The following is a 57,671-nucleotide window of genomic DNA, read 5'->3' as shown; positions in this document are numbered from 1 at the left end:
AGCGGGATCGAGCACTCGGGGCGGATTGTCATAGGTGTTTTCATAGAGAACCTTGCCATCAGCCGTCGAAATCCGCCGGATCACATGCGGCGTCGCCTTAAAGCCGCCATTCATGAACGGGGCATAGGCCGATGTCAGTTCGACGAGGCTGACCTCGGACGTTCCAAGCGCGATTGAGGCGTTGGACTGCATTTCGGATTCGATACCGAGCCGGCGCGCCAGCTTGATGACATTCTGCGGCCCGACCTCCATCACCAGCTGTGCGGCGATAGTGTTGAGCGAATTGGCAAGCGCATTGGCAAGCGTCACCTCGCCGCGATATTTCTGATCGTAATTCTCCGGTGTCCAATTGCCGATCCTGACCGGCGCATCATTGCGGATCGACATCGGTGTTCGGCCGATTTCCATTGCGGCAGCGTAGACGAAGGGCTTGAAGGCCGAGCCCGGCTGGCGCCTGGCCTTGACGGCACGGTCGAACTGGCTTTCGGCATAGTCACGGCCACCGACCAGCGCGCGGATGGCCCCGGTGCCATCAATCGATACCAGCGCCGCCTGCGAGACATCCAGCTTCTGTCCGGATGCGTCGAGGCTTTCCGCCAGCGTTTCCTCAGCCTTCTTTTCCAGATTGAGATCGAGCGTCGTATCGACGATCAGATCCTGGCTGATCTCACCGACCATGCCCGGCAGCTGGTCCATGACCATGTCGGCGACGTAATATTGCGCACCAGACCAGAAGCTTTTCGCCTTGGTTGGTGTCTGCGACATCGCGGTCTTGATCTCGCTGTCGGTAATGAAGCCTTCCTCGCGCATGGCGCCGAGCACGACCTGGGCCCGCTCTTCCGCAGCTTTCGGATCGCGCGCCGGAGACAGCCGCGACGGTGCTTTCAAGAGCCCCGCAAGCAGCGCCGCCTCGCCGAGGTTCACATCCCGGGCGGATTTGTTGAAGTAGCGCCGCGAGGCCGCTTCGACGCCATAGGCATTGGAACCGAAGAACACCCGGTTCAGATACATCGCGAGAATCTGGTCCTTGGTGTATTTCTGCTCCAGCCAGACGGAGAGCAGCACTTCCTGCACCTTCCGCTCGAGCGTGCGCTCCGGCGAGAGGAACAGGTTCTTGGCCAGCTGCTGGGTGATTGTCGAACCGCCCTGCACCATGCGCCCGGTGGTGACATTGGTTAGCATTGCCCGCGCCAGGCCGAGCGGATCGACGCCGAAATGCGAATAGAAGCGCCGGTCCTCGATGGCGATGACCGCCTGCGGGATATAGGGCGACATATTTTCGAGCGACAGCGCCTCGCCACCGGTGGCGCCGCGATTGGCGATGATATCACCGCTGACAGACAGGATCTTGACGTTGGGCGGCCGGTCCGGAATGGCCCAAGTGGTGGCGCTTGGCATGCGCGATCCGTAATAGAGCACCAGTCCGCCGACGCCGATGGCGCCCCAGATACCGAGAACGACGCACCAATAGACCAGCGACCGGATCAGGCCGGTCAGCCCTCCCCCACCGCGCGAACCGCCGCGTTTGCGGGTTTTTCGCACGCTGGTCTTCTTCGCTCCAGGCTTGGAACCGCCGGATTTCTTGCCCCCGCCACTGACACGTTCACCGGCATTCATGCGCAGATCGCCGTCATCACGACCGCGTCCACCCTCGAAGGAAGGTTCTATCCTCTGCTCTGATGTCCGGTTTCCTGCCATGTCGGGGTGGGTCTGCTCCAGCTGGGCGTTTGGGGAGCGTGGGTGGCACATAGTCCGCAACGCACGATTTCGCACCGTGCGATGAAGTGTAAATGCGGCGATTTAAGGGGGCGTTAAATTCAAGCCGTTGAGTACCGCCGGTTTCCAGTCCTGCAACGTCGCACTTGCGAAATGTGCAAATAATCGCCATGTAATGATCTAGCACCAACTGCGGTGCCTGAAGCAATTCCATCGCTTCAGCGCGGCCAACTCAAATCCGCTCGCCAGATTTTTGGAACATGCGGCAAGCATGTCCTTAATTCTCTGACCCAGCCTGTTACCTTTTTGCTAAACCGTTTTGCGACGGAATGGCCGCTTTTGTGACGTTAATCGTTGCAGAGGCCTTAAACAACGATCCAAGGAGACCATCCATGTCGACCCCATCAGACAAGCCCTACGAACCGATCTCTTTTGCAAAGAAACACCGGATATCCGTTGAAGACGCCCGCAACATCCTCGACCAAGCCGCTGGCGATAAAAAGGCTGCCGACAAACATGCGCGGCGTGTCAGCGTTTAAATTTTGATGCCCTGTGGGCGGCACCGCTGAATTGACGTGCCGCACAACAGACTTTCCATTGTTGGGAACCATTCCACCGGCCAACTCGTTTGTTGGGCGGCAACAGGAGAACCAAGATGGCAGAAACAACCAATAACGATATTGAATCATTGCGGGCCGAAGTGGCGCGCCTTTCCAAAATCGTCAGCGCCCAGAGCGCCCAGGCCTATAGCGATGTTCGTGACCGGGCATCCAGTGTGCTTGATGCTGCAGGACCCGTGGCACGAAAAGCGGCGAGTGTCGCCCGCACCGAAGGCAGCGCCATTGCCCAAACCGCACGCGACCACCCGGCAGCAGCCGGAAGCGCGCTGACGCTTGCGCTGCTGGTCGGCGGGGCGATCGGATTTTTGCTCGGTGCCGTATCCCGGCAGGACCCTGAGCCTCCGCGCCGCCGATATTGGTAAGCGCGCTCTGGCAATTAGCAGACAGGTTCGAAGGCCCCATTATCGGGGCCTTTTTCTTGAGGCGCCGGAACTTTTTCCCCCAAATCCGGTTATCCGGACTTCAAACAGGGGATTGCCATGGGCCAGATTTATCATCTCAATTCGGAAAATGACGAGCTTCTATCTGAAGCTGAAAAGGCGTTCGATCTCTCTGCGCGCCGGCAGGCAATGCTGAGAAACCTTCGGGACGAGCCAGAAGAACCACGCCGCAAGCCTGTCCTGAAAGCCCTTGCCGGGCTGCTCATTCCTGTTTCGCACGGCCTGCAAAACTAAACCCTCATCGCGGCGGAAGAACCAATGGAAAACGACAGAGAAACCAGAATCCGGCAGCGCGCCTACCAACTTTGGCAAGACGACGGCTCACCCGAAGGCAAACATGAAGACCACTGGGCAGCGGCTGCACGCGAAATCGACGGCGGCGAGAGTCAAGGCGGAGATGCCGTCAATCCGGGCGTCGTACGTGAAGCGATCCGCGAACACACCGATGCGTTTGTTGTGGCGACCGACATGGAGGACGCAGATCAGCGCGAAAGCTCACCCGGGACGCGCGAACAGCCTTAGCCGACCCCGTCGCGAGGCCCTCCTTGAATCTCTACGATCAGTTCGCGTTGGCACGCGCAACGCGGTGGGTGGCATCATCCAGCGCATGACTCGTCTGTACGCCATCCCGCTTCATGCCCCGCACGGTGTTGGCGCATCCGGAGAGCGAAAGTAGCGCCAGACAGACAGCAGCGATCACGAACTTCGACATTCTCGGTCCTCCACTCAAAACAGCGATGAAGAGGACATGACGCTGCCATTGGATAAATCAACTGGGAGCCCGAAAAATACCGAGCACGATCATGTTGCCCGCGGATAATATCTATTGCAGAATCGAAAAAGAGTGCGTCTCCATCTTGATTTTCGCCTTATAAAACGCAATAAAAACAATGCGTCAGGCGAAAAATGAATATTAAAACTTGACTGAGAGGCCTCGATAACCTATTTGAGCTTTGGTCGATATTTGTTAGATGACTTTGGTTTTTGCGACTTGTGCGCAATCGGACGAACTTTCCTTCAGATTCGAACAAAAGCTTTTCCGTAACGCTTTGCGGGACGGTTCAACATAATTTGCTAGAGAAAGGGATCGTTATGGCCACTGGCACAGTAAAATGGTTTAACTCCACAAAGGGCTTCGGCTTCATCCAGCCGGACGACGGCAGCCAGGACGTTTTCGTACACGTTTCTGCTGTTGAGCGCGCTGGCATGCGTGGCCTCAATGACGGCCAGAAGATCAGCTTCGAGCTCGTCAAGGACCGCAAGTCCGGCAAGATGTCTGCAGACAACCTGCAGGCTGCTTAATTAAATCTGGCGCGATAATCCGCGCCGGAGAAATGCGCTTCCGCGGTTGACCACGGATGTACTGGCAGGAGTGTCGAAGCGTGTTGTGAAAGGTCGGGTTTTCCCGGCCTTTTTGTTTTTTGGGCCATGTCTTCCCAGCGCCCGGCTTGAAGCCGCGTGGTTTTTGTTTGGCGAATGTCGGGTTGCACCTTCAAATCGCCTCATCCGCATTGAAACTCCCCGTGAACAACAGGAGTTGTGTGCATGAAAGCTCTTCTCATTTCCCTTTCGACGGCTGCCATTCTGGCCGGGTCCACTCTTCACGCCAGCGCCCAGGATCAAGCGTATATCGATGACCGATCGGATGGTCCGGCTCTTGTCCGCTCGCTCTACAACGCCATCAATCGCCATGAATTCGCCCGCGCCTACAGCTATTTCAGCGCGCCTGTCGATAGCTACGAAGCGTTTGTGAAGGGTTACGAGAAGACGGTGGACGTTCAGATCCTGATCGGCTCGGTGACGCAGGAAGGGGCGGCCGGCAGTATCTATGCTCCGGTTCCTGTCGCGATCAAATCGACGGAGAAAGGCGGCAAAGAGAAGATCTTTGCAGGCTGCTACATCACCCGTATCGTCAACGCCGCCATTCAGGAGCCGCCGTTCGCGCCGCTGCATATCGAAAGCGCCGAGCTTGAAAAGGTCGCGGGGCCTCTGGAAAAAGCACTGCCAAAAGTCTGCCATACGCCCTCATAGAGGGGCACAGGCTCAGCCGCCGTTCTTTTCGCTTGTCTCGGCCCGGCGGCCAGCCAAGAATTGTCCCCGTTCGAAAATCACCACGACGGTGAGCGCGATCAGGAACGGGATGATCAGGTAGAATAGGCGGAAGATGGCAAGCCCTGCGAGAACGCCGGCCGGGTCCATTTCCGGCAGGGCAGCGATAAACACCAGTTCCAGAACGCCAAGCCCGCCCGGAGCATGGGAGAGAAGCGCTGCTGAGAACGAGGCCAAAAACACTCCGAGGATCACCATGTAACCGGGATTTCCGGCCTCGGGCAGGGCGAAATAGATGATGCCAGCAGCTGCGATCAATTCGACGGGAGCGATCAGCAATTGACGCAGCGCCAATGAGGGCTTCGGATATTCCAACCGGAACCAGCGGGTATGCAGCGGCCGGAACCCGACGAGGCTGCCAACGACATAAAGCGCAATCAGCGCCAGAATGATCAGACCGGTAGAGATAGACGCACCGATCGGCAGGAAAGTGGCAAAACGGGCGGTGATTTCGGGCTCGACCAAAAGCACGATGGCTGCAAGCATCAGCGTGCCGAGCGCGAATGTGAACGAGCAGAAGGCAACGAGAATGCCGGTCTCTCCGGCCGTCAGTCCCTTTGATCCATAGGCCCGGTAGCGCACGACAGCACCGGAAAAGACCGAGGCTCCCACCGTATGCGACAGCGCATAGGCCGTGAAGGAACACACGGTAATGAACCAGAGCGAGATTTTATGGCCGAGATGCTCGAGCGCCAGGTGATCATAGGCCGCCAGCGCCGCATAGGCGGCCAGCGTCGCGGCTCCGGCCAACAACCAGCTTTTCAGCGATACGGCTTCCAGGCTCGCCATGAAATCGGCGGCCGAGAGGCCGTGAAGCTCATGATAGAGGCCATAAAGCGAAAACACGATCGCGGCGAGCCCGATTACCGGCCAGGCAAGTTTGCGTACTGTTTTCATGAGGCGATTATTCTTGAAATCTGTAGCTGGCAAAATGTCATCTGCACGAAAAGAACACCCCCGACCGGCCCGGTCAAGGGTGCTAACCGTTAACGATGGCGCTTAAGCCGCAAGCGCGTCAAGAATCCGGATCCACGAACGGATGCCTTTGTGGAAGGACTGGAGCTCGTACTTCTCGTTCGGCGAGTGGATGCGATCATCCGACAGACCAAAGCCCACCAGCAGCGATTCCATGCCGAGCATCTTCTGGAAATCGCCGACGATCGGGATCGAGCCGCCCATGCCGATCAGAACCGCAGGGTTTGGCCATTCATCCGAAAGAGCCGATTTTGCCGTATTGAGCAGCGCGGAGTCGTAAGGCAGCTGGATCGCGGGCGAGCCACCATGCTTGTGGAATTCCACCGAGCAATCGGCCGGGATTTTCGACGTGACATAGGCGCGGAACGCATCGCGGATCTTTTCAGGGCTCTGCGCGCCAACGAGGCGGAAGGAAACCTTGGCGGACGCCCGCGCCGCAATCACTGTCTTGAAGCCCTCGCCGGTATAGCCACCCCAGATGCCGTTGACCTCGGCTGTCGGCCGGGCCCAGGTGAGCTCCATGACCGAACGGCCCTTTTCACCCGACGGGATCGAAAGACCGATTTCGCCGAGGAACTTTTCCGTCGTCATGCCCAGCGTGTCCCAGGCGGCCTTGATCTGCGTCGGCGTTTCCTCAACGCCTTCATAGAAACCATCCAATGTGACGCGGCCGGTGTCGTCGTGCAGCCCGGCGAGGATCTGCGACAGGATATGGATCGGATTGGCGGCAGCACCACCGAAATAGCCGGAATGCAGATCACGGTCGGCGGCGGTGATGACGATTTCCTCGCCGACGAGACCGCGCAGGCCAGCAGAGATCGCCGGCGTGTCCCGGTCCCACATATTGGTATCGCACACCAGCGCGTAGTCAGCCTTCAACTCGGCGGCGTTGGCCTCCAGGAACGGCTTCAGCGACGGCGAGCCGGATTCTTCCTCGCCCTCGAACAGGATAGTCACTTCGCAGGGCAACGCGCCGTTGACGTCCTTGAAAGCGCGGCAGGCCTCGACGAAGGTCAGGAGCTGGCCCTTGTCGTCAGCCGTTCCACGCCCTGTAATGACCTTGCGGCCACCGTCCAGCACCTTGATCGACGGTTCGAACGGGGCTGTGTCCCAAAGATTGAGCGGATCGACCGGCTGGACATCATAATGGCCGTAGAACAGTAAGTGCGGCGCACCGGCCTTGCCGGCCGCGTGATGGGCAACCACCATCGGATGACCGGGCGTATCGCGCACCGATGCTTCGAAACCCAGGCTCGTCAACTCGGCGACCAGCCATTCCGCCGCCTTGCGGCATTCAGCCTTGAAGGCTGGATCGGTGGAGATCGACTGGATACGGACCAGATCGAAAAGCCGTTCAAGGCTTTTTGGGAGATTGTCGTCTGCGCGCGTGAGAATGCTGGCCGTGTCTGTCATGTCCGAATCCTTCGTTGTCGGGCCGGAACCTAGACAAAGATTGGCGTCCCTTTAAGCAAAATATTTTGATGGATGGATGATCATCTTGCCGGAACGGCGAAAAGAGTCAGTTCTGCGCACCATTGGCGATCGCCATGCGCATATATTCGAGCATGAGTTCCCGCTCGAAATGGCGAAAACCCGACAGCAGGGATTGATCGGCGGCAAGTGCTGCCTCTTTCGCCTCCCCCTCCATGTCCTTGGCCTTGGCGGTCAGGAAAATCTGCTGTGCGCGCCTGTCGGTCGGATGCTTTTTCCGCAGGACCAATCCGTCCCGCTCCATCCGAGCCAGAGTATTGGCCATCGTTGCCTGCTCGATATCGAGGCGGTCAAGCAACTGCTTCTGGGTCAACCCCTCTTCGCTCCATAATTCCAGGAGAACGGGAAACTGGCCGGGTGCAAAGCCGAGTTTCTGGCCTCGCTCCTGCAAGGCGCGGGAGAAACTTTTCGCCAGAAGGCTGGACAGGTATGTTGCTGAATCCATACGGTCGAAGGCCATGTCTATGGGTACCTCTCCCCAAGCTGGAACACAAGTTACATTGCGGGCGATGGACCGGCAGGTATGACGTTTTCACGCTGATTTGACGTCTGCCGGACGTACAAACAAAAACCGCCATGGCGGAGGCGGGGCCACGGCGGTTTTTGTTATGAATTGGACAAAGGCCCGGAGAGGGGGGATAGGCCTTTGTCCTTACATCTGGCTTCGGCGGGGGACAGGCCTTTGACCAGACGACGGCGTGTTCAGGTGCCGTTGGTTATCATTTGTGGTCCCAAATGTGGCTTTTCAAGGGACTCGCCCGACCCGGCGCATTACAAATTGGTAACGTTCCTGTGAGGGCCCTCAACATTGAACTTCGGGAAATCGTTCCCCGCTTGAAACGATGGTTTCGCGGACGGAAATGACACCTCCCCGCCGTTTGTTTTTCTCGCCGGATGGCAACTGTTAGAAGCCGATCAGCCGGGCTCTAACCTGTCAGCGCCATGACCAGCCCCACCACGACCGGCCCCATCAGCGGCAGTAGAACGTTGGAGATCGCATATGTGACCGTATAGCCGATCACGGGCGTTGAGTTTCCAGCCTGGGAGACGAGCGCACTGATGGTTGGGGTGCTGCAATGCTGCCCGGCGATCACGCCGAGAAGGATCGGCGCTTCGATCTTCATCAACTTCGTGCCAACAAACAGCGAAACGAGAGCCGGAAGAAATGAAACCAGCACTCCGAGAACAGGCAGGATCAGGCCGTATTCCATAATGAGAGTGATGGCGTCAGGACCGGCACTGAGGCCTATCGCTGCGATGAATGTGGCGAGGCCAAAGTCCTTGGCAAACTCGGCCGCGGCGGGTGGCAGACCGCCACGCGTCGGATTGCGCATATTCAGCCACCCGAAGACAAGCCCGGAAATCAGCGCGCCGCCGCCGGCACCGAGCCCCAGCTCAAGCGCACCAATCTTAAGATGGAAATGCCCGATCACCAGCCCGAGTGCGAGACCTAGACCGAGGAATATGAAATCGGTACGCTCGCCGGGAGGTACGGGTTTACCGAGTTCGCGCGCGGCACGCTCGATGGCATGCTCCGGGCCGTAAAGGGTAACGATATCCCCGTGCTGCAAAACCGTACCGGACAGTGCCGGGATGTTCTGCCCCATGCGCCGAACATGGGAGATGAATATGCCACGCTGCAATTCGGCCGAGGCCATTTGCCTCAGTTGCCGGATCTGACGACCGAAAACGTCCTTTCGCACCAAGACGACGTCGCGGGTTGCGAGCGCAAAGTTTGTTCCTTGCGGAACGGGCACTTCGTCACCCAACCGATCGCGCACGGCAATCACCGCGTTGCGGCGGCCCCGGACGAACACGATGTCGTCGGGCTGCAGCAGAAGGTCTGGGGTGGTTTCAAGAATATCTCCATTGCGCTGCAGGCGTTCGATGGCAATGGCCCATCCCCGGCTTTTCTCAAAATCACCGACTGTCTGACCCGCAGCACCTCCAGCGCGATATGCGCGGCCGACGAAGGCTGGGAGGCCCTCCGCCTGCTCCTCATCGTCATCGGTCGACCCCAGTTTGCGCGCGAGTTCATGCGCTTCCTTCCGCAGATCGATCTTCAGCAACAACGGGGCAATCTGCGTTGTGAAAACCACGATTGCGATCAGCCCGAACAGATAGGTGAGGCTGTAGGCCGTTGCGATATTGGCCTGCAGTTGCTCGATCTCCGGCGTGGAAAGAGCAAGGCGGCCAATCGCCTCTGATGCCGTGCCAACAACAGCGGATTCTGTCGCGGCTCCTGCAAAAAGCCCCGACGCCGTACCGACGTCGAAATGAAAGAGAAGCACCGCGATGGCCAGGAGCGCGAGGACACAGACAACTTCGATGATTGAGAAAATACCGTAGCGCCATCCGCCGCGGATGTTGGTGAAAAACTGCGGTCCCGCCGAGAAGCCAAGTGCATAAATGAAAAGGGCGAAGGCTGCGTTCTTCAGATCAGGATCGACCCGCACCCCGAATTGGCCGATTGCCAAGGCAACAAACAGTGTTCCGCAGGTGCCTCCAAGCTGGATCGGGCCAACCCGCAGTTTGCCAATCAGAAAACCAAACGAGAGCGACAGGAACAGGGCGATGATGGGATCGGTGAGGAACGACATGAACAGATCCGGTGCTTGTGAGCGGGATTGAACAGGGGACATGCGATCAAAACTGAAAAGCTAAGCTATTAACTGGTCGGGGCCGGCACGGCTTAAATTCTAGCGCAGAGACGTCTCGGGCCTACGCCTCCAGGCCCTCCGGTTAAGGCGAGCCACCTTTTTCCATGAAGACAAGGGATAGCGCGGGTTGCAATGGCCGTCCATATCTCATTCCGGAGTGGTGGGGAATTTTACGCGACTGCTTAAGAAACTGCCGTCAGGCTGACGAAACCGCCTCTTCAACAATAGGCAGCCGCCATCAATCATTTTCGACGGAAGGCAGCTGTTCGTTCGAACCCTCCAATCGATCGACGCTGGAATATTCATCCGCAAGGAAATCCAGAAGCGCACGTACCGAGGGAAGCAGTCCCCGCCTTGATGGAAAGGCGGCGTGAATGATGCCCGTCCTTGGAGCCCAATCGGGAAGGATATCCACCAGTCTGCCTGCCTGCACGTCTTCCCTGATCATGAATGTCGGAAACTGGCAGACGCCGACGCCGCGAAGCGCTGCAAAGCGCAGGGCAATCATATCCTCGGTGACAAAGCGCGGACTGTGCCGGACGGTGGCTGATGCGCCGTTTGGACCATCGAGACACCAATCGTGCTCGGGTTTCGCCGGTTCCCAGGCAAGACTCGGCAGCATGGCAAGATCGGCAGGAACGGCGGCGCGGGACAACCCTTGCAAAAGAGCCGGGCTAGCAACCAGACGCTGGGTGCTATCCGCCAATTTGCGGATCACCAGATCGCTGTCGTCGAGCGGTGGAAAACGCACACGGATAGCGAGATCGAAACCTTCGCGGATCACATCGACCCGCCGGTTGGTACTTTCGAGCAGGACCTCCACTTTGGGATATTTGGCCATGAAACGGGCAATCATCTCGCCGAGCTGAAAATAGATCACCGACGAAGGGCAACTGATGCGCACAATGCCCTGCGGCTCGGATCGCGTGCGGTCGATCACCTCTTGCGCCGCATCAGCCTCTACCGTCATGGCGAGGCAATGACGGTAGTATTCGCGGCCGATCTCGGTCACCGCGAACTGCCGCGTCGAGCGCTGAATCAGCCGAACGCCGAGGCGCTCTTCCAGCTGGATGATGCGCCGGCTGAGTTTTGATCTGGGCACGCCGAGCTTTCGAGCGGCGGCGGCAAAGCCACCCTGTTCGATCACATCGACAAAAAACCGGAGGTCGTTGAGGTCCTGCATGGATTTTCATTGTCCTATTTTCAGGACAGAGTAACCCGAATTGCCAGTCTACTGCCATCATTGGCGCAGCAGTATTTTCTCCTCAACACAATGTTTCGCCAAACACTGCCTCAAAGGCAAGGCGACAAGGAGAAAGATCATGAGAAAGGTTCTCGGGGTTTACAGCAATCCCGCACCGCATTGGGTCGGAGACGGATTTCCGGTGCGCTCGCTGTTTTCACATGCCACGCATGGTGACCATGTCAGCCCGTTCCTGCTGCTGGATTATGCCGGTCCTGCAGAATTCGCACCTGCGACCACGCCGCGTGGTGTCGGGATCCATCCGCACCGCGGATTTGAGACCGTGACCATCGTCTATCGCGGCGAAGTCGAGCATCGGGATTCGACCGGTAGCGGCGGCATCATCGGGCCGGGTGACGTGCAGTGGATGACGGCCGCCGCCGGTATCCTGCACGAAGAGTTCCACTCGCAGGCCTTCACCAGCAAGGGCGGGACACTGGAGATGGTGCAGCTCTGGGTCAACCTGCCGGCCAAGGACAAGAATGCCGCACCGCGATATCAGAGCCTGCTCAACCGCGACATTCCTTCGGTGGAATTGCCTGGCAATGCCGGCTCTCTCCGAGTGATTGCCGGCAGCTATGACGGTCACCGCGGGCCGGCGCAGACCTTCACGCCGATCGATCTCTGGGACGTGCGGCTACACAAAGGCCGAGGTGCTTCATTGTCTCTGCCAGAGGGATATACTGCCGCTGTTGTCGTGCTGAAGGGCACGGTCGCCATCAATGACGCGACCGCCGGAGAAGCTCAATTTGTCCTCTTGGACAGAACGGGCGGCGACATAATGCTGGAAGCATCAAGCGACGCATCCGTCCTGATCCTGGGCGGCACGCCGATCGACGAGCCCGTCGTCATGCAGGGGCCGTTCGTGATGAACACCGCCGATGAGATCAGACAGGCGATGACCGATTTCCGCAGCGGCCGCTTCGGCGCGATCAGTGCAGCATAATGCCGATCTCTACGACCTAAGCCCGATACCATTTTCGCCCCTTGGGGAAAACTGCTCGCACCCCGGGCGATGAAGGCAAAGCCTTCACATCATCAAGCGAGCTTTGAACGGAAGGAAACACGCCATGACCAGCGAAACGATCCGCGATCCCGCAGGTGATCACCTGCTTACACCGCAGAATTCCGCCTTCATCATCATCGATTATCAACCGGTGCAGGTGAACTCGATCGCCTCCATGGACCGGCAACTGCTCGTCAACAACATTGCCGGTGCAGCCAAGGCCGCAGTGGCCTACGGTCTGCCGATCGTGCACTCGACCGTCAACGTCAAGACCGGCCTCAACAAGCCGCCGATCTCGCAAGTCAGCAAGGTCCTGCGCGATTATCCGACCTATGACCGCACCACCATCAACTCGTGGGAGGATGTGGAATTCAGACAGGCCGTCGAAAAGACCGGCCGCAAAAAGCTGATCATGACCGCACTTTGGACCGAAGCCTGCCTGACATTCCCGGCGCTCGATGCGCTTAAAGAAGGTTACGAAGTCTATGTTCCGATCGATGCCGTCGGCGGCACATCGGTCGCAGCGCATGAAGCCGCTCTTCGCCGCATCGAGCAGGCGGGCGGCCAGATGATCAGCGTGCCCCAGTTGTTCTGCGAGCTGCAGCGCGACTGGCAACGCTCTGCCACCGTGCCCGCCTTCATGAACCTGTTCATCGAAACCGGAGGAACCGCCGGCATCCAGTTTTCATACGACAAGGCCGACTAAACGCTGCGCGTGAACCCACCTCACATCCCCGAAAGGACATTTCCATGACAACGCCAAATACCATCGCAAACTTCAACGGCCAGAAACCGGTGATCGATGCAGATGACGCAGTGATGCTGTTGATCGACCACCAGAGCGGCCTCTTCCAGACCATCGGCGACATGCCGATGCCGGTTCTACGCAACCACGCTGCTGCGCTGGCCAAGATGGCCACACTCTGCAAGATGCCGGTGATCACCACCGCTTCCGTACCGCAAGGTCCGAACGGCCCGTTGATCCCCGAAATCCACGCCAATGCCCCGCACGCGACCTATATCGCCCGCAAAGGCGAGATCAACGCCTGGGACAATGCCGATTTTGTCGCGGCCGTGAAGGCGACGGGCCGCAAGACACTGATCATTGCGGGCACCATCACCAGCGTCTGCATGGCCTTTCCGGCAATCGCCGCCGTGCATGACGGCTACAAGGTGTTTGCGGTGATCGACGCATCTGGCACCTATTCGAAAATGGCCGAGGAGATCACGCTCGCACGTATCGTCCAGGCCGGTGTCGTACCGATGGACATGGCTGCGGTGGCCTCCGAACTGCAGAAGACCTGGCACCGCGCCGATGCGCAGGATTGGGCTGAGATCTACACCAAGATCTTCCCGGCCTATCAGCTGCTGATCGAAAGCTATGCCAGGGCTCAACAGGTCGTGACTGATCACGAGCAGCTCGACTCCCAGCGCGGCTAACCGAAAGACGCGCGGCAAGGTGCAATACCCTGTCGCGCGCCTTTGAACGATTGTCATCTGCCACGCAATTTCTACGTAAAACTTCAAGCAGCGGCGTAAAATTCCGCACCGCTCCGGAATGATATGGACGGCCATCGCGGCCCGCGCTATCCCTTGTCGCCATGAAAAAAGGTGATCATCTCTTCCTCGTCGACGGCTCCGGGTTCATTTTCCGGGCGTTCCACGCCATCCCGCCGCTCAACCGTAAATCGGATGGCCTGCCGGTCAATGCCGTCTCCGGTTTCTGCAACATGCTGTGGAAGCTTTTGACCGATGCGCGCGACACCTCCGTCGGGGTGACACCGACCCATTTCGCGGTGATTTTCGACTATTCGTCGAAGACCTTCCGCAACGAACTCTACGACCAGTACAAGGCAAACCGCACCGCGCCGCCGGAAGATCTGATCCCGCAGTTCGGACTGATCCGCCATGCGACACGCGCCTTCAACCTGCCCTGTATCGAGAAGGAAGGTTTTGAGGCCGACGACCTGATCGCCACCTACGCCCGGATGGCGGAGGCAACGGGTGCTGATGTCACGATCATCTCGTCCGACAAGGACCTGATGCAGCTCGTCACCGCCAATGTGTCGATGTACGACAGCATGAAGGACAAACAGATCTCGATCGCGGAAGTGATCGAGAAATGGGGCGTGCCGCCGGAAAAGATGATCGACCTGCAGGCTTTGACCGGCGACAGCACCGACAATGTTCCCGGCATTCCCGGCATCGGCCCGAAGACGGCAGCCCAGTTGCTGGAAGAATTCGGCGATCTCGACACGCTGCTTGCCCGCGCCGGCGAAATCAAGCAGCAGAAGCGCCGCGAAAACATCATCGCCAATACCGAGCTTGCCAAGCTTTCGCGGCAATTGGTGACGCTGAAGACCGACACGCCGATCGATGTACCGCTGGACGATTTCGAGCTGCATGCGCAGGACGGACCCAAACTCGTCGCCTTCCTGAAGACCATGGAATTCACCACGCTGACCCGCCGCGTCGCGGCTGCGACCGATACGGATGCGGATGCAGTCGATCCAGCGGCCGTTCCGGTCGAATGGGGTGCGCAGGCGCGTGGACCCGATCTCGACAAGGGCGACCTCGCCTCGCCGTCTTCTCCATCGGCCTTATCGTCTGCGAAATCATCGGCGGCCGGAAGTGCGGCCGAGGCCGCGACATCGCTTGGCGCCATCCCGGACGGCAGCCCGCTGGCTGCGACACCGCAGGCTCTGGCGCAGGCCCGCGCAGAACTTTTTGCAGCGGCCAAGATCGACCGCAGCACCTATGTGGCTATTCGAGATTTGGCGACGCTCGACGCCTGGATTGCGGCTGCCCGCGAGACCGGCATTGTCGCCTTCGACACCGAGACCACGTCGCTCGATGCGATGCAGGCGGAGCTCGTCGGTTTCTCGCTGGCCATTGCCGACAACAGCAAGAACCCGTCCGGCATCGATATCCGCGCTGCCTATGTGCCGCTGCTCCACAAGACCGGCGGCAATGACCTGTTCAGCGATGGCGTCAAGCTTGCGCCGGACCAGATCCCGGCCGCAGCCGCATTAGAGCGTTTGAAAGACCTGCTCGAGGATCCATCGGTTCTGAAGATCGCCCAGAATCTCAAATATGATTACCTGGTGATGAAGCGCCACGGCGTCAGTATTGTCGGCTTCGACGACACGATGCTGATGTCCTATGTGGTTGATGCCGGCGCCGGTACGCACGGAATGGATTCGCTGTCGGAAAAATGGCTCAACCATCAGCCGATCCCTTACAAGGACGTTGCCGGCAGCGGCAAATCTGCCGTCACCTTCGATTATGTCGATATCGACAAGGCGACCGCCTACGCGGCAGAAGATGCCGACGTGACGCTGAGGCTCTGGCAGGTGCTGAAGCCGCGTCTGGCCGCCAAGAACCTCAATACCGTCTATGAGCGGCTGGAGCGGCCGCTGGTGCCGGTGCTGGCCCGCATGGAAGAACGTGGCATCACCATCGACCGGCAGATCCTGTCGCGGCTGTCGGGCGAGCTGGCGCAGGGTGCCGCCGGTCTCGAACACGAAATCTATGGGCTGGTCGGCGAAAGCTTCAATATTGGTTCGCCGAAACAGCTGGGCGATATCCTGTTCGGCCGCCTTGGCCTGCCCGGCGGCGCCAAGACCAAGACCGGGCAGTGGTCGACCTCGGCGCAGGTGCTTGAAGAACTTGCCCTGGAAGGCCACGAACTGCCGCGCAAGATCGTCGACTGGCGGCAGCTGACCAAGCTCAAGTCCACCTATACCGACGCCCTGCCCGGCTTCGTGCACCCGGAGACAAAGCGCGTCCACACCTCCTATGCGCTGGCCGCCACAACCACGGGACGCCTCTCCTCTTCCGAGCCGAATCTGCAGAACATTCCGGTGCGCACCACTGAGGGCCGCAAGATCCGTACGGCGTTCATCTCGACGCCGGGGCACAAGCTGGTTTCGGCCGACTACAGCCAGATCGAACTGCGCGTACTTGCCCATGTCGCCGAGATTCCGCAGCTGAAACAGGCCTTCTCCGATGGCATCGACATTCATGCGATGACGGCATCAGAAATGTTCGGCGTGCCGGTCGAAGGCATGCCGAGCGAAATCCGACGCCGGGCCAAGGCAATCAACTTCGGCATCATCTACGGCATCTCCGCCTTCGGCCTTGCCAACCAGCTGTCGATCGAACGCTCGGAAGCCGGCGACTACATCAAGAAATACTTCGAGCGCTTCCCCGGCATCCGCGACTACATGGAAAGCACCAAGGCTTTTGCCCGCGAAAACGGCTATGTCGAAACCATCTTCGGCCGCCGGGCGCACTATCCGGACATCCGCTCGTCCAATCCCTCGCACCGTGCCTTCAACGAACGCGCGGCGATCAACGCGCCGATCCAGGGTTCGGCCGCCGATATCATCCGCCGCGCAATGGTGAAGATGGAGCCCGCGTTGGAACAGGCTGGCCTGTCGCAGCGCGCCCGCATGCTGCTGCAGGTGCATGACGAATTGATCTTCGAGGTCGAGGATGCCGATGTCGAGCGGACCATCCCGCTGGTCGTCTCAGTCATGGAAAACGCGGCCATGCCGGCGCTCGACATGAGGGTGCCGCTGAAGGTCGATGCACGGGCTGCCCATAACTGGGATGAGGCACACTGACGCGCGCAGAACGTCAGGACAAGAGCTTCCGCTTCAGCAGCGCTTCAAGCCAGTCGGCGAAAACCTGAAGGCGGCGGGAGAGATGCTGGCGGTGCGGGTAGAGCAACGTCATCGGCATGGGTGCAGCCCGATAATCCGGCATCACCTCGACGAGTTCACCGGCGTCGAGGTGGTGTTGGACGTCATAGGCCGGAATGTGGATCAGGCCGAGCCCGGCAAGGCAGCAGGCAATGTAGGCCTCGGCACCGTTGACACTGACGCGGCCCTGCATCGGCCTGCTACGCAGGGCACCATTCTCCACCCATTCCCAATCCTCGAGGCGCCCGCTTGAAGGCGACGCATAGTTCACGACGTAATGCCTGCTGAGATCAGCCGGCTTTTCGGGAATACCATTGCGTTCCAGGTAGGCGGTGCTCGCCACATTGATCAGCGCCAACTCTCCAATGGGGCGGGCAATCAATCCGGAATCGATCAACGGCCCGACGCGCAACACGCAGTCGATACTGCCCTCGATGAGGTTGACGGCCCTGTCGGTAACACCGAGATCGATGTTGATTTGCGGAAAGCGCTCAAGGAAATCGGGCAACGCTGGAGCGAGGATCAGGCGCCCGATGCGGCCAGGCACATCGACCCTGAGAACTCCCGAAAGCTGTGCCTCCGTCCGCCGGAAAAGGCTTTCCGTTTCTGCCACATCATCGATGAGGCGCACGCAGCGTTCGTAGAACGCAGCACCGTCCTGGGTCGGCGCCACCTTGCGCGTCGTGCGGTGAAGGAGGCGTGCGCCCACCCGGTTTTCCAGTTCCTGCACAGCCGCCGAGACTGAGGAGCGTGGCAGACCCAACGTGTCACCTGCCCGAGTAAAGCTTGAACACTCCACAACGCGTGCGAAGATGCGGAACAAGTCGATACGGTCCAAGGCAGATCTCCCATTGTCCATCATTTCTGACAAATGATGTCAGAATAACCACCTTTATCTACAGTTCCAAGACGATATCCTTCAAGCCAGACAGCAACTGTAGACGCAGCCGCACATCAGGACAGGAGACCGACGCATGACAGATCACAGCATCAAGGGCAAAACCGTCATCATTGCAGGCGGTGCAAAAAATCTTGGTGGGCTCATAGCGCGCGATCTCGCGCAACACGGCGCCAAAGCCATCGCAATTCACTATAATAGCGAGGGGACGAAGGCCGAAGCGGAGAAAACCTTGGCTGCCGTAAGAGCGGCCGGTGCCGAGGCCTTCGCCTTCCAGAGGGACCTGACAACAGCGACGGCGATGGAGAAACTATTCGCTGATGCCACCGCTGCCATAGGGCGTCCGGACATCGCCATCAATACGGTCGGCAAAGTACTGAAAAAGCCGATCGCCGAGATTTCGGAGACAGAATATGACGAGATGAGCGCCATCAACGCCAAGTCCGCCTTTTTCTTTCTCAAGGAAGCAGGCAAGCACCTCAACGACAACGGCAAGATCTGCACGCTTGTGACGTCGCTGCTGGGAGCCTTCACCCCCTTCTATGCGGCCTACGCCGGCACCAAAGCGCCGGTCGAACATTTCACCCGCGCAGCTTCGAAGGAGTTTGGTGCGCGCGGGATTTCCGTCACCGCCATCGGACCAGGCCCGATGGACACGCCATTCTTCTACCCGGCCGAGGGCGAAGACGCGGTTGCCTATCATAGATCAGCGGCGGCATTGTCTAATTTCTCCAAGACCGGCCTCACTGACATCCAGGACATTGTTCCCTACATTCGCTTCATGGTCTCGGAAGGTTGGTGGATGACCGGCCAGACCATTCTGGTCAACGGCGGCTACACGACAAAATGATATCGTGTTCACTCCAGCCGGCGGCAAGGCACCGGCTGGAGTGGCGCGTCTGGAAATTGACCTATGTGGTTATTGTGACGACGTTCGAAATCTGACGAAAGCTGTCGAACAGGCGTTTCAGCCCTTCCTTGCCTTCCGTTGCCAGATCGAAGCGGCGGCCGAACAGCAGCCATTCGTAGCAAAGGCCTTCCATCATCCAGCGCAATGCCTTGGTCGCGGATTGCGGTGTCCAATTTCCGTTGAGAAAACCTTCGCTCCGGGCACGGTCAAAGGCACTGTCGAGCATGACTGTATGCCGGTCATCGACCTCCTGCTGCTTTTCCAGAACCGGCAGCAGGTCGTCGCTATAGGCGCAGCGCAGGAGAATGGTGAAGATACGCTGGCGATGCTCGTCGGCCGCCAGGTCGTCGAGCCAGTCTCCGGCCGACTTCTCCAGATAACAGAGTACATTGGCGCCCGGCTGCTCGATATCCCGGGCGATCATATCTTCCAGCGGCAAGTTGACGGTATTGTAGAGCTCGAGGAAAAGATCGGTCTTGTTGGAAAAATGCCAGTAGATGGCGCCGCGCGTTACGCCGGCGGCCTTGGCGACATCGTCGAGCGACGCGGTCGACACGCCTTTCTCGAAGAAAACCCGCTCTGCTGCGCTCAGAATGCTGCTGCGGGTCTCTTCCGCTTCGGCTTTTGTTCTGCGCATGACGCCTCCTCACCCTGGAAAAGGCCCGCCTTGACGGCGGGCCGCTTCCATTATTCTGCCGGCGTAACGGCTGTTTCGGCACCGATCGGCTTCAACGTCGTTCTCCGGAACAACTTCATGACGAACACGAAGAAGACGGGAACAAAGAAGATCGCCAGCACCGTCGCCGAGATCATGCCACCCATGACGCCGGTACCGATGGCACGCTGGCTGCCCGAGCTCGCACCCGTGGCAATCGCCAGCGGCAGCACGCCCAGCGTGAAGGCCAGCGAGGTCATCAGGATCGGGCGGAAGCGCAGATGCGCCGCCTCAATAGTGGCATCCAGCAACGGTTTTCCTGCCTCCATCTGTTCCTTGGCGAACTCGATGATCAGGATGGCGTTCTTCGCCGATAGCCCAATGATCGCGATCAGGCCGACCTTGAAGTACACGTCGTTTGGCATGTCGCGCAGGGTCACGGCCAGAACTGCGCCGATGACGCCGAGCGGCACCACCATCATCACGGAGACCGGAATGCTCCAGCTTTCATAGAGAGCGGCAAGGCACAGGAAGATCAGCAGGCATGACAGCGCCACAAGAAGCGGTGCCTGGGTGCCCGATGCGATTTCTTCCCGTGACTGACCCGTCCACTCATAGCCGAAGCCTGGCGGAAGCTGCGCAAAGAGACTTTCCATCTCGGCAATCGCCTCACCAGAGGAATAGCCGGCATTGGCCTGGCCGCTGATCGGCACAGACGGATAGCCATTATAGCCGACCGTCTGGGTTGGGCCGCTTGTCCACTCGATGCTGGCGAAGGCGGACAACGGCACCATGCCGCCATTTGAGTTGCGAACATTGAGCTTCAGAAGGTCGGCCGTCTGCATACGCCTGTTCTCGTCAGCCTGCACCGTCACACGCTGCAGACGTCCGGCATTCGGGAAGTCGTTGACATAGGACGAACCGAGATTGGTCGAGATCGTCGAGTTGATATCAGCGAAGGCAACACCGAATGTATTGGCCTTTTCACGGTCGATAAGGAGGTTGACCTGTGCCGCATCCGGCAGGCCGTCAACACGAACGCCCGAGATGACCTTGCTTTGCGACGCAAGCGTCAGGAGCTGGTCACGCGCTGCTGCAAGTGCTGCAGCCCCCTGTCCGCCACGATCCTGCAGACGGAACTCGAAGCCGTTGGAGGTACCGAGACCCTGGATCGGTGGTGGCGACAGCGCAAAGCTGATCGCATCCTTGATCTGGGACATGGCGCCCGATGCCCGGCCGGCGATGACCGAGGCGACATCGTTCGGTCCACGCTCCGACCAGTCCTTCAGTGTCACGAAGGCAAGACCGGCATTCTGACCGGTACCGGAGAACGAGAAACCGCTGATGGCGATGATACGTTCAACAGCCGGTTCCTTGCTGAAGATCGCTTCCGTCTGTTCGATCACCTCGGTTGTGCGGTTTCCCGTTGCTTCTGACGGCAGCTGCATGCTGACGATCACGAAGCCCTGGTCTTCATCCGGAAGGAAGGAGGACGGCAACTGCATGAACAGATAGACGAGCCCACCGAGCAGCACGACATAGATCAGCATGAAGCGCCCTGTGCGCGTCACCATGCTGGCAACCCAGCCGCTATAACCGTGCGAGGCTTTGTCGAAGCCACGGTTGAACAGGCCGAAGAAGCCGCGCTTGGTGTGATGATGACCCTTTGGAACCTGCTTGAGGAAGCTGGCGCACAGTGCCGGCGTCAGCGTCAGAGCGAGCAATGCCGAGAACAGGATGGAAACCACCATGGTCAGCGAGAACTGCTGGTAGATGACGCCAACGGCGCCGGGGAAGAAAGCCATCGGAATGAACACGGCGGACAGAACCAGCGTGATGCCGATAACGGCACCGGTAATCTGCTTCATTGCCTTGCGGGTTGCTTCCTTCGGCGTCAGCCCTTCCTCGGACATGATGCGTTCGACGTTCTCGACGACGATGATCGCATCGTCGACGAGAATACCGATGGCGAGCACCATCCCGAACATTGTCAGCACGTTGATCGAGAAACCCATGGCAAGCATGGCCGCACAGGTGCCCAACAGCGCGACAGGCACGACAAGCGTCGGAATGATGGTGTAGCGGATGTTCTGCAGGAACAGGAACATCACCAGGAACACCAGCGCCACAGCTTCGAGCAGCGTATGGAGAACCTTTTCGATCGAGATCGCCACGAACGGCGATGTATCGTAAGGAATGGAGTACTCCACGCCTGGCGGGAAGAAGGTGGCTAGTTCGTCCATGCGTGCCTTGATGGCCGTGGAGGTGGCAAGTGCATTACCCGTCGGCGTCAGCTGTACGCCGATAGCGGCGGACGGCTTGCCGTTCAGGCGTGTCGAGAAGCTATAATCCTGACCGCCGATCTCAATGCGTGCGACATCGCGCAGGCGGACGGCGGAGCCGTTAACATTGGCCCGCAGGATAATCGCCCCGAACTCTTCAGCAGACGTGAGCTGGCCCTTGATGAGGACAGGGGCACTGATCTGCTGGGTGATCGGATTTGGCTGGGCGCCGATGCTGCCGGATGCGACCTGGGCATTCTGTGCGGCGATTGCCGTATTGATGTCGCCGGCCGTCAGGTTGAGGCCACGCATCTTGTCCGGATCGAGCCAGATACGCATGGCGCGCTCGGTGGCAAACATCTGTGCCCGGCCGACGCCTTCGACACGCTGGATTTCGTTGAGAACGTTGCGGCTGAGGTAGTCGCCCAGCGAGACCGCATCCATGGACCCGTCTGTGGACGTGAGCGCGAGGATCATCAGGAAGCCGGAGCCGGCCTCTTCGACCTCGATGCCCTGTTGGCGCACGGAATCGGGCAGTCGAGCCTCGACGCGGCGAACGCGGTTCTGAACGTCGATCGACGCATCGCCGGAATCAGTGCCCGGAGCGAAGGTCACGTTGATCGATACACTACCGGCGGCGCTGGACGTGGACGAGAAGTACTGCATGCCCTCGATGCCGTTCAGCTCATTCTCGATGAGCCGCGTCACACTCTGATAGGTCTCTTCCGACGACGCGCCGGGATAGCTGGTGTTGATGGAGATCTGTGGCGGCGCAACGTTCGGATACTGCGAAATCGGCAGCAGCGGCAACGCGATGATACCGGAGATCATGATGAAAAGCGCGACGACCCAGGCAAAGATCGGCCGGTCGATAAAGAAACTAGGCATGGATCAGATCCTCACTTCGCCTGTTCGGCGGGCTTGGCGTCTTCCGCTGGCTTGGCGGCAGCGCCGTCCGTACCCGTCTTTTCAGCAGCAGGCTTCGCGTCCGCCGGTTTTGCATCGGCAGACTGCGCTTCGGCTGCGGGCTTGGCATCGGCAGGCTTCCAGTCCGTCGGTTCAACGGGTGCACCTGGGCGAACCTTCTGGAAACCTTCGACAATGACCTTCTCACCGGCCTTCAGGCCGTCGCGGATGATCCACCGATCGCCAAGAACGTGACCGGCAGACACGGTGCGCAGTTCGGCCGTCTTGTCGTCCTTGACCACATAGACCTGCGCATTGCCCGACGTATCGCGCTGCACGGCCTGGGTCGGCACGGCGATGGCATTCTTTTCGACGCCCTGCTCGACCAGTACGCGGACGTACATGCCAGGCAAGAGATCGCCGTCCGGATTGGGGAATTCGCCACGTAACGTTACCTGGCCAGTCGTCTCATCGACGGCTGCTTCCGAGAACAGCAGCTTTCCGGCATGCGGATAGGCGCTGCCGTCATCCATGAGCAGATTGACCTTGGCTTCGTTCTTGTCGCCGGCCAACGCGCCATCCTGCAGCGCCTTGCGCAGGCGGATAAGGTCGGTCGCGGACTGGGTAAAGTCGGCGTAGACAGGATCGAGCTGCTGGATCGTCGCCAGATTTTCCGAGCCATTAGCGCTGACCAGCGCACCTTCGGTAATCAGCGCACGGCCGATACGGCCGCTGATCGGGGCCGTCACATTGGTATATTGCAGATTGAGCTGGGCGCTCGCGAGGCCCGCCTCTGCAATCGCTACATCGGCATCGGCCTGCGCCAACTGTGCGATCGCATCATCGTAGGTTTGGCCGGTGGCAACACCGGACTTCTTCAACTGCTCCTGGCGATCAGCCGCCTGCTTGGCCTGCAGCTGAACGGCTTTGGCGCGGCGCAGCGTACCTTCCGCACTTTCGACCTGCACCTGGAAGGAGGCTGGATCGATCCGGTAAAGCACGTCGCCGGCGTTCACATGCGAGCCCTGCTCGAACACCCGCTCGATGACGATGCCGGTGGCGCGTGGGCGCACTTCCGAGATGCGGGTCGCAGCGATACGCCCTGGCAGATCGTTGGTGATCGGCAGAGATTCAGTCTTCGTTGTGATCACCGAGACCTGCGGCGGCGGGTAGGACGGAGCCGCCTGCTTCTCGCTGTCTTCCTTCTGGCATCCTGAAATAATCATCAGGGCAGCCGCTGTTGCAGCCAATATCGGTCGGTTCATCCGCATCTTTGGTTCCATACGCAAAGTCCAGCCGCACGGCCGATCGTCTTTTTTCAAAGAGATCAGCTGCTGCTGGAAGTTCATGAAAATCAATGTGATACGAAGGATTTCCGGGATAGAACAACCGACGCATCAATTATACAAACAGATACGTATGTTAAAACCGGAGGCAGCGCAAGCCGATGATGCAGCGCACAATGAAACGTTACCGAACGACAACTTTCGTCAACGTTCGGATACAATTCCGTTTCAGGATCAGCGTAAAACCCGGTCGTCGGCGCCAAAGCGATGCATCGCAGCCTTGTCCGGGCTCGCATAGACAATGTCATCGACGTCGTATTTGTGCTCACCGAACAGGCGAACCGTCAGCAAGCCGGTGACCTCGGTTTCCAGATAGAGGATCGTGTCGGCGCCAAGATGCTCGACATGGATGACCTTGGCCTTCCAGTCGCCATTGTCGCGCGAGAGCGTGATGTGTTCCGGCCGGATGCCTACAGTTTTGGCCTGTGCATCGCCAAGCTTGCTGGCTTCGATGAGGTTCATCTGCGGCGATCCAATGAAACCGGCGACGAAGGTGTTTGCCGGCTTGTTGTAAAGCTCCATCGGCGAACCGATCTGTTCGATCTGGCCGGCATTGAGGACGACAATCTTGTCGGCAAGCGTCATCGCCTCGACCTGATCATGCGTCACATAGATCATCGTTGCCTTCAGGCTGCGATGCAGCCGGGCGATCTCGAGACGCGTGTTGACGCGCAGGGCTGCATCGAGATTGGACAGCGGCTCATCGAACAGGAACAGTTTTGGTTCGCGCACGATGGCGCGGCCGATGGCGACGCGCTGGCGCTGGCCGCCGGACAGTTCGGCCGGGCGGCGGGCAAGGTAAGGCTCCAGCGACAGCATGCCGGATGCCTTGGCAACCTTGGCATCGACCTCTGCCTTCGGCGCGCCCATCTGCTTCAGGCCAAGGCCCATATTGTCCTTCACCGTCAGGTGCGGGTAGAGCGCGTAGGACTGGAACACCATGGCGATGCCACGCTTGGCGGGTGGCGTGTTGACCACTTCCTGCCCATCGATCTGGACGCTGCCGGAGGTCGCGTCTTCAAGACCGGCGATGACGCGCAAAAGGGTCGACTTGCCGCAGCCGGATGGCCCGACGAAGATGACGAACTCGCCATCCTTCACTTCGAGGTCGATGCCCTTGAGAACTTCGTGATTGCCGAAGGCCTTGCGGATGGATTTCAGTTGAAGTGATCCCACGTGAGGCGCCCTTTTTTCGTTGTCGCATATGCCTTTCGTCCCGCTGACAGGCAGCGGAACGGGACATGCTTCGTTATAGTTTTACCGGTTGGCCGGTCCGCACGCTCTCATCGGCCGCAAGGCAGATGCGCAGCGACTGGACGGCATCATCCATGTGTCGTTCGAGATTGATGTTTTCGGTGATGGCTTTCAGTACATAGGCTTGTTCGAGATCACAGAGTTCCTGGTGTCCCGGCTCGCCATCCATCTTCAGGTCTTCGTCCTTGTGAACGAACTTCCCATCGGCACCGGTTTCGGCCTTGTGAACGCGAATGACGGCAGTCTTCGTGTGCGTGTCGATATCATCGGACTTGGCATTCGGATCCATGACGATCGAAACCGAACCATTGGGCGACATCACATCCTTCACGAAGAAGGCGGTCTCCGAAATCATCGGCCCCCAGGCGGCTTCGTACCAGCCGAGCGAACCATCTTCGTAGAGCACCTGCAGATGGCCGTAGTTATACATTGTCGGCGCAATCTCATTCGACAGGCGCAGCCCCATGCCCCGCACTTCGACGGCCTTGGCATCGGTGATCTGACACATGACATCGACATAGTGCACGCCGCAATCGACGATCGGTGGCGTGGTTTCCATCAGCGACTTGTGCGTCATCCATGTGGGACCGCTCGACTGCTGATTAAGGTTCATGCGGAAGACATAAGGGCCGCCGAGCTTGCGGGCCTCTGCGATTAGTCTGATCCAGGACGGATGGTGGCGCAGGATATAGCCGACCACCAATTTCTTGCCGGCTTTCTTTGCTGCTGCCACGACACGCTCGGCATCGGCCACCGTCGTTGCCAGCGGCTTTTCGATGAAGACGTCGCAGCCTGCCTCGAAGGCCATGACGGCATAGTCGGCATGGCTGTCGGAATAGGTGCAGATGGAGCAGAGATCCGGCTTCAACTCTTTCAGAGCCGCCGCAAAATCCGGATAGATCGTATAGCCGCCAAGTTCCGGCGCCAGTACCGGCTTTGAGCGATTGACGAGGCCGACGATCTCGAAGCCGGGATTGTTGTGATAGGCCAGCGCATGGCTGCGGCCCATATTGCCGAGACCGGCGACGAGGACGCGAACGGGTTTGCTCATTACTTGACTGCTCCTGCGGTAATGCCGCGGATCAGCTGCCGCGAGAAGATGACGTAGAGAATAAGGACCGGGAAAATCGCCAGCGACAGGGCTGCGAGAACAGCGTTCCAGTTGGTAACGAACTGGCCGATGAATACCTGCGAGCCGAGCGTGACAGTTTTGGTGGCTTCGCCGGGAGCGAGGATCAGAGGGAACCAGAGGTCATTCCAGATCGGGATCATCGTGAAGACGGCAACGGTTGCCATGGCTGGACGAACCAGAGGCAGGACAAGCCGGAAGAAGATCGCATATTCCGACAGGCCATCGATGCGGCCGGCATTCTTCAGGTCATCCGAGACCGAGCGCATAAACTCCGACAGGATGAAGATCGCAAGCGGCAAGCCTTGAGCGGTGTAGACGAGGATCAGCGCCGTCAGTGTGTTGACCAGGCCGACGGCGACCATGCCCTGCAGGATGGCGACGGTGCCCAGCCGAATCGGGATCATGATGCCGATGGCGAGATAGAGCCCCAGCAGCGTATTGCCACGGAAGCGATACTCCGACAGCGCGAAGGCCGCCATGGCGCCGAACAGCAGCGCAAAGAAGATCGAGACGACCGTAACGATCAGGCTGTTCTGGAAATAGCCGATGAAATCGCCCTGTTTCAGCACCGTCGTGTAACCGATCAGGCTGAACGTCTCTGCCGTCGGCAAAGCCAGCGGCGTGCGGAAGATCGCGCTCTTGTCTTTCAGCGAATTCATGATCGTCAGGACGACCGGAAACAGCGCGATGACGGTATAGCCAGCGAGTGCCAGGTGAACGAAGCCGGAGCGCAACGGCGAGATGCGTGCTTTTGACATGATCCGTTCCCCTTAGAACTGGTAGCGGCGAACGCGCCGCTGAATGCCGAAGAGATACAGCGACACGCCGGCAAGGATGATCAGGAACATGACGGTGGCGATGGTCGCGCCCATCGAACGGTCACCGAGCTGCAGCTGGAAGCCGAAGAAGGTGCGGTAGAGCAAGGTGCCAAGAATGTCGGTCGCCCCATCAGGCCCTGCAAGCGCGCCCTGCACGGTGTAGATCAAGTCGAACGCATTGAAGTTGCCGACAAAGGTCAGGATCGAGACCATACCGATCGCGGGCAGGATCAGAGGCAGCTTGATCTTCCAGAACTGGCTCCGGCCGGTGATACCGTCGCATTCGGCGGCTTCAATCACTTCGTCCGGGATACTGAGAAGCGCGGCATAGATCAGCATCATCGGAATGCCGACATTCTGCCAGACGGAGATCAGCGAGACCGTGATTAGAGCCGAGCCAGGCTTGCCGAGCCAGGGTCCGAAGAAAGCCTTCAGTCCGACAAGGTCCATGAAGAACGGTGTAATGCCCCAGATCGGCGACAGGATCAGTTTCCAGATGAAACCGACGATGACGAAGGACAGGATCGTCGGCATGAAAATTGCCGTGCGATAGAAGGTGGCAAGCCGGAGCTTGGGGATCGACAGCATGGCGGCGAGCAAAATGCCGAGCGGATTCTGTACCAGCATATGGATGGCGAAGAAGATGAAATTGTTCTTCAGCGCCCGCCAGAAATCGGCGGCCCAGCGCTCGTCTCCGAACAAGATCTGAAAGTTGGCAAGGCCGACAAAGGTGGAGTGGCCGTCAACCGTGTTGAACAGCGACAAGCGCAGCGTTTCGATCAGCGGCAGGATCATCACAGCGGAATAGACGATGAAGGCTGGCAACAGGAAAACAAGGATGTGCCAGCGTCTCGGCCGCGCCGAAATTTGTATGCTGTCCTCAGACGATATGGCGCTGCTCATGGCTTCTGCCGCTCCGACCCGTTTTTCGTCAATGGCCGCGATATGCGGCAAGGCCTGCGCTGCCGGTCCCCGCCGCGCATGCCATCACCAGCAAGCCCGAAGGCGCTGGCTGGATGTGATTTCAGATTACATGTTTTAGGCTGGACGCCTTGCTTTTTCGCATCAGAACGTCCGGCATTTTCATTGCCCCTCATCTGCCCACCCTACTTGAAAGAAAGGGGCACCTTCTCCCCGCAAACGGGGAGAAGGGACAAGTGGCAGGTTCTAGCAATCCCCTCCCGATTGGGACGGTTCAGGACGAGGAGCAGTTGCGCCTCGATCCTGATTGCAGACCCGATTTACTTGGCAGGCTTGTACCAGCTGTCGAGGCCCTTCTGCAGCTTTTCGGCAGCAACTTCCGGCGTATCCGTACCGTTGATGACGTTGGCCGATTCGACCCAGGTCTCGTTCTCGAGGTTCGGAGTGCCACGCGACAGGATCTGGTAGGTCGAGCGGATGGTCGGCTTGCACTTTTCGCGCCAGGAAACGAATTCCTGTGCGAGCGGGTCAGCCATCTTTACCGGTGTCGAGTTCAGGCTGAAGAAGCCTGGCAGCGAGTTGGCATAGATATCGGCGAATTCCGGAGAAGCGATCCAGGTGAGAAGCTTCTTGGCTTCTTCCGGGTGTGCGCTCTTGGCATTCAGGCCAACGCCGATGTCGTTGTGGTCGGAGATGTAGCAAGCGTCGCCTGCAGCCTTAACCGGCGGCGGGAAAGCACCCATCTTGAACTGGGCCTGCGTGTTGAACAGGCCGATTTCCCACGAGCCAGCCGGGTAGATGGCGGCGCGGCCGAGCGTGAACAGGTTCTGGCTGTCCGGATATGTCTGGGCTTCGAAACCGTCGCCGAGGTAATCCTTCCACTTGGCAAGAACCTTGTAGGGCTCGACCCAATCGGCGTCGGTCAGCTTCTGCTCGCCCTTGATCAGAGCGGCGCGGCCTTCTTCACCCTTCCAGTAGGTCGGGCCGATGTTCTGGTAGCCCATGGTGGCAGCTTCCCAGAGATCCTTCGTGCCCATTGCGAGCGGGATGTAGGTGCCGTCAGCCTTGATCTTGTCGAGGGCCGCGAAGAATTCGGCTTCCGTTGCCGGGATCGCGATGCCGAGCTTGTCGAAGGCATCCTTGTTGTAGATGAAGCCGTGGATAACCGAGGCCATCGGGACGCAGAAAGCGGCCGAGCCATCGTCCGTCGTCCAGGCGGACTTGGCGACCGGCGAGAAGTTCTCCATGCCGGCGAGACCCGTCAGGTCAGCCAGGTGCTTCTTGTTGTAAAGTTCGAGCGAGGCATCGAACGGACGGCATGTGACGAGGTCACCAGCGGAACCAGCATCGAGCTTGGCATTCAGCGCTGCGTTATACTCGGTCGGCGCGGTCGGGGCGAAGACGACCTTGATGCCCGGGTTCTTGGCCTCGAAAGCTGGGATCAGCTTTTCCTGCCAGATGGTCAGGTCGTCGTTGCGCCAGCTTTCGATCGTCAGCGTGACATCTTCTGCATGCGCCAGCCCGGCGGAGCCGAGAATGCTGGACGCAAGCAGCAAGCCTTTCAAGGTAGTGCGGGTCATTACGTTCTCCCTCATTGTGCGCCATTTTTGGCGCGGTTTTAAAACCCTTGGACTCAATGTGCCGCGATAGCAGACAGCGCGCGGCGCAAGTTTTGACCAGCTTCGGTCAGTGCTGCTTCCGCAGCCGCCACATCTTTTGCCCCAGAGCTAAGAAGAATGGCGATCTTTACCGAACCCGATGATGTGGTGAGATGGCGGCCAGCTTCCGTGGCGCCGATCCCGGCAATATCGGAAACAATGCGAATGGCACGGCCACGAAGTTTCGCATTGTCAGCTTTCAGATTGACCATATGTCCGTCGTAGACATGGCCGAGTTGAATGCCGACAAGCGTGGAAAACATGTTGAAGGCGATCTTCTGCGCCGTGGCTGCACCCATGCGGGTCGATCCGGAGATAACTTCGGGCGGCGTCTGCAACAGAATGGCGACTTCGGCATTCTGAAAAAGCACAGCACCGGGATTGTTCGCCATGGCGATAACCCGGGCACCGCGTTCACGGGCTTCATCGGCCGCAGCCAGCGCATAGGGTGTCGAGCCGCTTGCCGATACCGAGATCAGACAATCGCCGGCACCTATACCGGCATCGCGCACATCCTTGCGCGCCAGCTCCATATCGTCCTCATAGCCACCAGCAAGATCCGTGAGGCTCGCGGCACCGCCGGCGAGAAGCACCACGACCTTGTCGAGCGCAATTCCATAGGTACCGGGCAATTCCAGCGCGTCGGTCATCGCCATCAGGCCCGAACTACCGGCACCGGCATAGGCGAGGCGCCCGCCGCCGGCGAGTGCTTCGGCAGCAATCTGCGCGGCAGCCGCAATGGACTCGATAGCAGAATCAACAACCTTCGCCGCAGCCTGCTGGCCAGACGCAAGCAAACGCAGCGCAAGCGCCGGATGCTTCACATCCAGTCCCATCGCCTTGTCGTGACGCTCCTCGGTTTTCACTGACGGCATGCGCTCAATCTCCCTCTCCCCAAATTAATGCCAAAAAAATACCAATTGTCTAGGAAAAATTAAGTTCTGGTTGAAGAAAATTTCGAATTTCGAAAATAATTTATATATTTCAGAATGTTAATCGATAATTCCAATTAAAGACCAAAATGCTCTTGGTAAATGGTATTTTTTTGGTATCCTTTTTTCCGGAGGTATCCATGCCACATTACATTCTGGGAATTGACGGCGGAGGCACGAGCTGCCGTGCGGCTGTAGCGGGCGCCGATGGGCGTATCCTCGGGCGCGGCAAAAGCGGCGCTGCCAACATCCTGACCGATCCCGACAATGCCCTGATCCATATTGTCGGTGCAGCAACAGCTGCATTCGAGGAGGCAAACATTCCCCCTTCCGAAATCGCTTCGGCTTGCGCCCTGGTCGGCGTTGCCGGTAGCAATGTCGGCGATGCGGTGCATTATGTGAAAGAACACCTGCCGTTCGCAAAGGCCGACATCGAATCCGACGGGCTGATCGCACTGCAGGGTGCGCTTGGCGATAGCGACGGCGCAGTTGCGATCCTCGGCACCGGTTCGATCTATATCTCCCGGCAGGGAGACCAGGTCCGCTATATTGGCGGATGGGGTTTCCAGATCGGCGATCTCGGTAGCGGCGCCCGGCTCGGCCACGCGCTGCTGCAGGAAAGCGTTCTTGCCTTCGACCGGATTCATCCATCGTCGCCGTTGACCGACGCCGTCATGGCGGAGTTCAACAACGATCCGCGCGAGGCCGTGGAATTTGCGCGCGCCGCACGGCCCGGCGAATTCGGCCGCTTTGCGCCCAAGGTTTTCGACTATGCGAGCCGGAAAGATCCGGTGGCGATCGCGCTGCTGCGCAGCAATGCGCAAACCATCGATGAAGCGCTGGACGCCGTCGTGGCGCAGGGCAGCCGCAAAATCTGCCTGCTGGGTGGACTGGCGCCGATCTACCGCCCATGGCTTGCAGAGCGGCATCAGCCCCTGTTCATGGAACCGGAGGCAGACGCCTTGACCGGTTCGGTTTCGTTGGCAGCCAAGCGTTTTGCGACGGGATCTGCGGCATGACCCAGCATCTCGAAGCCATATTGCCCCTGGACGGCCTGCAGGCCGGGGGTTCCGGTCCGCTCTATCTTAAGCTGCGGCAATCACTGGAAGACGCTATCCTGTCGGGCAAGCTCAATCATGGCGACGCCCTGCCGCCGGAGCGGGATCTGGCTGACTATGCCAGCATCAGCCGCGTAACGGTACGCAAGGCCGTCGACGATCTGGTCAAGGACGGTCTGCTGGTACGGCGCCATGGCTCCGGAACCTTTGTCGTCAAGCCGGTGAGCCGGGTTCAGCAATCGCTGTCGCGGCTGACATCGTTTACCGAGGACATGTCGCGACGGGGACTGGTGACCACAGCGCAATGGATCGAGCGCGGGCTCTATCATCCTTCGCCGGACGAAATGATGGCGCTGGGCCTGCCCGCCGATGCGCTGGTCGCGCGGCTGGGCCGGTTGCGCATCGCCGACGATATGCCGCTCGCGATCGAGCGGGCCAGCGTTTCTGCGGAATTCCTGCCGGACCCTATCCGGGTCGGCACCTCGCTCTATGCGGAACTCGACAAGACCAAATCGCGGCCTGTGCGCGCCGTGCAGCGCATTTCCGCCTGCAGCCTGAAAGATCCGGATGCGGCGATGCTTGGCGTGCCGGCCGGTTCCGCCAGCCTGTCCATCGAACGGATCTCCTATCTCGCCTCCGGCCGCGTGGTGGAATTCACCCGCTCGCTCTATCGGGGCGATGCCTATGATTTCGTCGCCGAACTGACTTTGTCGGATTCCTGAGAGCGGCCCAGATAAGAAAGACATGACCATGCAAACCAACATGCGGCGCGAAATCAACGAAATCCCGGAAGCAGCAGCGCGTCTTCTTGAGCAATCCAAGGCGGCAGTCAAAGAAACCGGCGCGGCTCTGCGTGCGAAAGACCCGGCCTTCTTCGTAACGATCGCCCGTGGTTCGTCCGACCATGCCGCATTGTTCCTGAAATATGCGATCGAACTTTCAACCGGACGCCCAGTTGCCTCGCTCGGACCGTCGCTCGCGTCAATCTACGGCGCGAAAATGCAGCTTCAGGGCGCGGCATCGATCGCCATCTCGCAATCCGGCAAGAGCCCGGACATCGTCGCGATGGCTGAAGCCGCAACCAAGGCCGGTGCGGTGACGATCGCGCTCACCAACACCCTGCCCTCGCCGATCTCGGAGGCCAGCACCCATCCGCTCGACATTCTCGCCGGACCGGAAATCGCTGTCGCCGCAACCAAGTCCTATGTCAATTCGATCGTTGCCGGGCTTGCCATCCTGGGTGAATGGACCGGCGATGCTGCCCTGCAGCGCGCGGTTGCCGATCTGCCCGACCAATTTGCCAAGGCGGTAAAGCTCGATTGGCAACCACTGGCCGACGAGCTGGGCGATGCAGAATCCCTGTTCGTGCTCGGACGCGGCCCAGCGCTCGCCATTGCCAGCGAGGCAGCGCTGAAATTCAAGGAAACCTCCGGCATGCACGCCGAGGCCTATTCGGCAGCGGAAGTGCTGCATGGACCGGTGGCGCTGGTCGAAAAACGTTTCCCGGTCATCGGCCTTGCCGCGCGCGATGCTGCGGAAGGTTCCGTTGCCGGTATTCTCGATGGGCTGAGCGCCAAGGGTGCGCTGGCCTTTGTCACATCCGACCAAGCCAAGGCAACCAAGACGCTGCCGTTCGTCGCCACCGGCCATCCGATCACCGATGCGCTGGCTTTGATTATCCCGTTCTACGGCTTCGTAGAATCCTGGTCGCGCTCGCGCGGCCTCAATCCGGATGCGCCCGTCGCTCTCAAGAAGGTTACGGAAACGAGATGACCGCACAGACAGCTATCACCGGAGCCCGGATTTTCGACGGCCTGTTCTGGCATGATGGCCAGGCGCTATTGCTCGATGGCGGAGTGATTACCGGTATCCTGCCGCATAGCGACCTGCCTGCCGGAACCGAGACAATCGCGGCCGATGGTCAGTTGCTTGTTCCCGGTTTCATCGACTTGCAGGTTAACGGCGGCGGCGGCGTGATGCTGAACGACCGGCAGGATGTTGACGCCATCCGCACCATTTGCGCAGCCCATGCCAAGTTCGGTACCACCGCGCTGCTTCCGACGCTGATCACCGATACGTTCGAAATCCGCGCGCGAACCATTGCCGGCGGCAGACAGGCGAAGGCGGAAAATGTACCCGGATTCCTCGGGCTTCATCTTGAAGGACCGCATCTTTCCGTTGCCCGCAAGGGCGCCCATGACCCGGCCCTGATCCGGCCGATGGATCAGGCCGATCTCGACGCAATGCTCGCGTGCACCGGGGTCTTCGACGCAATGATGGTCACCGTCGCACCGGAAAACACCACGACTGCGCAGGTAAAAGCGCTCGCCGAAGCGGGTATCATCGTCAGCCTCGGCCATACGGATGCCGGCTACAAGACCATCGTGGACTACGCTAAGGCAGGCGCGCGTACCGTGACCCACCTGTTCAATGCGATGAGCCCGCTTGGCCATCGCGAACCGGGCGTTGTCGGCGCGGCTCTTGATATTGGCAGCCTGCATGCGGGGATCATCGCCGATGGTTTCCATGTTGATCCCGCGTCGATGGGCGTCGCATTGCGCGCCAAGAATGGCCCGGGCCGGATCTTCATCGTTACGGATGCGATGTCGACGATCGGTTCCGACCAGACCAGTTTCTTGCTCAATGGCCGCGAGATCTTCCGCAAGGACGGCCGCCTGACGCTGGCCGATGGCACGCTGGCGGGCGCCGACATCGACATGCTCGCCTCCGTGCGTTTTGCCCATGAAAAGCTGGACCTGCCGCTCGACGAGGCGCTACGGATGGCATCGGCCTATCCCGCCGATGCAGCGGGCGTCGCCGCCCGCAAAGGCAGATTGCTGCCCGGTCTCGACGCGGATTTCGTTCTTCTGACCGAAGGCCTCGAGATGGCCTCGACCTGGATCGGCGGAAAGCGCGTCTTCCAGGCATAGAATTTTGACGCATCAGAGCGCGGCGTTCAGCCGCGCCTTCAGTGCCCGTACCGCCTGCTCATCCGTTTGCCTGGAACTTGCAGCAACAAAGCCGAGCGATACCAACCGGCCATCATGAGCCGGGTTCTCTACCGAACAGGACGAATGCACTTCCGTCACGGAAAGACGCGACAGCAGCCCGCCAACCGTCTCCAGTGTCACGCCGGAACCGGGCATGATCGAGATGCGCCCCTTGGCATCTGCGATGACCGCAGCTAGCGCCTCAACGGCATCAGGGGCTCGTTTCGCACCGCCCGAGGTCAGGATACGCTCGAAACCGAGGTCTACCGCGATCTCGACTGCCTCCGTAAAATCCGGCACCAGATCGAAGGCGCGATGTAACGTCAGCCCTAATCCATGCGCGTGATCCACCAGCACCCTCAAAGCCTCTCTATCGAGGCTCCCGTCAGGCCGGCTCGCGCCGAGAACGACGCCGGCGAGACCCGCTGACCGGGCCGCATCGATTTCGATGCGCATCACGTCGATATCGCCAGCATCGAAAATAAAATCACCGGGTCTTGGCCGGATCATCGCATAAACGGGAATGTCGACCTTGCCCGCCAGAGCCATCAGGCCCGGCGAAGGCGTCAACCCGCCGACGGACAGAGCCGAGCACAACTCGATGCGGTCGGCGCCACCCTCGACCGCAGCCCGAAGACCGGCCGCGTCCTCGACGCAGACTTCCAGAAGAATATTTGTCATTACGCCTCTCCTGCAAGACCGAGAACGGCCGCGCCGATCAGTCCGGGTTCGATCCGGCATTCGCCCGGCACCACCAGCGGCCGATCGAATTTTCGCAGGATCCGGCCGCGAACGGCCTTGTCGATCTCGGCGATCAGCGGCGTCACGTTGGACAAACCACCGCCGATCGGAACGATCGTCGCGCCGGTGATATTGACGGTCAGCGCCAGCGGCGAACTGATGAGATCGACGAGTACATCAATGGTTCGGGCTGCTTCCGCATCGCCATTTTGCCAGAGCGCGGTGATCTCGTGGCTTTCCAGGCTCTTGCCGTGCAATGTCAGGTGCAGGCGCTCCATGCCACGGGCGCCGCCGATCGTATCGACGCAGCCGCGCTGGCCACAACCACAGTCGAAGATCGGGATCGCGACGGGCGGCGTACCGGCCATTGAAGCCACTGCCGGGCCATGCCCCCATTCGCCGGCAAATCCACCTTCCGCATTGATGAGCCGGCCATCGACGACCAGGCCACCACCGACGCCGGTGCCAAGGATAGCTCCCAGCACGATTCGGTAACCGCGCCCGGCCCCGGCACCGGCCTCGGCCAGCGCGAAACAGTCGGCGTCATTGGCGATTAGAACTGGGAGGCCAAGCAAAGCGGAAAGCTCTGCGCCGAGTTTACGGCCGTCGATGCAGGGAATATTGGCGCATTTGATCGCCTGCGTCTCCGGATCGACGACGCCGGTGATCGATATGGCAATACGATCGGGCGTTTCACCCGCTTCCGCGATGACGTCGCGCAGCGTCGTTACAAAGGCGTTGAAATCATCGAGCGGCGTGACCCGGCGACCGAGCGGCTCTATACTGTCGGCGGCATGGGCGACCGCACCCTTGATGGCTGAGCCACCGATATCGAAGCAGACGATCATGCATCACCACGGATGACGGCTTCGGCCGAGAGCGCGGCAGAGAGCAGAGCCTCGTCCTGATTTTTCTGACCGGACAACAGCAACCCGACCGGCATGCCCGCATCACCTGTACCGCACGGGATCGAGACGCCGCAGCCATCGAGGAAGTTGCCGATCGACGTGTTGCGCAACGTCCGTCCGTTGATCTTGAAGAACAGGTCGTCATCGGCGAGCAGCGGTGCAATCGCTGGCGCCACATGCGGAACCGTCGGATGGATCAGCAGTTCGCCGGGCTCCAGGCTATCGGCGAAGGCGGCGATCAACCGCTGGCGGGCATCAATGATTGCGATATAATCGGACATCGTGATTTTTTCGCCCAGCCGGGTGCGGGCGACGACGCGTTGATCCATGCGCTCCGCCTCCGGCCCTTCCAGCCGCGCCTTGTGAAGTGCGAACGCTTCGGCAGTGACCAGTGCGCCATGCCGTGCGCCAATCGCGAAGATCTCGGCAAAAATCGGGAAGGCCCGGCGCTTGATCCGGGCACCGGCTTTTTCCAACCTTGAAACCGCAGCTTCAAATGCGGCCACGACACCCGGTTCGGCATCGTCGAAAACGATCGTTTCAGGAATGACAAGCTTCAGGCCACTCAGGTCCGACCTGCCAATATTCGGCGCTGTCCGTCCGCGCATGGCAGCGTCGATCCAGATGGCATCTTGAACGGTGCGGCACAGTGGCCCGAGCGAATCGAGGCTCTTTGCCAGCGGAAAAACACCTTGCATCGAATAGCGGCCGCGCGTCGCCTTATAGCCGACGATGCCGTTGAAGGCTGCGGGAATGCGGATGGAGCCGCCGGTATCCGTGCCGATCGCCACCGGCACCAGTCCGGCGGCCACGGCCACACCGGACCCGGCCGACGACCCACCCGGAATGCGCGGTACGTCGCGCGATGCGGGGTTATGCGCCGTTCCGTAATGCGGATTGATGCCGAGGCCGGAAAAGGCGAATTCGCTGAGATTGGTGCGGCCGATACTGACCATTCCGGCACCCGCAAGCGCCGTAACGACAGCCGCATCAGCGACCGCAGGCGCGGCAATGGTCAGCACAGCGGAGCCTGCGGTCGTTACCGCTCCCTTGGTGTCGAACAGATCTTTCCAGGTGGCCGGAATGCCATCAAGCAAACCGAGAGACCGCCCCGAGCGAAGGCGTTGCGAGGACAATTCGGCGTCCGCGAGGGCTCGCTCACCCAGCAATTCCGTGAAAATCGACTGATCCTTGTAGCCGGCTATCTTCTCAAGCAAAGTCCTTGCGAGATCGACCGGATCGAGGGCGCCGGATTGCAGCAGTACCGAAAGGCCCGCCACCGACTTGTTTGCGTCCACTGCATCCATCGTCTCAACACTCCACAGCTGTCTTGTGGCGGTATCATAACGGCGACGCACCGGTTTTGGCAGCGAAAACAGCGGCCTTCGCACATGATTTTCGGCAGCTTTTCAAGGCCGCAAGCTCCACGGCCTTGCCCAGAGACCATGCTCCGCCTACATGCGCAGACAGCGGCATAAACGCCTTTGAAGGAGATACCGGATGATACTCGACGCGGCGCGGCTTTCCTTTGCCAGTCTTTTCGCGCCCGAAACGCGCTCGGTTTTCTGGAAGGTGCTGGGCCTGACGCTTCTGGCGCTGGTCGGGCTATGGTTTGCCCTGCGTGAACTGTTCATCTATCTCGCCTTGCCGTGGCTCGACGCCTTGCTGCCCGGAACGCCCGGCTGGGCAGGATGGCTGACATTTGTTGTCGGCATCTTTGCAAGCCTAGGATTGGCCTTGGGGTTGGCTTTGCTTCTTGCGCCGGTGACGGCGCTGATCGCCGGTTTCTTTCTCGATGATGTTGCTGAGGTGGTCGAAAACCGCGACTACCCACAGGAACCCGCAGGGCGGCCCTTGCCGCTGGGCGAAGCGATTTCCGGTACGCTGAAATTTCTGGGTGTCATCATCATCGGCAATATCATCGCGCTTTTCCTGCTGCTCATCCCCGGCATCAACCTGATCGCCTTCTTTCTGGTCAACGGCTACCTGTTGGGCCGGGAGTTCTTCGAGTTTGCGGCGATGCGTTACCGCTCACCCGCCGAAGCCCGGCTCTTTCGCGCCAAACATGCCGGCACCGTCTTCTTGAGCGGCCTCGTGCTTGCAGCATTTCTGGCCGTGCCGCTCCTCAACCTGCTGACGCCGCTGTTTGCCGCCGGCATGATGGTTCACCTGCACAAGAAATTGTCGCAGCGCGATCCTGAGTTTCAGCGGCAGATCAACGCCAGCAAGCCGTCCTTCGGTCGATAACTGTTCAATTCGTCTATATTGACAAATTGTCAATTCCAGCGGATAAGGCCTGATGTCTCATCCGCTCACGCCTTTTATTCCGGTCTGCGATGCGGTCGCCACGCTGTTTTCACCGCATGTGGAAGCGGTTCTGCATGACCTTGAAACAGGTGAGATCTTTCATATCGCCAATGCGTTTTCCAAGCGCCGGCCGGGAGACAGCTCCCTCAACGAAGCCGGGCTGGTTTCGACCCTCGATGAGGATGTCATCGGCCCCTACGGCAAGTCCAACTGGGACGGCCGCAGGCTGAAGGCGGTCACCGCCGTGTTGCGCGATGCCCATGGCAAGCCGATCGGCCTCCTGTGTATCAATCACGACATCGAGGCTTTTGCCGGCATCTTCGACCAGCTAAAATCGATGATGGATATTGCCGCCCCCCTGCCGAAGACCTCGGCATTGATGGCGGAGGACTGGCGCGAGGCCGTCAACGTGGTGATCGGGGAATTTCTTACCACGCACAGGACCAGCCTTGCGGGACTTACCGGCGCTGACATGGACGGCCTGATCGCATTGCTGGAAACGCGTGGCGTCTTTGCCATCCGCAAGGCCGTTCCCTATATCGCCGAGATCCTCAAACTGTCGAGAGCAACGATCTACAACCGCCTTGGCGCGATCCGCCAGAAACAGGACGCTGCCGTTCAAGGAGAGCCACGATGAGCAAGCCGATGCGCGATTTTGTGCTCGAGACCTTCATGTCGAAATGGGAATTTACCGCAAGATACAACATGACCGCTTCGGATGCCGAAAGCATGCGCCTGCCGGAACTTCTGGCGATGGCCACCGACGAGGATCGCATCGACTTCGAAAATCTTAGCCTCGGCTACACCGAAACATTTGGCGCACCTGTGCTACGGCAGGAAATTGCACGAACCTATGACACGGTTCAGCCTGATAACCTGATCTGCTTTGCCGGCGCGGAGGAAGCAATCTATGTGGCGATGAAGGTGCTTTTGACGCCGGACGACCACGCCATCATCATCACGCCCAATTATCAGGCCGCTGAAACCCTGCCGTTGAGCATCTGTGCAGTCACGGGCGTGGCACTGGATATCGACAATGACTGGAACCTGGACCTTGGTCAGATCCAGGCCGCGATCCGGCCGGACACCAAGCTGATCTCGATTAATTTCCCGAACAATCCGACCGGTAAAATCCTGCCGCATGCGACGTTTAACGCGCTGATCGAAATCTGCCGCAAGCATGGCATCTGGCTGTTCAGCGATGAAGTCTACCGGCTGATCGAGAAGGACCAAGCACTGCGCCTGCCGCAGGCCGTCGATGCCTATGAGCGGGGGATTTCGCTCAACGTCATGTCGAAGGCCTATGGACTTCCGGGCTTGAGGATCGGTTGGCTGGCTTGCAAGGACCAGAATTTCCTGACGCGCTGCGAACGCTACAAGCACTTCCTGTCGATCTGCAATTCGGCACCGTCGGAAGTCCTGGCCCGTATCGGGCTAAAGAACCGCGACAAGATTTTGGCACGGACACGATCCATCGTCCGCAACAACATTGCCGAGTGGAACACGTTTTTCGCTGATTTTCCGCATTTGTTCGACTGGCGCGAGCCGGATGGCGGCTGCGTCGCCTTCATTCGCTACAAGGGATCGGAAGGCGTCGAGGAGTTTGCGCGGCGCGCGGTCGAGGAGGCAGGCGTATTTTTCCTGCCGTCGAGCGTCTACCACTCCGAACTTACGCCTGTGCCACAGAATTGCCTGCGTATTGGCTTTGGTCGCCTGCATATGCCGGAGGGCATCACCGTGCTGCGCAATTGGTTGAACCGCAACAGCCTGTAGAGGAAAGCTGGCTAAAGGTCGGCTTCGCGCAGGCGGTAACCGACACCGGTTTCGGTGGTGATATATTGCGGTTGATCCGGCGTCAGCTCGATCTTCTGGCGCAGCTGGCGCACATAGACGCGCAGATACTGCACGTCGTCGGCATTGCCCCAGACCTCTTTGAGCAGAAACTTGTGCGTCAGCACCTTGCCGGCGTGCTGCACCAGAATCCGAAGGATGTCGTATTCCTTCGGTGACAGCTTGACCTCACGGCCATCGACCTTGACGATGCGCTTGACCAGATCGACCGACAGGCCGCCGGTCTGGAATAGCGGCTTTTCGCCCTGCTGCTGCAACCGGTGGCGCAGTGCGACGCGGATGCGCGCTACCAGTTCGTTCATGCCGAAAGGTTTGGTCACGTAATCGTCGGCACCGAGTTCCAGCGCCTTGACGATTCCGGCCTCGTCGGTACGGCTCGACAGGATAACGATCGGCAACGTCAGTCCCTCCTCGCGCCAGCCGCGCAGCAGATCGTGGCCGGGCATGTCCGGCAGGCCGAGATCGAGCAGGATCAGGTCCGGCTGCTCGCTCTTCACGCTTTCGCGCGCCGCCTTGCCATTGCCGGCTTCGCTGACAGCATAGTCCTGTGTCGCCAATCCGACGCGCAGCAGGCGGCGGATGGGCGGTTCATCATCGACGACCAGGATTTTCACCGATGAAAGCGTCATTTCATGTCCTTGAGATTGGGAGCATTCGGCAACAAAGGCAGGGTGATGGTAAACACCGCGCCGGAATGGTCGACGCGGTTTTCGGCGGCAATGGTGCCGCCCATCGCCTCGACGAAACCCCGGCAGATGGAGAGGCCAAGCCCGGTTCCCGCCCGGACGTGATCACCCTTGCGCACCCTGTAGAACGTATCGAAGACCCGTTCCAGATCCCCCGGCGGAATACCTGGCCCTTCGTCAGAAATCCGGATAAGGACCCGTTCGCCATTGCTTTCGGCCCGCACGCGGATCGTCGATCCTTCCGGCGCATATTTGGCGGCGTTGTCCAGCAGATTGAACAGCACCTGTTCGAACAGGACTGGATCAACCCTGATCATCGGCAGATCGGCGGGAACCTCGACGTCGACAGTATGATCGGCCAGAATCTTGCGCGCCCGGCGCAGCGCGCTGCCGACGATATCGCCGGTGTAGTGAAACGCGGCATTCGGCTCCATTGCGCCGGATTCGATCCGGGTCATGTCGAGCAGATTGGCGATGAACCGGTTCAGCCGTTCGGATTCGTCGGTCACCGTGGTCAGAAGTTCGATGCGGTCTTCTTCCAGCAAGGCGGACTGATAGTCGCGCAACGTTCCGGCGGCACCCATGATGGCGGCGAGCGGCGTCTTCAGGTCGTGCGAAATCGAGGTCAGCAAAGCCGAGCGCAGACGTCCGGCTTCTTCGGCCAGCCGTGCATTATCGACATCGGCGACCAGCTGCACGCGCTCGATGGCAAGTGCCGCCTGATCGGCGAGCGCATCGAGCAGCCGTTGCTGTTCTGGGCTGAGCAACGGTCCCTGCCGGTCATTGTCGAGACCGATGACGCCGACGGCAGCGCGGCCGGTGCGCAAGGGCACATAGAGACGTTTAGCACCCGGCAATGTATCGGCACCGCGTCCGGCAGCACGATTGTGCTCCCAGGCCCAGCGGGCCGCAGCGATGTCGGCATCATCGAGCGTGTCGTCCGGTGGATAGCCGGCTTTGACCGCGATTGTCCCGTCTTCCGGCAGAAGCAGCACCACCCGCACCTTCAGCATCGAGGCGAGCTGAAAGGCGGTTGCCCAAAGCACGTCGTCCAGCGTACCGGTGCCTGCCAGTTTCTTGCTGAATAGGTAGAGATCTTCGGTGGTGCGGGCGCGCAGACGTGCAGCCGCCGCCTGCCGCTGAACGCTGGCCGTCAAGTTGCTGGCGATGATTGCGACGATGAAGAAAAGAATGAACGCGACAACGCTGTCGGGATCGCTGATATCCAGCGTATAGAGCGGCTGCAGGAAGAAGAAATTCAAGACGACAGCACTGACGACACTGGCATAGAGAGCGGGTTTGAGACCTTCGGTCACCGCCGTGGTCAAAACAGCCATCAGGAAGACCAGCGCGATATTGCGCACGTCGAGCGACTGGTCGAGCAGAAAGCCGACGCCAAGCGCGCAGCCGACATAGAGCGTTGCCAGAGCATAGGGCCGGAACTTGAACTGAACCGGGGCCGGAACAGTCTTGACGCCCGTGGCAACGGCCTCGCCTTCCCGGTCGTCACCGGCGATAACGTGGACGCTGATATTGCCGGCCCGCCGGATAAGACGGCTGGTCACCGACCCGTGCAGCCATTCCCGCCATCCGGATGTTTTCGGCGTGCCGGCGATGATGTGCGTGACATTGCTGGACGCAGCGAAACGGACGATCTCCTCGGCTTCGTCGGAACCCGGCCTGGTCAGCGCTTCGGCGCCCAGCCGCTCGGCCAGCCGTAGCGTCGCGGCGATGCGGTCGCGCGCGGCCTCGGACAGGTAAACCGATCGCGCCGTCTCCACATGCAGAGCCACCAGCGGTGCGCGCAAACGATCGGCGACGCGGGCGGCATAGCGCACGAGCGATGCGCTGCGCGGCTGATCATCGACACAGACGAGCACCCGGTCACCGGCCGCCCAGGGACCGGAAATTGCATGCGCCTGCATATGTGTCAGCAGCTGGTCGTCCACCCGCTGCGCGGTCTGGCGCAAGGCGAGCTCGCGCAGGGCTGTCAGGTTGCCGGGTGAGAAATAGTTTTCCAGCGCCCGTTGCGCCGTCTTGGGGATATAGACCTTGCCATCATGCAACCGCTTGATCAGGTCTTCCGGCGTCAGGTCGATGATCTCGATATCGTCGGCCCGGTCGATGATCGAATCGGGTACGGTTTCGCGCACGCGAATACGGGTGATCTGGGCGACGACATCGTTCAGGCTTTCGACATGCTGGATGTTGAGCGTCGAGTAAACATCGATGCCGCGCGACAGCAGCTCCTGCACATCCATGTAGCGCTTGGGATGACGGCTGCCGGGGGCGTTGGTGTGGGCCAGTTCGTCGACAAGAACCAGGCCGGGGCGCCGGGCGAGAATGGCATCGATATCCATTTCCTCAAGATGACGGCCCTTGTAGTCGATCGGTATGCGCGCGATCACCTCGAACCCGGCGGCCAGCGCCTGGGTCTCCTTGCGGCCATGGGTTTCGACCACGCCGATCACCACATCGACGCCATCGGCCTGCTTGGCATGGCCGGACGTCAGCATCTCATAGGTCTTGCCGACACCGGGTGCCGCACCCAGAAAGATTTTCAGGCGGCCGCGCGTTTCCTGCTCCGCCCGCTGCAACAGGGCGTCGGGCGATGGTCTTCCATCCATATCGCGGACATCGTCCCGCATGCGCGCTCGTCTTTCCTCATCAATGCCGAAAAGCGGCAGGATGCCGCTTTTGACCATACCGGACATGTCCCAAAAGCCCAGACGATTTGGGACCTTGCCATCAATCAAATTTCTCACGGCATCGCACCTGCCTAACAGGGCGCGATGCCGTGGCCGAACAGGTTAGACAGCCTTATCAAGCGCCATGTTCAGCGCCAAGACGTTGACCGCCGGCTCGCCGAGAATACCCAGTTCGCGAGCCTCGACGGCCTGATCGACCAGTGCGCGGACCTTGCCCTCATCCATGCCGCGCGCCTTAGCGACGCGTGGAACCTGGAAATAGGCGGCCTCCGGTGTGATATGCGGATCAAGGCCGCTGCCTGACGCGGTGACCAGATCCATCGGCACGGCGGCACCTGGATTGGTCGCCTTGAGGGCTTCCGCTTCCGTCTTGATCCGATCAAGCAGCTTCGGATTGGTCGGCCCGAGATTGGAGCCGCTGGAGGCCGCAGCATTGTAACCATCACCGGCAGCCGACGGACGGCCGTGGAAATAGGTGTCGCCGGTAAACACCTGACCGATCAGTGCGGAACCGACAACGGTTCCGTCCTTTTCGACCAGGCTGCCATTGGCTTGATGCGGGAACAGGGCCTGGGTAATGCCGGTCATGCCGAGTGGATAAGCAAGGCCGGTAATGACGGTGATTGCAACGATCATGACCAGCGCGGGTCTCAATTGTTTCAGCATTGGAATATTCCTTTAAACGAGACCAAGGGCGGTGATGACCATATCGATGGCCTTAATGCCGATGAACGGGACGATGATGCCGCCTAGGCCATAGATCAGCAGGTTGCGTGACAGAAGCGCACCGGCGCCGACGGCGCGATAGGTCACGCCGCGCAGCGACAGCGGAATCAGCGCGACGATAACCAGCGCGTTGAAGATGATCGCCGACAGGATGGCGCTTTGCGGAGAGGCAAGCCCCATGATGTTCAGCGCCGAAAGCTGCGGATAGAAGGCCAGGAACATCGCCGGAATGATGGCGAAATACTTGGCGATATCGTTGGCGATGGAAAACGTCGTCAGCGCGCCGCGGGTCATCAACAACTGTTTGCCGATCTCGACGATCTCGATCAGCTTGGTTGGGTCTGAATCCAGATCGACCATGTTGCCGGCCTCGCGGGCGGCGACCGTACCGGTGTTCATCGCCACGCCGACATCGGCCTGCGCGAGTGCCGGGGCGTCGTTGGTGCCGTCACCGCACATGGCGACAAGCTTGCCCTTGGCCTGTTCCTCGCGGATCAGCGACAGCTTGTTTTCTGGCGTTGCCTGGGCAAGGAAATCATCGACGCCGGCTTCGGCAGCGATGGCCGCAGCCGTCATCGGGTTGTCGCCAGTGATCATCACGGTGCGGATACCCATGCGGCGCAGTTCGGCGAAGCGTTCGCGGATACCGCCCTTGACGATGTCCTTCAGGTGGACAACGCCCATCAGGCGGCCATCGCGAACGACGGCCAGCGGCGTGCCACCGGACTTGGCGATCTCGTCGGCAATGGCCTGGATTTCGCGAACTGTGTCAGGACGCGCCGCCGTGTTCTGGCTGGCGACGTAGCTCAGGACCGCGTCGACAGCCCCCTTGCGGATCGACGAACCCTCGATATCGACGCCGCTCATCCGGCTCTGCGCCGTAAACGGTACGAAGGTCGCATGCAGCTGCGCCATGTCACGGGCGCGGATGCCGTATTTCTCCTTGGCCAGTACGACGATGGAACGGCCTTCTGGTGTTTCATCCGCAAGCGACGCCAGCTGTGCTGCATCGGCAAGGTCCTGCTGCGACACGCCCGAGACCGGGCGAAGCTCGGTTGCCTGGCGGTTGCCGAGCGTGATCGTGCCGGTCTTGTCGAGCAGCAACGTATCGATGTCGCCTGCAGCCTCGACGGCACGGCCGGACATGGCCAGAACGTTGAAGCGCACCAGGCGGTCCATGCCGGCAATGCCGATGGCCGAGAGAAGCGCGCCGATCGTGGTCGGGATCAGCGTCACGAACAGGGCGACAAGCACGATAACGGGGATGGAGCCACCGGCATAGGTGGCAAAGCTCGGGATCGTTACAACGGCCAGAACGAAGATTAGCGTCATGCCGGCGAGAAGGATATTCAGGGCGATCTCGTTCGGTGTCTTCTGGCGTTCGGCACCTTCGACCAGCGAAATCATCCGGTCGATGAAGGTGGAGCCGGCAGCGGCACTGATGCGCACCCGGATCCAGTCCGACAGCACCTGCGTACCGCCGGTGACGGCCGAGCGGTCACCTCCGGATTCGCGGATGACGGGCGCCGATTCACCGGTTATCGCAGCTTCATTGACGGAAGCGACGCCTTCGATGACTTCGCCATCGGAAGGAATGATGTCGCCGGCTTCGACCAGAACGATATCACCGACCTTGAGCGTGGTGCCGGATACCATCTTGAAGCTCTTCAGATCCGTTCCGGTCAAAAGCTTGGCCTGTGTTTCGGTACGGGTCTTGCGCAGCGATTCGGCCTGCGCCTTGCCCCGGCCTTCAGCAACCGCTTCGGCGAAATTGGCAAACAGCACCGTGAACCACAGCCAGATATTGAGCTGCAGCGAGAAGGCGAGGTTTCCGCTACCGGTGACGAGATCGCGCAGGAACAGAACGGTTGTCAGCGTAGAGACGACGGCGACGACGAACATCACCGGGTTCTTGGCAAGCGTGCGTGGATCAAGCTTGACGAAAGCCGAGCCGATCGCCGGAATGAGGATGCGAGAGTCCATCAGGCTCGCAGATTTGGACTGGCTCATAAGAGAACTCCAGTTTCTTTTGTGTGTGACATCACGGCGACCGCGTCAGCCGTGGAACAATTTGGTAAAAGCGTGGGCAAGACCGCCAATCACCAGCAGGACCAGCATGAAACCGATGATGATGCTGGTTGCCTGCGGTGGCGCCGCTCGCGGCGGATCACCGTCGCGAGGGTTGAGGAGCCTTTTGAACTTCTGTTGAAACAAGCGGTTCATCATGGCGCCTAGAAGGTTTGACCTGATATCATCGCCAGATGCTCGACGATCGGCCCGAGCGCCAGTGCCGGGAAGAAGGTCAGGCCGCCGACGATCAGGATGACGCCGCACAAAAGACCAACGAAGAGCGGGCCGTGGGTCGGGAACGTTCCTGCCGAAGCCGGTGCTGTCTTCTTTGTCACCAGCGAACCGGCAATGGCGAGCGCCGGGATGATCACCAGGAAACGGCCCATCAGCATGGCGATACCCAGCGTGATATTATACCAGGGCGTGTTGCCGGTGAGGCCGCCGAAGGCCGAGCCATTATTGGCGGCAGCCGAGGTGTACGCATAGAGGATTTCCGAGAACCCGTGTGGTCCTGGATTTCCGATCGAGGCCACGCCTGTCGGCAGGAGGACGGAAACTGCGGTAAAACCAAGCATGGTTGCTGGCAGGATGAGGATGGCGAGAACGGCCATCTTGACTTCCTTGGCCTCGATCTTCTTGCCGAGATATTCCGGCGTGCGGCCAACCATCAGGCCGGCGACGAACACCGTCAGGATAACGAACATCAGGATGCCGTACAAACCGGCGCCAACGCCGCCGATGATGACTTCACCCAGTTCCATGTTGATCAAGGGGATCAGGCCACCCAATGCGGTGAACGAACCGTGCATGGCATTGACGGCGCCACAGGAAGCGGCCGTCGTCACGACAGCGAACAGCGACGACAGGACGATGCCGAACCGGACTTCCTTGCCTTCCATGTTGCCGCCATCGATACCCATGGCATGAACCAGCGGATTACCCGCAGCTTCGGCCCAGTAGGTCACCGTGACACCGGCGAGGAAGAGCACGCCCATCGCGGCGAAGATTGCCCAACCCTGGCGCTGGTTTCCGACCATGCGGCCGAAAACATTGGTGAAGGCTGCACCGATGGCAAAGATCGTCACCATCTGGATGAGGTTGGAGATCGCGTCCGGATTTTCAAAGGGATGCGCGGAATTGGCGTTGAAGAAGCCGCCGCCATTGGTGCCGAGCATCTTGATTGCCAATTGCGAGGCGACCGGGCCAAGCGCAATGGTTTGCTGCGCACCCTCGATCGTCGTTGCCGTCACGTAGGCGCCGAGCGTCTGCGGTACGCCGAGATAGACATAGGCAATCGTCAGAACGATGCAGATCGGCAGGAGGATGTAGAGTGTGGCGCGGGTCATATCGACCCAGAAATTACCGATCGACTTGCCAGAAGCACGTGCAAAACCACGGATGAGTGCAACGGCGATGGCCATGCCGGTGGCGGCGGAGGCGAAATTCTGCACCGTCAGACCGGCCATCTGCACGAGATAGGACATCGTGCTTTCGCCACCATAGTTCTGCCAGTTGGTGTTGGCGACGAAACTGGTCGCGGTGTTGAACGAAAGCTCAGGCCCAACAGCCATCATGCCTGCAGGATTGAACGGCAGGAAACCCTGAAACCGCTGCAGCGCATAGAGAACGGCAAAGCCGGCGAGATTGAACAGAAGCAGGGAGAACACATAGCTCGTCCAGTGCTGCTCTTCCTTCTCGCTGGTGCCGGACAGCCGGTAAAGACCGCGCTCGATCGGGGCAAAAAGAGGCGACAGCAATGTGCGCTCACCACCGAAGACGCGCGTCATATAGGCGCCGAGCGGCTTGATGAGCAAAATGACGATCCCGCAGAAGATGAGGATCTGGATCCATCCGTTGAGTGTCATGGCAATAACTTTCCGAACCTGGCGTTGTTAGAAGCGCTCAGGGCGAATGAGGGCGTAGGTCAGATAGGCGAGGAGAAACACGGTCACGCCGGCTCCGAGCACATAATCGACAAGCATTTCTCTGAATCCTTTGAATTAGAGACGGTCGCAGGCCCGCGTATAGGCAAACGACAGCGCGAAAAACAAAACACCGATCCCGATCATGACAATATCCATCATCGATTCAGGCTCCTTTTGTTGAATTTCATCTTTCCCTCCTCTTCAAAGGAGGGCAGCGACGCGAAAGAGGCCCCGTTTGATCTGCGCAACGCACGATCCGGGGCCTGAATTCCAGACTGACTATCTTCCAAAGGGCATAAGGGTTCGAGACGGGCGACCGGATAGAGAAATAAAAATCTCATAGGCGTTTTGAAGTGCAGACAAACGCCGAAAGGAACAGCAAGACGGCGTCCGCTTCTCAATTTCATCCTATGGTAGAAGTCAGTCTACACTCTGCTGGCAGTTTGAATAGACCCGGCCCGCCAGCATCCCGTCAAAGCTGCAATCGTCGGCCCTCGTGTATCACCGGGAACACCTGCCAGCGTTTTATTGTGTTTCTCTATTCCTACACTTGTCCTGCAAAGCAACGCCAGAGCGCTTGCCCAGCTTGACTTTTGGCGTGGCCAAATCCAGTGATGAGCCGTGCATTTTGGGGAAACTGCATGAAATATACGTCCGTGAGCATTGCCTTGGGAGCGCTCTGTCTCGCCATGCCGGCGCAGGCAGACCCTTTGTCGCGCCCATTCCCTGCGGCCGGATCGGTCATTGCCCGCAAATCCGGCGAGGAAGTGCACTTCGTCGATGTCTCCGGCTGGCGTTATGTCGATCTGCAGCAGGACCTCTTGAGCGGCGACGTGCTGCGCACCAACGCCACCGGCCAGCTTGCCGTTCTCTTCTCCGACCGCACCCAGGTTCGCCTCGGCCGCAACACCTCGCTGCTGGTCAAGCGGATGGGCGGTGGCAGCGATACAGGGCTTGAGCTGCAATCCGGCACGATCTGGGCCCGCGCCGAACGCGGTGGCCAAGGCGTTGTAATCGACACCCCGGCAGCAGCGGCCGCCATCCGCGGCACGGACTGGACAATGACCGTCGGCGCCGACGGCAAGACGTCGCTGATCGTGCTGGAAGGCCTGGTCGAACTCAGCAATGCCCAGGGCAGCGTCAAGGTCGCGCAGGGCGAAGGAGCGGTGGCTGCGATCGGCCAGGCACCCTCGAAGATTGTCGTCGTCAACTCGAAAGACCGGGAACAGATGCTTTACAATCTGTCCCTGCGCGAAGCTTTCAATCTTCTGCCGGTTTCCACCCTCTCCGGAGCCGATATGCGCCGGGAACGCCAGCGCATATCGGCCATCGCCGCAGATAATCGGAGTGCCGAAGACTGGCTGACGCTTGCCGAAGTTCAGCTCGCCATCGATGGCCGACAAGCCGCTTCCGCTTCGCTGGCGAAGGCCCGGACGCGCCGCCTGTCCAGCACGCAAATAGCCCGGTCTAACCTTGTGGACGCCTTCATTGCCGGTGCGAACAACCAGTACAGGGATGCAGCACTGCTTTTCGATGCAGCGATCACGAAGCTCGACCCGAAGCGACGGTCGATCGCGGAATATGGCCGGTATTATGCCCGCTCGCTTGACGATCCCAAACGTGTCGAGAAGCCGCCGGCACGGGCAACCGGACCTTATGCCGCCGTCGCGGAAGCCTATACTGCAGCATTCTTGCAGGACATCCCGACCGCGGTGGCCCTTCTGAAAAAGGCGGAAGCCAAATACCCGGACAATGCCCTTATCCCGGCTGCCCGCGCTCGGATCGTCCTGCTTCTCGATGACCGCGAACAGATGAGAGAAGCCACGGAGCGGTCGCTTGCCATCGATCCGGAACAGGCCATCGCGCTCGATGCGCGAGCCAACTACCTGTCCTCGATCAACGGCGACAATGAAGGCGCGCTCGCCGACCTGCGGGCAGCGCTGGCCTCAGAGCCCGGCAACGACATGATCTGGAATTCTCTTGGTCTAGTGCAAGGAAACCGAAATGCCCGGCGGGAGGCCGAAAAGGCCTTTCTGCAAGCCATAGCGCTCGATCCACAGGATCCACTTCCGCGCGTCAACCTGGCAATTCTCTATCTTCAGGACCTACGGATAGAGGAAGCAAGGCAGCAAATCGATCTTGCCCGCAAGGCCGATCCGAATTTTGGCCTGACGTTCATCGCGCAGGGCAGTTACGACATACACACCGGACAGATGGGCAAGGCGGTCAGCGAACTTCTGGCTGGAGCGGTGTCCAATCCCGGCTATGCGCAGGGCCAGTTGCTTCTCGCCATCGCGCTCTACGACCAAGGCGATCGGCAAGCTGTCGAGCAGGCGCTCGACAACGCGGACAGGCTGGATCCCAACGATCCCCTCATTTCGTCGGTACGCACCGCCATCTCCATTGATGACTATGACGCCGATGGCGCCATCCGCAACGCGCAGGAATTCCTGAAACGGTCACGCGCTGCCGGCGGGGAGTTTGCCGCGCTTAGCGCCAGTCAGGACGCCGGGTCCGTACTGAATGACGCGTTTCGCCTGCAGGGGCTGGATGCCTGGGGACAGTATTATGGCGATGCGGTCTTCGATCCGTTCACGAGTTCGAGCTACATCGACCAATATGTGCATGGCAGCGTCAATCCCTTCGCTAACAATCCCATCTACGGTGGCAACGGTATCGACTATGTAGAGAACGCATCGAGCTATTCATCCTTTCTGCAGGGATTGATGCTTGATCCGCATATTCTGGCCAACAGCGAGAGAAAAGCGGCATTGATTCGCTATCCCTTCGTCGAGGCGTCCCTGACTGGCGGCTTCAACATCAATGAAGGCGAGACGGCATGGACCAAGAGCGGCCAGGTGCAGGGCTACTCCAACCTTCCGTTCCCGGTCAGTTTCTTCGGCAACCTGCAGTGGGAGAAGACACCGCTATCGGGCACTTACATGCTGGACGCCGGAAGCTTTGCCGGCGAGACGAAGGTCATCGGCGGAAATGGCTATGTGACCGCAACGCCCGCACCGGACGACCGGCTCGTTGCCTATTTCAACCGTTCGAAGGGGGACTTTCTCTTCGATGCGCAACTGTTATCTATCGGTTCTCTCGACCGGGACGAAAAAATAGATTCGACTGCGGCTGGTATCGGCTGGTCTCACACATTCGCATACGAGAACATTCTCAATGCTGGATTTTTCTATTCGGACCAACAAGCCGATATGTTTCGCAGCTTGGATAATCCTAGCGCAGGAGGCTTTTCCGACGAAAACTCCTCGCAGAAAACCTATCTGGCTGCGATCAACCACACTGTTGCAACAGGTGACCTGACCTGGCGATACGGAATTGAGGGTGGTTTCAGCGACGTCAATATCGAACAAAACTTCAGCGGCCTTACCGCCTCGAGTGCAGACCGGATTGGCCTTGGAAGAGCTTATCTCGATGTCCTTCATGATATCGGGCCGGATTTGAAAGCGGAATATGCTCTCTTTGGAACCTATATCGACAGCGGCAACAGCGATGCCCGGCGTATCGAGCCGCGCGCAGGCTTGGCTTGGACACCGATTGAAGGACAGTGGTTGCGCGCAGCCTATATGCGCCAGAGTTATGATTTCGGCGCGCCGACCCTTTCACCGGTCGGCATGGTCGGCATTCAACCCAACCAATTTGGGTTAAGTTTCGACGGTTATGGCGACACGCTGGCATTCCGATGGGACGCTCAATGGACCGACAGACTGTTCACCGCCGTCGATTACCAGCATCAGGAACTGCATGGCCTGTCCATAGCCTATCCCGGCACGGCGCCCATACCCTTGCTGCCATCCTCGATCGATCTCAGCGAAGGCCGGATCGACAGGTTTGGCGTGACGACCAACATCGCGCTGGGCAATGGGTTTGGCCTGTCTGCCAGCATTGCCCACACCAGCTCGGAAGATCGAGATCCCTTGAGTTTCGGCTTCGGCGATAACCTGCCGTTCGTGCCGGAAAAATCCGCCCAGATTGCTCTGACCTGGGTCAACGAAGCAAACATCAAGGCCACTGTTGCGGGAAACTACACCGGGCAACGCGATACCGGCCAAAAATACCGCCTGGATGGATATTGGACGCTGGACGCCGATCTCAGCTGGGAATCACCGGATAAACGGGTAGAGCTGGACTTCGCCGCCTACAATCTTCTCGATGAAGACTTCGCGCTGACGCCGCTCGTGCCGGGTTGGGGGCGCGCATTCAAGGGCTCCCTGACGGTACGCTTCTGATGAGGGCACCATTGCTTCGGCAAGCATTTGCCCGCTCTCCTTACGCAACAGCCGAAGGGCGGCGCGGTAAACGGCGCCTGGGCCTGCTCGCCCTTGCGGTGGTGGTCGCGGTACTCCTCTCCCTCGCCTCGTTCACCTCCCCCTTCTCGCTCGCCGAGTTGCGCAGCTTCGACTACCTCTCGACATTTTCGCCACCACCCCTTCCCAAAGACGGGCCGATCATCGTTGCCATCGACGAGCCATCCATGGCGGAAATTGGCACGCAATGGCCATGGCCGCGCGCCCTGCATGCCCGGTTGATCGACGCCCTGCGCACCGCCGGCGCGAAGGCCATCGGTATCGACGTCATCTTTGCCGAACCTTCGGCAGACCCTGAAAACGATATTGCCCTGGCAGCGGCGCTCGGCCCCGATGTCGTTCTGGCCGGCGACGAGACGCTGATCGAGACGCCGCAGGCGGATCAGTTCGTGCGGACAGAACCGCTGGCCGCGTTTGTTGCGCGCGGTGCCAGAACGGGGATCGCATCGGTTCATCTGAGCGGCGATGGCACATTGCGGCAAGTGCCCGGCTATGGCGATGGTTTCGCCGCGCAACTGGCTGCGGTTGCCGGACAGCCGAAACAGCCGATATCCAGGATGGCGCTTCTGCAGACATTCGGTCCGGCGCGAGCCTATCCGACGGTCTCGTATTACCAGGCACTCGATCCCGGCCAGTTCCTGCCGAACGGCTTTTTCCACGACCGCGTCGTCATTGTCGGTCTCAGCCTGCAGAATGCGCCTACTCTGAAGGCCGGCGGCGCCGATGCCTTTGCCACGCCGTTTACCGTGCGAACCGGCCATCTGGTGGCCGGAGCCGAAATCCAGGCGACGATTTTCGACAATATCACCCGTGGCCTGTTCATCAGCAAAGCGGGGCAAGGAGCCGTGATCGCAGCGATCGCGTTCGGCGTTCTACTCGCCGGCGGTGTGGTTTACCGGGCAACAGGATGGTCGACCACGGTTGTAAGCCTTGCCGTGCTGGTCTTGCTGGTCGGCGCAAGCTACGCACTGTTGCGGCTTGGGCATATCTTCATCTCGCCGATCGGGCCGATATTGGCCTACCTGTCCGTCGTCGCCAGCCAAGCATCCCTCGATTATGCCACTGAGCGCCGCAGCCGCCGCGACATCACCTTGGCCTTTTCGCGCTACCTGTCGCCGGCGCTGGTCGCACGCCTTGCCGATGATCCGTCGCAGCTGAAATTGGGCGGTGAGCGCCGGGCGCTCACCATTCTCTTTTGCGACGTGCGTGGCTTCACCACCATTTCGGAGGCTTTGAAAGACGATCCAGAACAGTTGACGGCACTGATCAACCGGCTGCTGACACCACTGTCCGACATCGTGCTGGAAAGCGGCGGCACCATCGACAAGTATATCGGCGATTGCCTGATGGCGTTCTGGAACGCACCGCTCGACGACCCCGATCACGCCAGCCATGCCGTCGGCGCAGCACTTGAGATGCTGGAAGCAGTGGAGCGTCTGAATGCAGACTTACGACGGGAAGCAGCCGAGGCTGGTATCAAGGCAAGGGTGTTGAAGATCGGCATCGGTATCAACACCGGCGACTGCGTCGTCGGCAACATGGGATCGGCGCGCCGTTTCGACTATTCCGTGCTCGGCGACGCCGTCAATCTCGCCTCCCGCCTCGAAGGAGAATCAAAGAATTATGGCGTGCCGCTTTTGCTCGGTGAACGCACCGCATTGCTCAGCGCTGCGGATTTCACCATCGCCGAACTCGACAGCATCACCGTCAAGGGCCGCACCACATTATCGCCGATCTTCACGCTGCTTCCAGCGACCGGGGCCGCGCCGCTCGAAACCCACCGACAGCTGATCGCCGCCAAATATGCCGGCAGCTTGACCGCCAGCAGTCCGGCTTTCGCCGAACTCGAACGCACGATACCCCACCTTGGCGACTACTACCGCTTGCTCCGGTCACGATTGCCTTGACGGCCAGAAGCGGTTTTCTACCGTAGCATCTAGCGCCGTTTCTGGAGCTGTGGGGGGAGCTATTACCCCTTTCTCCGACCCGCCGGTTGGCTACTTTTCAGCTGGTCGAATGCTGGGAAACGATCTCCGGTGGCTGCCCTCATCACGATGCTTGAAAGCAGTTTCAGCATTCCGTGAAGGAGAATAGAGCGCAGATTTCATCGAGGGCGGCGATGGCGACGGCTGGCCACTTGCACAATAGCTCCTTGCATTTGCAAGAACCCTCCGGCCGTCCCGCTTTTCCATCCCCCTTTGAACGTGGAAAAGCCCGCATCCGTTTCCGGATCGCGGGCTTTTGGGTGTTTTTTTGGTTTTAAGTTTGGTTGCGGGGGCAGGATTTGAACCTGCGGCCTTCAGGTTATGAGCCTGACGAGCTACCGGGCTGCTCCACCCCGCGTTATCTCTGCATTCGGCTTTAGCCGAATGTCGGAACCGTGCAAATCCGTTAGGATTTGTCGCGTTACCAGCGTATTCGGCGAAGCCGAATATCGCGACAAGGAAACCGCCTTCTGGCGGTTTTCGTCAATAGCGCAAACCGAAGGTTTGTCGCTTACAGGTTGGGCTGTATTTGCCTTCCCTTGTTCATTTCAGCGCAAATTCGCAGAATTTGTCGCCTTGATGTTCCGTATCAGGCAGAGGCCTTTAGCGGAACCGGCTGTTTTTCGATCGAAAGACAGCCGGTTTGTATATTTTCCGGCATTATACCGAAGCAAAAAGGCCGCTTGAGGGCGGCCTGCTGTTCGGCTTTGGCCGGGTTTTGTTCTGAGAAGATAGTGTATTTGGTATAATTCTTGCCATTAATAGACCTGGCAGCGACCTACTCTCCCGCGTCTTAAGACGGAGTACCATTGGCGCAGGGGCGTTTCACGGCCGTGTTCGGAATGGGAACGGGTGCAGCCACCCCGCAATAACCACCAGGTCAACTAAGGGCAAGAATTGCTCCGGCGACGGAGCAAAACCAAATGAGAAGCTGGCGAGGGAGGCGTTGCCTCTCTCCTTTTTAGTCTTTGAACACGTTTTGTTGCTCTTCTTCCGGTCGAAGACCGCAAGCGCAGAGCGCGTCGCCAATCGTTTGGCGCGCCGTCCGCAGCGCAGCCGCCTTGCGGCGACAGCGTGAGGACAAAACAGATGGCTTAAGTTCATCTTCGATGAACATAAGCAATGAGAACAATCAAGCCAATCGAACGATTAGTACCGGTAAGCTTCATGCATTGCTGCACTTCCACACCCGGCCTATCAACGTGGTAGTCTTCCACGGTTCTCAAGGGAATACTCGTTTTCAGGTTGGTTTCCCGCTTAGATGCCTTCAGCGGTTATCCATTCCATATATAGCTACCCTGCTATGCGGCTGGCGCCACAACAGGTCCACCAGAGATATGTCCATCCCGGTCCTCTCGTACTAGGGACAGATCCTGTCAATATTCCTACACCCACGGCAGATAGGGACCGAACTGTCTCACGACGTTCTGAACCCAGCTCACGTACCGCTTTAATTGGCGAACAGCCAAACCCTTGGGACCTGCTCCAGCCCCAGGATGCGATGAGCCGACATCGAGGTGCCAAACAACCCCGTCGATATGGACTCTTGGGGGTCATCAGCCTGTTATCCCCGGCGTACCTTTTATCCGTTGAGCGATGGCCCTTCCACACGGGACCACCGGATCACTATGACCGACTTTCGTCTCTGCTCGACTTGTCAGTCTCGCAGTCAGGCGGGCTTATGCCATTGCACTCGACGAACGATTTCCGACCGTTCTGAGCCCACCATCGCGCGCCTCCGTTACTCTTTCGGAGGCGACCGCCCCAGTCAAACTACCCACCATACACTGTCCCGGATCCGGATAACGGACCGCGGTTAGACATCCATGACGATAAGGGTGGTATTTCAAGGATGGCTCCACGAGAACTGGCGTCCCCGCTTCAAAGCCTACCACCTATCCTACACATGCCGACACGAATGCCAGTGTAAAGCTATAGTAAAGGTGCACGGGGTCTTTCCGTCTGACCGCAGGAACCCCGCATCTTCACGGGGAATTCAATTTCACTGAGTCTATGCTGGAGACAGCGGGGAAGTCGTTACGCCATTCGTGCAGGTCGGAACTTACCCGACAAGGAATTTCGCTACCTTAGGACCGTTATAGTTACGGCCGCCGTTTACTGGGGCTTCAGTTCAAAGCTTGCACCTCTCCCTTTAACCTTCCAGCACCGGGCAGGCGTCAGGCCCTATACGTCGTTTTGCAACTTCGCAGAGCCCTGTGTTTTTGATAAACAGTCGCTACCCCCTGGTCTGTGCCACCCCTCCATACTTGCGTACGAAGAGGTCACGCTTCTTCCGAAGTTACGCGTGCAATTTGCCGAGTTCCTTCAGCATAGTTCTCTCAAGCGCCTTGGTATACTCTACCTGACCACCTGTGTCGGTTTCGGGTACGGTCTATACGGTGGAGCTATTTCCTGGAACCGCTTCCTCGCCCACTCAATCCAATAAGAGCAAACAAGTTACGCAATCCGTCACTACCACCAGGCCCACGAATATTAACGTGGTTCCCATCGACTACGCATTTCTGCCTCATCTTAGGGGCCGGCTAACCCTGCTCAGATTAACTTTAAGCAGGAACCCTTGGTCTTTCGGCGAGGGGGTCTCTCACCCCCTTTATCGTTACTCATGTCAACATTCGCACTTCCGATACCTCCAGGACCCCTCACAGGTATCCCTTCACAGGCTTACGGAACGCTCCGCTACCACTGCGGCAAC

General features: G+C 59.5%; 47 protein-coding genes, 1 tRNA gene and 2 rRNA genes (2 of these 50 running past the window's edge). 20 read left to right on the top strand and 30 right to left on the bottom strand.

Annotation, left to right across the window (positions count from 1 at the left end; all coding sequences use genetic code 11):
• Positions 1 to 1,698, bottom strand: the 5' portion of a protein-coding gene (locus ACQY8Q_RS12615; protein WP_428426886.1) for a transglycosylase domain-containing protein. It extends 546 nt beyond the left edge of the window; only the first 1,698 of its 2,244 coding nucleotides appear in the window; the start codon lies at positions 1,696 to 1,698; its stop codon lies off the left edge, out of view.
• Positions 1,699 to 2,108: 410 nt separating this feature from the next.
• On the opposite strand from ACQY8Q_RS12615, the gene ACQY8Q_RS12610 reads away from it, so the two are divergent.
• The 4 genes from ACQY8Q_RS12610 to ACQY8Q_RS12595 all read left to right on the top strand — a co-directional run bounded on the left by ACQY8Q_RS12610 (position 2,109) and on the right by ACQY8Q_RS12595 (position 3,298).
• Positions 2,109 to 2,255 carry a hypothetical protein gene (locus ACQY8Q_RS12610; protein ID WP_426230831.1) on the top strand — a complete coding sequence of 49 codons (147 nt, stop codon included), beginning with the start codon at positions 2,109 to 2,111 and terminating at the stop codon, positions 2,253 to 2,255.
• Between the two features lie 116 nt (positions 2,256 to 2,371).
• A complete protein-coding gene (locus ACQY8Q_RS12605; protein WP_113245540.1) occupies positions 2,372 to 2,698 on the top strand; it encodes a hypothetical protein in 327 nt (108 codons plus the stop codon).
• Positions 2,699 to 2,815: 117 nt separating this feature from the next.
• Positions 2,816 to 3,010: a hypothetical protein gene (locus ACQY8Q_RS12600; protein ID WP_428426885.1), complete on the top strand. Its 195-nt coding sequence runs from the start codon at positions 2,816 to 2,818 to the stop codon at positions 3,008 to 3,010.
• Between the two features lie 24 nt (positions 3,011 to 3,034).
• A complete protein-coding gene (locus tag ACQY8Q_RS12595) occupies positions 3,035 to 3,298 on the top strand; it encodes a DUF2934 domain-containing protein (protein ID WP_428426884.1) in 264 nt (87 codons plus the stop codon).
• A gap of 37 nt (positions 3,299 to 3,335) precedes the next feature.
• Here ACQY8Q_RS12595 and ACQY8Q_RS12590 read toward each other — a convergent pair whose 3' ends face one another.
• The gene (locus tag ACQY8Q_RS12590; protein WP_428426883.1) at positions 3,336 to 3,488 is read right to left on the bottom strand and encodes an entericidin; all 153 of its coding nucleotides are present in this window, start codon (positions 3,486 to 3,488) and stop codon (positions 3,336 to 3,338) included.
• Between the two features lie 380 nt (positions 3,489 to 3,868).
• Here ACQY8Q_RS12590 and ACQY8Q_RS12585 point away from each other — a divergent pair, with 380 nt between their 5' ends.
• Both ACQY8Q_RS12585 and ACQY8Q_RS12580 read left to right on the top strand, forming a co-directional pair.
• Positions 3,869 to 4,078, top strand: coding sequence for a cold-shock protein (locus tag ACQY8Q_RS12585; protein ID WP_056338617.1), 210 nt, complete (start codon positions 3,869 to 3,871; stop codon positions 4,076 to 4,078).
• A 243-nt stretch (positions 4,079 to 4,321) separates the two neighbouring features.
• Positions 4,322 to 4,807 (top strand): hypothetical protein, encoded by a 486-nt coding sequence (locus tag ACQY8Q_RS12580; RefSeq protein ID WP_428426882.1) that lies wholly within the window; start codon positions 4,322 to 4,324, stop codon positions 4,805 to 4,807.
• 12 nt (positions 4,808 to 4,819) lie between these two features.
• Here ACQY8Q_RS12580 and ACQY8Q_RS12575 read toward each other — a convergent pair whose 3' ends face one another.
• The 5 genes from ACQY8Q_RS12575 to ACQY8Q_RS12555 form a co-directional block, all read right to left on the bottom strand.
• Positions 4,820 to 5,782 carry a lysylphosphatidylglycerol synthase domain-containing protein gene (locus ACQY8Q_RS12575; protein WP_428426881.1) on the bottom strand — a complete coding sequence of 321 codons (963 nt, stop codon included), beginning with the start codon at positions 5,780 to 5,782 and terminating at the stop codon, positions 4,820 to 4,822.
• A 102-nt stretch (positions 5,783 to 5,884) separates the two neighbouring features.
• Positions 5,885 to 7,273 carry a M20/M25/M40 family metallo-hydrolase gene (locus ACQY8Q_RS12570; protein WP_428426880.1) on the bottom strand — a complete coding sequence of 463 codons (1,389 nt, stop codon included), beginning with the start codon at positions 7,271 to 7,273 and terminating at the stop codon, positions 5,885 to 5,887.
• 106 nt (positions 7,274 to 7,379) lie between these two features.
• The gene (locus ACQY8Q_RS12565) at positions 7,380 to 7,811 is read right to left on the bottom strand and encodes a MarR family winged helix-turn-helix transcriptional regulator (protein WP_428426879.1); all 432 of its coding nucleotides are present in this window, start codon (positions 7,809 to 7,811) and stop codon (positions 7,380 to 7,382) included.
• 466 nt (positions 7,812 to 8,277) lie between these two features.
• Positions 8,278 to 9,951, bottom strand: a complete 1,674-nt coding sequence (gene aspT / locus ACQY8Q_RS12560; RefSeq protein WP_428426878.1) for an aspartate-alanine antiporter — start codon at positions 9,949 to 9,951, stop codon at positions 8,278 to 8,280.
• A 298-nt stretch (positions 9,952 to 10,249) separates the two neighbouring features.
• Positions 10,250 to 11,194 (bottom strand): LysR family transcriptional regulator, encoded by a 945-nt coding sequence (locus ACQY8Q_RS12555; protein ID WP_428426877.1) that lies wholly within the window; start codon positions 11,192 to 11,194, stop codon positions 10,250 to 10,252.
• 139 nt (positions 11,195 to 11,333) lie between these two features.
• On the opposite strand from ACQY8Q_RS12555, the gene ACQY8Q_RS12550 reads away from it, so the two are divergent.
• The 4 genes from ACQY8Q_RS12550 to polA all read left to right on the top strand — a co-directional run bounded on the left by ACQY8Q_RS12550 (position 11,334) and on the right by polA (position 16,888).
• Positions 11,334 to 12,200: a pirin family protein gene (locus tag ACQY8Q_RS12550; RefSeq protein ID WP_428426876.1), complete on the top strand. Its 867-nt coding sequence runs from the start codon at positions 11,334 to 11,336 to the stop codon at positions 12,198 to 12,200.
• 124 nt (positions 12,201 to 12,324) lie between these two features.
• Positions 12,325 to 12,966 (top strand): hydrolase, encoded by a 642-nt coding sequence (locus ACQY8Q_RS12545; RefSeq protein WP_428426875.1) that lies wholly within the window; start codon positions 12,325 to 12,327, stop codon positions 12,964 to 12,966.
• Between the two features lie 44 nt (positions 12,967 to 13,010).
• The gene (locus ACQY8Q_RS12540; protein ID WP_113245549.1) at positions 13,011 to 13,700 is read left to right on the top strand and encodes a hydrolase; all 690 of its coding nucleotides are present in this window, start codon (positions 13,011 to 13,013) and stop codon (positions 13,698 to 13,700) included.
• 161 nt (positions 13,701 to 13,861) lie between these two features.
• Complete coding sequence (polA, locus tag ACQY8Q_RS12535) at positions 13,862 to 16,888, top strand: DNA polymerase I (RefSeq protein ID WP_428426874.1); 3,027 nt, start codon at positions 13,862 to 13,864, stop codon at positions 16,886 to 16,888.
• Between the two features lie 13 nt (positions 16,889 to 16,901).
• On the opposite strand, the gene ACQY8Q_RS12530 is transcribed toward polA, so the two are convergent.
• Entirely contained in the window at positions 16,902 to 17,804 is a 903-nt protein-coding gene (locus ACQY8Q_RS12530; protein WP_428426873.1) for a LysR family transcriptional regulator, read from the bottom strand.
• A 136-nt stretch (positions 17,805 to 17,940) separates the two neighbouring features.
• On the opposite strand from ACQY8Q_RS12530, the gene ACQY8Q_RS12525 reads away from it, so the two are divergent.
• Positions 17,941 to 18,714 (top strand): SDR family oxidoreductase, encoded by a 774-nt coding sequence (locus ACQY8Q_RS12525; RefSeq protein WP_428426872.1) that lies wholly within the window; start codon positions 17,941 to 17,943, stop codon positions 18,712 to 18,714.
• A 61-nt stretch (positions 18,715 to 18,775) separates the two neighbouring features.
• On the opposite strand, the gene ACQY8Q_RS12520 is transcribed toward ACQY8Q_RS12525, so the two are convergent.
• From ACQY8Q_RS12520 to ACQY8Q_RS12480, 9 genes are all read right to left on the bottom strand, one after another.
• A complete protein-coding gene (locus ACQY8Q_RS12520) occupies positions 18,776 to 19,411 on the bottom strand; it encodes a TetR family transcriptional regulator (RefSeq protein WP_428426871.1) in 636 nt (211 codons plus the stop codon).
• A 50-nt stretch (positions 19,412 to 19,461) separates the two neighbouring features.
• On the bottom strand, positions 19,462 to 22,599 hold the full coding sequence (locus tag ACQY8Q_RS12515) for a multidrug efflux RND transporter permease subunit (protein ID WP_428426870.1): 3,138 nt from the start codon (positions 22,597 to 22,599) through the stop codon (positions 19,462 to 19,464).
• Between the two features lie 11 nt (positions 22,600 to 22,610).
• Positions 22,611 to 23,900 (bottom strand): efflux RND transporter periplasmic adaptor subunit, encoded by a 1,290-nt coding sequence (locus ACQY8Q_RS12510; RefSeq protein ID WP_428426869.1) that lies wholly within the window; start codon positions 23,898 to 23,900, stop codon positions 22,611 to 22,613.
• A 237-nt stretch (positions 23,901 to 24,137) separates the two neighbouring features.
• Entirely contained in the window at positions 24,138 to 25,139 is a 1,002-nt protein-coding gene (locus ACQY8Q_RS12505; RefSeq protein WP_428426868.1) for an ABC transporter ATP-binding protein, read from the bottom strand.
• A 73-nt stretch (positions 25,140 to 25,212) separates the two neighbouring features.
• Positions 25,213 to 26,268 carry a Gfo/Idh/MocA family protein gene (locus ACQY8Q_RS12500; RefSeq protein WP_428426867.1) on the bottom strand — a complete coding sequence of 352 codons (1,056 nt, stop codon included), beginning with the start codon at positions 26,266 to 26,268 and terminating at the stop codon, positions 25,213 to 25,215.
• A complete protein-coding gene (locus tag ACQY8Q_RS12495; RefSeq protein WP_428426866.1) occupies positions 26,268 to 27,107 on the bottom strand; it encodes a carbohydrate ABC transporter permease in 840 nt (279 codons plus the stop codon). The genes ACQY8Q_RS12500 and ACQY8Q_RS12495 overlap by 1 nt, the downstream gene beginning before the upstream one ends.
• A 12-nt stretch (positions 27,108 to 27,119) precedes the next feature.
• Positions 27,120 to 28,070, bottom strand: a complete 951-nt coding sequence (locus tag ACQY8Q_RS12490) for a carbohydrate ABC transporter permease (RefSeq protein ID WP_428426865.1) — start codon at positions 28,068 to 28,070, stop codon at positions 27,120 to 27,122.
• A gap of 338 nt (positions 28,071 to 28,408) precedes the next feature.
• The gene (locus ACQY8Q_RS12485; RefSeq protein ID WP_428426864.1) at positions 28,409 to 29,668 is read right to left on the bottom strand and encodes an ABC transporter substrate-binding protein; all 1,260 of its coding nucleotides are present in this window, start codon (positions 29,666 to 29,668) and stop codon (positions 28,409 to 28,411) included.
• A gap of 53 nt (positions 29,669 to 29,721) precedes the next feature.
• Positions 29,722 to 30,621, bottom strand: a complete 900-nt coding sequence (locus ACQY8Q_RS12480; protein ID WP_428426863.1) for an N-acetylmuramic acid 6-phosphate etherase — start codon at positions 30,619 to 30,621, stop codon at positions 29,722 to 29,724.
• A 197-nt stretch (positions 30,622 to 30,818) separates the two neighbouring features.
• On the opposite strand from ACQY8Q_RS12480, the gene ACQY8Q_RS12475 reads away from it, so the two are divergent.
• From ACQY8Q_RS12475 to nagA, 4 genes are read left to right on the top strand one after another with little or no spacing between them, the layout of a single operon-like run.
• Complete coding sequence (locus tag ACQY8Q_RS12475) at positions 30,819 to 31,697, top strand: BadF/BadG/BcrA/BcrD ATPase family protein (protein WP_428426862.1); 879 nt, start codon at positions 30,819 to 30,821, stop codon at positions 31,695 to 31,697.
• Positions 31,694 to 32,458 carry a GntR family transcriptional regulator gene (locus ACQY8Q_RS12470; protein WP_113245560.1) on the top strand — a complete coding sequence of 255 codons (765 nt, stop codon included), beginning with the start codon at positions 31,694 to 31,696 and terminating at the stop codon, positions 32,456 to 32,458. Before ACQY8Q_RS12475 ends, ACQY8Q_RS12470 begins: the two co-directional genes overlap by 4 nt.
• Positions 32,459 to 32,486: 28 nt before the next feature.
• Positions 32,487 to 33,509 (top strand): SIS domain-containing protein, encoded by a 1,023-nt coding sequence (locus ACQY8Q_RS12465; RefSeq protein WP_428429771.1) that lies wholly within the window; start codon positions 32,487 to 32,489, stop codon positions 33,507 to 33,509.
• On the top strand, positions 33,506 to 34,666 hold the full coding sequence (nagA, locus tag ACQY8Q_RS12460) for an N-acetylglucosamine-6-phosphate deacetylase (protein ID WP_428426861.1): 1,161 nt from the start codon (positions 33,506 to 33,508) through the stop codon (positions 34,664 to 34,666). Before ACQY8Q_RS12465 ends, nagA begins: the two co-directional genes overlap by 4 nt.
• Before the next feature lie 12 nt (positions 34,667 to 34,678).
• Here the strand turns inward: nagA and ACQY8Q_RS12455 are convergent, their stop codons facing one another.
• From ACQY8Q_RS12455 to ACQY8Q_RS12445, 3 genes are read right to left on the bottom strand one after another with little or no spacing between them, the layout of a single operon-like run.
• On the bottom strand, positions 34,679 to 35,407 hold the full coding sequence (locus ACQY8Q_RS12455) for a copper homeostasis protein CutC (protein WP_428426860.1): 729 nt from the start codon (positions 35,405 to 35,407) through the stop codon (positions 34,679 to 34,681).
• Positions 35,407 to 36,315 (bottom strand): ROK family protein, encoded by a 909-nt coding sequence (locus ACQY8Q_RS12450; protein WP_428426859.1) that lies wholly within the window; start codon positions 36,313 to 36,315, stop codon positions 35,407 to 35,409. Before ACQY8Q_RS12450 ends, ACQY8Q_RS12455 begins: the two co-directional genes overlap by 1 nt.
• Positions 36,312 to 37,673: an amidase gene (locus ACQY8Q_RS12445; protein WP_428429769.1), complete on the bottom strand. Its 1,362-nt coding sequence runs from the start codon at positions 37,671 to 37,673 to the stop codon at positions 36,312 to 36,314. Before ACQY8Q_RS12445 ends, ACQY8Q_RS12450 begins: the two co-directional genes overlap by 4 nt.
• 202 nt (positions 37,674 to 37,875) lie before the next feature.
• Here ACQY8Q_RS12445 and ACQY8Q_RS12440 point away from each other — a divergent pair, with 202 nt between their 5' ends.
• From ACQY8Q_RS12440 to ACQY8Q_RS12430, 3 genes are read left to right on the top strand one after another with little or no spacing between them, the layout of a single operon-like run.
• Entirely contained in the window at positions 37,876 to 38,622 is a 747-nt protein-coding gene (locus ACQY8Q_RS12440; RefSeq protein ID WP_428426858.1) for a sulfate transporter family protein, read from the top strand.
• A gap of 52 nt (positions 38,623 to 38,674) precedes the next feature.
• Positions 38,675 to 39,319: a helix-turn-helix transcriptional regulator gene (locus ACQY8Q_RS12435; protein ID WP_428426857.1), complete on the top strand. Its 645-nt coding sequence runs from the start codon at positions 38,675 to 38,677 to the stop codon at positions 39,317 to 39,319.
• Positions 39,316 to 40,455, top strand: a complete 1,140-nt coding sequence (locus tag ACQY8Q_RS12430; RefSeq protein ID WP_428426856.1) for an aminotransferase class I/II-fold pyridoxal phosphate-dependent enzyme — start codon at positions 39,316 to 39,318, stop codon at positions 40,453 to 40,455. Before ACQY8Q_RS12435 ends, ACQY8Q_RS12430 begins: the two co-directional genes overlap by 4 nt.
• A gap of 11 nt (positions 40,456 to 40,466) precedes the next feature.
• On the opposite strand, the gene ACQY8Q_RS12425 is transcribed toward ACQY8Q_RS12430, so the two are convergent.
• The 7 genes from ACQY8Q_RS12425 to kdpF all read right to left on the bottom strand — a co-directional run bounded on the left by ACQY8Q_RS12425 (position 40,467) and on the right by kdpF (position 48,705).
• On the bottom strand, positions 40,467 to 41,162 hold the full coding sequence (locus ACQY8Q_RS12425; protein WP_428426855.1) for a response regulator transcription factor: 696 nt from the start codon (positions 41,160 to 41,162) through the stop codon (positions 40,467 to 40,469).
• Complete coding sequence (locus ACQY8Q_RS12420) at positions 41,159 to 43,867, bottom strand: ATP-binding protein (protein WP_428429767.1); 2,709 nt, start codon at positions 43,865 to 43,867, stop codon at positions 41,159 to 41,161. Before ACQY8Q_RS12420 ends, ACQY8Q_RS12425 begins: the two co-directional genes overlap by 4 nt.
• 162 nt (positions 43,868 to 44,029) lie before the next feature.
• A complete protein-coding gene (gene kdpC, locus ACQY8Q_RS12415; protein ID WP_428426854.1) occupies positions 44,030 to 44,593 on the bottom strand; it encodes a potassium-transporting ATPase subunit KdpC in 564 nt (187 codons plus the stop codon).
• 12 nt (positions 44,594 to 44,605) lie between these two features.
• The gene (kdpB, locus tag ACQY8Q_RS12410) at positions 44,606 to 46,663 is read right to left on the bottom strand and encodes a potassium-transporting ATPase subunit KdpB (RefSeq protein WP_428426853.1); all 2,058 of its coding nucleotides are present in this window, start codon (positions 46,661 to 46,663) and stop codon (positions 44,606 to 44,608) included.
• Positions 46,664 to 46,708: 45 nt separating this feature from the next.
• Entirely contained in the window at positions 46,709 to 46,876 is a 168-nt protein-coding gene (locus tag ACQY8Q_RS12405) for a hypothetical protein (RefSeq protein WP_428426852.1), read from the bottom strand.
• 8 nt (positions 46,877 to 46,884) lie between these two features.
• A complete protein-coding gene (kdpA, locus tag ACQY8Q_RS12400) occupies positions 46,885 to 48,588 on the bottom strand; it encodes a potassium-transporting ATPase subunit KdpA (protein ID WP_428426851.1) in 1,704 nt (567 codons plus the stop codon).
• Positions 48,589 to 48,615: 27 nt separating this feature from the next.
• Positions 48,616 to 48,705, bottom strand: a complete 90-nt coding sequence (gene kdpF / locus ACQY8Q_RS12395) for a K(+)-transporting ATPase subunit F (RefSeq protein ID WP_037103661.1) — start codon at positions 48,703 to 48,705, stop codon at positions 48,616 to 48,618.
• 584 nt (positions 48,706 to 49,289) lie between these two features.
• On the opposite strand from kdpF, the gene ACQY8Q_RS12390 reads away from it, so the two are divergent.
• Positions 49,290 to 52,895, top strand: coding sequence for a FecR domain-containing protein (locus ACQY8Q_RS12390; RefSeq protein WP_428426850.1), 3,606 nt, complete (start codon positions 49,290 to 49,292; stop codon positions 52,893 to 52,895).
• A complete protein-coding gene (locus ACQY8Q_RS12385) occupies positions 52,895 to 54,880 on the top strand; it encodes a CHASE2 domain-containing protein (protein WP_428426849.1) in 1,986 nt (661 codons plus the stop codon). The genes ACQY8Q_RS12390 and ACQY8Q_RS12385 overlap by 1 nt, the downstream gene beginning before the upstream one ends.
• Positions 54,881 to 55,239: 359 nt before the next feature.
• On the opposite strand, the gene ACQY8Q_RS12380 is transcribed toward ACQY8Q_RS12385, so the two are convergent.
• From ACQY8Q_RS12380 to ACQY8Q_RS12370, 3 genes are all read right to left on the bottom strand, one after another.
• Positions 55,240 to 55,316: transfer RNA gene (locus ACQY8Q_RS12380), tRNA-Met, on the bottom strand.
• Positions 55,317 to 55,723: 407 nt separating this feature from the next.
• Positions 55,724 to 55,838 (bottom strand): 5S ribosomal RNA (gene rrf / locus ACQY8Q_RS12375).
• A 248-nt stretch (positions 55,839 to 56,086) separates the two neighbouring features.
• Positions 56,087 to 57,671, bottom strand: a 23S ribosomal RNA gene (locus tag ACQY8Q_RS12370) (it continues 1,222 nt past the right edge of the window).

The sequence above is a fragment of the Pararhizobium sp. genome, from assembly GCF_965279435.1.
Taxonomy (GTDB): Bacteria; Pseudomonadota; Alphaproteobacteria; order Rhizobiales; family Rhizobiaceae; genus Pararhizobium.
Note: the sequence above shows the minus strand (reverse complement) of the source record. Positions and strands in the feature narration are given on the sequence as shown.

Coding starts and splice junctions, on each gene's coding strand:
- ACQY8Q_RS12610 (WP_426230831.1), top strand. CDS start 2,109: ATGTCGACCCCATCAGACAAGCCCTACGAACCGATCTCTTTTGCAAAG.
- ACQY8Q_RS12605 (WP_113245540.1), top strand. CDS start 2,372: ATGGCAGAAACAACCAATAACGATATTGAATCATTGCGGGCCGAAGTG.
- ACQY8Q_RS12600 (WP_428426885.1), top strand. CDS start 2,816: ATGGGCCAGATTTATCATCTCAATTCGGAAAATGACGAGCTTCTATCT.
- ACQY8Q_RS12595 (WP_428426884.1), top strand. CDS start 3,035: ATGGAAAACGACAGAGAAACCAGAATCCGGCAGCGCGCCTACCAACTT.
- ACQY8Q_RS12590 (WP_428426883.1), bottom strand. CDS start 3,488: ATGTCGAAGTTCGTGATCGCTGCTGTCTGTCTGGCGCTACTTTCGCTC.
- ACQY8Q_RS12585 (WP_056338617.1), top strand. CDS start 3,869: ATGGCCACTGGCACAGTAAAATGGTTTAACTCCACAAAGGGCTTCGGC.
- ACQY8Q_RS12580 (WP_428426882.1), top strand. CDS start 4,322: ATGAAAGCTCTTCTCATTTCCCTTTCGACGGCTGCCATTCTGGCCGGG.
- ACQY8Q_RS12575 (WP_428426881.1), bottom strand. CDS start 5,782: ATGAAAACAGTACGCAAACTTGCCTGGCCGGTAATCGGGCTCGCCGCG.
- ACQY8Q_RS12570 (WP_428426880.1), bottom strand. CDS start 7,273: ATGACAGACACGGCCAGCATTCTCACGCGCGCAGACGACAATCTCCCA.
- ACQY8Q_RS12565 (WP_428426879.1), bottom strand. CDS start 7,811: ATGGCCTTCGACCGTATGGATTCAGCAACATACCTGTCCAGCCTTCTG.
- aspT (WP_428426878.1), bottom strand. CDS start 9,951: ATGTCGTTCCTCACCGATCCCATCATCGCCCTGTTCCTGTCGCTCTCG.
- ACQY8Q_RS12555 (WP_428426877.1), bottom strand. CDS start 11,194: ATGCAGGACCTCAACGACCTCCGGTTTTTTGTCGATGTGATCGAACAG.
- ACQY8Q_RS12550 (WP_428426876.1), top strand. CDS start 11,334: ATGAGAAAGGTTCTCGGGGTTTACAGCAATCCCGCACCGCATTGGGTC.
- ACQY8Q_RS12545 (WP_428426875.1), top strand. CDS start 12,325: ATGACCAGCGAAACGATCCGCGATCCCGCAGGTGATCACCTGCTTACA.
- ACQY8Q_RS12540 (WP_113245549.1), top strand. CDS start 13,011: ATGACAACGCCAAATACCATCGCAAACTTCAACGGCCAGAAACCGGTG.
- polA (WP_428426874.1), top strand. CDS start 13,862: ATGAAAAAAGGTGATCATCTCTTCCTCGTCGACGGCTCCGGGTTCATT.
- ACQY8Q_RS12525 (WP_428426872.1), top strand. CDS start 17,941: ATGACAGATCACAGCATCAAGGGCAAAACCGTCATCATTGCAGGCGGT.
- ACQY8Q_RS12520 (WP_428426871.1), bottom strand. CDS start 19,411: ATGCGCAGAACAAAAGCCGAAGCGGAAGAGACCCGCAGCAGCATTCTG.
- ACQY8Q_RS12515 (WP_428426870.1), bottom strand. CDS start 22,599: ATGCCTAGTTTCTTTATCGACCGGCCGATCTTTGCCTGGGTCGTCGCG.
- ACQY8Q_RS12510 (WP_428426869.1), bottom strand. CDS start 23,900: ATGGAACCAAAGATGCGGATGAACCGACCGATATTGGCTGCAACAGCG.
- ACQY8Q_RS12500 (WP_428426867.1), bottom strand. CDS start 26,268: ATGAGCAAACCCGTTCGCGTCCTCGTCGCCGGTCTCGGCAATATGGGC.
- ACQY8Q_RS12495 (WP_428426866.1), bottom strand. CDS start 27,107: ATGTCAAAAGCACGCATCTCGCCGTTGCGCTCCGGCTTCGTTCACCTG.
- ACQY8Q_RS12490 (WP_428426865.1), bottom strand. CDS start 28,070: ATGAGCAGCGCCATATCGTCTGAGGACAGCATACAAATTTCGGCGCGG.
- ACQY8Q_RS12485 (WP_428426864.1), bottom strand. CDS start 29,668: ATGACCCGCACTACCTTGAAAGGCTTGCTGCTTGCGTCCAGCATTCTC.
- ACQY8Q_RS12480 (WP_428426863.1), bottom strand. CDS start 30,621: ATGCCGTCAGTGAAAACCGAGGAGCGTCACGACAAGGCGATGGGACTG.
- ACQY8Q_RS12475 (WP_428426862.1), top strand. CDS start 30,819: ATGCCACATTACATTCTGGGAATTGACGGCGGAGGCACGAGCTGCCGT.
- ACQY8Q_RS12470 (WP_113245560.1), top strand. CDS start 31,694: ATGACCCAGCATCTCGAAGCCATATTGCCCCTGGACGGCCTGCAGGCC.
- ACQY8Q_RS12465 (WP_428429771.1), top strand. CDS start 32,487: ATGCAAACCAACATGCGGCGCGAAATCAACGAAATCCCGGAAGCAGCA.
- nagA (WP_428426861.1), top strand. CDS start 33,506: ATGACCGCACAGACAGCTATCACCGGAGCCCGGATTTTCGACGGCCTG.
- ACQY8Q_RS12455 (WP_428426860.1), bottom strand. CDS start 35,407: ATGACAAATATTCTTCTGGAAGTCTGCGTCGAGGACGCGGCCGGTCTT.
- ACQY8Q_RS12450 (WP_428426859.1), bottom strand. CDS start 36,315: ATGATCGTCTGCTTCGATATCGGTGGCTCAGCCATCAAGGGTGCGGTC.
- ACQY8Q_RS12440 (WP_428426858.1), top strand. CDS start 37,876: ATGATACTCGACGCGGCGCGGCTTTCCTTTGCCAGTCTTTTCGCGCCC.
- ACQY8Q_RS12435 (WP_428426857.1), top strand. CDS start 38,675: ATGTCTCATCCGCTCACGCCTTTTATTCCGGTCTGCGATGCGGTCGCC.
- ACQY8Q_RS12430 (WP_428426856.1), top strand. CDS start 39,316: ATGAGCAAGCCGATGCGCGATTTTGTGCTCGAGACCTTCATGTCGAAA.
- ACQY8Q_RS12425 (WP_428426855.1), bottom strand. CDS start 41,162: ATGACGCTTTCATCGGTGAAAATCCTGGTCGTCGATGATGAACCGCCC.
- ACQY8Q_RS12420 (WP_428429767.1), bottom strand. CDS start 43,867: ATGCGGGACGATGTCCGCGATATGGATGGAAGACCATCGCCCGACGCC.
- kdpC (WP_428426854.1), bottom strand. CDS start 44,593: ATGCTGAAACAATTGAGACCCGCGCTGGTCATGATCGTTGCAATCACC.
- kdpB (WP_428426853.1), bottom strand. CDS start 46,663: ATGAGCCAGTCCAAATCTGCGAGCCTGATGGACTCTCGCATCCTCATT.
- ACQY8Q_RS12405 (WP_428426852.1), bottom strand. CDS start 46,876: ATGAACCGCTTGTTTCAACAGAAGTTCAAAAGGCTCCTCAACCCTCGC.
- kdpA (WP_428426851.1), bottom strand. CDS start 48,588: ATGACACTCAACGGATGGATCCAGATCCTCATCTTCTGCGGGATCGTC.
- kdpF (WP_037103661.1), bottom strand. CDS start 48,705: ATGCTTGTCGATTATGTGCTCGGAGCCGGCGTGACCGTGTTTCTCCTC.
- ACQY8Q_RS12390 (WP_428426850.1), top strand. CDS start 49,290: ATGAAATATACGTCCGTGAGCATTGCCTTGGGAGCGCTCTGTCTCGCC.
- ACQY8Q_RS12385 (WP_428426849.1), top strand. CDS start 52,895: ATGAGGGCACCATTGCTTCGGCAAGCATTTGCCCGCTCTCCTTACGCA.